At 50.5% G+C, this 57,671-nt stretch carries 53 protein-coding genes and 1 pseudogene (1 of these 54 running past the window's edge); 34 read left to right on the forward strand and 20 right to left on the reverse strand.

Annotated elements, in window-relative coordinates; translation table 11 throughout:
* The coding region (locus ACCI49_RS09200; protein WP_371838666.1) for a DEAD/DEAH box helicase at positions 1-621 on the reverse strand (621 nt) is incomplete at its 3' end.
* Between the two features lie 5 nt (positions 622-626).
* Positions 627-1,163: a VspR family transcription factor gene (locus tag ACCI49_RS09205; protein WP_371838667.1), complete on the reverse strand. Its 537-nt coding sequence runs from the start codon at positions 1,161-1,163 to the stop codon at positions 627-629.
* Between the two features lie 58 nt (positions 1,164-1,221).
* Here ACCI49_RS09205 and ACCI49_RS09210 point away from each other — a divergent pair, with 58 nt between their 5' ends.
* The 24 genes from ACCI49_RS09210 (at position 1,222) to ACCI49_RS25125 (ending at position 27,812) form a co-directional block, all read left to right on the forward strand.
* On the forward strand, positions 1,222-1,479 hold the full coding sequence (locus tag ACCI49_RS09210) for a helix-turn-helix domain-containing protein (RefSeq protein ID WP_371838668.1): 258 nt from the start codon (positions 1,222-1,224) through the stop codon (positions 1,477-1,479).
* Positions 1,480-2,088: 609 nt separating this feature from the next.
* The gene (locus ACCI49_RS09215) at positions 2,089-2,259 is read left to right on the forward strand and encodes a hypothetical protein (protein ID WP_371838735.1); all 171 of its coding nucleotides are present in this window, start codon (positions 2,089-2,091) and stop codon (positions 2,257-2,259) included.
* 451 nt (positions 2,260-2,710) lie between these two features.
* Positions 2,711-4,996: a phage tail sheath family protein gene (locus ACCI49_RS09220; protein WP_371838669.1), complete on the forward strand. Its 2,286-nt coding sequence runs from the start codon at positions 2,711-2,713 to the stop codon at positions 4,994-4,996.
* A 31-nt stretch (positions 4,997-5,027) separates the two neighbouring features.
* The gene (locus ACCI49_RS09225) at positions 5,028-5,543 is read left to right on the forward strand and encodes a phage tail protein (protein ID WP_371838670.1); all 516 of its coding nucleotides are present in this window, start codon (positions 5,028-5,030) and stop codon (positions 5,541-5,543) included.
* Between the two features lie 49 nt (positions 5,544-5,592).
* Entirely contained in the window at positions 5,593-6,267 is a 675-nt protein-coding gene (locus ACCI49_RS09230) for a hypothetical protein (protein ID WP_371838671.1), read from the forward strand.
* Complete coding sequence (locus ACCI49_RS09235) at positions 6,264-7,028, forward strand: hypothetical protein (protein WP_371838672.1); 765 nt, start codon at positions 6,264-6,266, stop codon at positions 7,026-7,028. The genes ACCI49_RS09230 and ACCI49_RS09235 overlap by 4 nt, the downstream gene beginning before the upstream one ends.
* Positions 7,025-8,371 carry a Pvc16 family protein gene (locus tag ACCI49_RS09240; protein ID WP_371838673.1) on the forward strand — a complete coding sequence of 449 codons (1,347 nt, stop codon included), beginning with the start codon at positions 7,025-7,027 and terminating at the stop codon, positions 8,369-8,371. Before ACCI49_RS09235 ends, ACCI49_RS09240 begins: the two co-directional genes overlap by 4 nt.
* The gene (locus tag ACCI49_RS09245) at positions 8,368-10,275 is read left to right on the forward strand and encodes an ATP-binding protein (protein ID WP_371838674.1); all 1,908 of its coding nucleotides are present in this window, start codon (positions 8,368-8,370) and stop codon (positions 10,273-10,275) included. The genes ACCI49_RS09240 and ACCI49_RS09245 overlap by 4 nt, the downstream gene beginning before the upstream one ends.
* Positions 10,272-10,517: a hypothetical protein gene (locus tag ACCI49_RS09250; RefSeq protein WP_371838675.1), complete on the forward strand. Its 246-nt coding sequence runs from the start codon at positions 10,272-10,274 to the stop codon at positions 10,515-10,517. The genes ACCI49_RS09245 and ACCI49_RS09250 overlap by 4 nt, the downstream gene beginning before the upstream one ends.
* The gene (locus ACCI49_RS09255; protein ID WP_371838676.1) at positions 10,514-10,660 is read left to right on the forward strand and encodes a hypothetical protein; all 147 of its coding nucleotides are present in this window, start codon (positions 10,514-10,516) and stop codon (positions 10,658-10,660) included. Before ACCI49_RS09250 ends, ACCI49_RS09255 begins: the two co-directional genes overlap by 4 nt.
* A 65-nt stretch (positions 10,661-10,725) precedes the next feature.
* Positions 10,726-12,522, forward strand: a complete 1,797-nt coding sequence (locus tag ACCI49_RS09260; RefSeq protein ID WP_371838677.1) for an eCIS core domain-containing protein — start codon at positions 10,726-10,728, stop codon at positions 12,520-12,522.
* Positions 12,519-13,175, forward strand: coding sequence for a hypothetical protein (locus ACCI49_RS09265; RefSeq protein WP_371838678.1), 657 nt, complete (start codon positions 12,519-12,521; stop codon positions 13,173-13,175). Before ACCI49_RS09260 ends, ACCI49_RS09265 begins: the two co-directional genes overlap by 4 nt.
* Positions 13,172-13,534, forward strand: a complete 363-nt coding sequence (locus ACCI49_RS09270; RefSeq protein WP_371838679.1) for a LysM domain-containing protein — start codon at positions 13,172-13,174, stop codon at positions 13,532-13,534. Before ACCI49_RS09265 ends, ACCI49_RS09270 begins: the two co-directional genes overlap by 4 nt.
* The gene (locus ACCI49_RS09275) at positions 13,531-14,658 is read left to right on the forward strand and encodes a hypothetical protein (RefSeq protein WP_371838680.1); all 1,128 of its coding nucleotides are present in this window, start codon (positions 13,531-13,533) and stop codon (positions 14,656-14,658) included. The genes ACCI49_RS09270 and ACCI49_RS09275 overlap by 4 nt, the downstream gene beginning before the upstream one ends.
* A complete protein-coding gene (locus tag ACCI49_RS09280; protein WP_371838681.1) occupies positions 14,655-15,164 on the forward strand; it encodes a phage baseplate assembly protein V in 510 nt (169 codons plus the stop codon). Before ACCI49_RS09275 ends, ACCI49_RS09280 begins: the two co-directional genes overlap by 4 nt.
* A gap of 13 nt (positions 15,165-15,177) precedes the next feature.
* On the forward strand, positions 15,178-15,498 hold the full coding sequence (locus tag ACCI49_RS09285) for a hypothetical protein (protein ID WP_371838682.1): 321 nt from the start codon (positions 15,178-15,180) through the stop codon (positions 15,496-15,498).
* A 4-nt stretch (positions 15,499-15,502) separates the two neighbouring features.
* The gene (locus ACCI49_RS09290; protein WP_371838683.1) at positions 15,503-15,865 is read left to right on the forward strand and encodes a GPW/gp25 family protein; all 363 of its coding nucleotides are present in this window, start codon (positions 15,503-15,505) and stop codon (positions 15,863-15,865) included.
* Positions 15,862-18,384, forward strand: coding sequence for a putative baseplate assembly protein (locus tag ACCI49_RS09295; protein WP_371838684.1), 2,523 nt, complete (start codon positions 15,862-15,864; stop codon positions 18,382-18,384). Before ACCI49_RS09290 ends, ACCI49_RS09295 begins: the two co-directional genes overlap by 4 nt.
* Entirely contained in the window at positions 18,381-21,203 is a 2,823-nt protein-coding gene (locus ACCI49_RS09300) for a baseplate J/gp47 family protein (RefSeq protein WP_371838685.1), read from the forward strand. Before ACCI49_RS09295 ends, ACCI49_RS09300 begins: the two co-directional genes overlap by 4 nt.
* Positions 21,200-23,398 carry a hypothetical protein gene (locus ACCI49_RS09305; RefSeq protein ID WP_371838686.1) on the forward strand — a complete coding sequence of 733 codons (2,199 nt, stop codon included), beginning with the start codon at positions 21,200-21,202 and terminating at the stop codon, positions 23,396-23,398. Before ACCI49_RS09300 ends, ACCI49_RS09305 begins: the two co-directional genes overlap by 4 nt.
* 39 nt (positions 23,399-23,437) lie before the next feature.
* Positions 23,438-26,794: a DUF6519 domain-containing protein gene (locus tag ACCI49_RS09310; RefSeq protein ID WP_371838687.1), complete on the forward strand. Its 3,357-nt coding sequence runs from the start codon at positions 23,438-23,440 to the stop codon at positions 26,792-26,794.
* Between the two features lie 15 nt (positions 26,795-26,809).
* Complete coding sequence (locus ACCI49_RS09315; protein ID WP_371838688.1) at positions 26,810-27,355, forward strand: hypothetical protein; 546 nt, start codon at positions 26,810-26,812, stop codon at positions 27,353-27,355.
* 98 nt (positions 27,356-27,453) lie between these two features.
* Positions 27,454-27,690, forward strand: a complete 237-nt coding sequence (locus ACCI49_RS09320) for a hypothetical protein (RefSeq protein ID WP_503629701.1) — start codon at positions 27,454-27,456, stop codon at positions 27,688-27,690.
* On the forward strand, positions 27,672-27,812 hold the full coding sequence (locus ACCI49_RS25125; RefSeq protein WP_503629702.1) for a hypothetical protein: 141 nt from the start codon (positions 27,672-27,674) through the stop codon (positions 27,810-27,812). Before ACCI49_RS09320 ends, ACCI49_RS25125 begins: the two co-directional genes overlap by 19 nt.
* 607 nt (positions 27,813-28,419) lie before the next feature.
* On the opposite strand, the pseudogene ACCI49_RS09325 reads toward ACCI49_RS25125, so the two are convergent.
* A pseudogene (locus tag ACCI49_RS09325) lies at positions 28,420-28,500 on the reverse strand (hypothetical protein); the annotation flags it as partial.
* A 481-nt stretch (positions 28,501-28,981) separates the two neighbouring features.
* Here ACCI49_RS09325 and ACCI49_RS09330 point away from each other — a divergent pair.
* Positions 28,982-30,376: a DHA2 family efflux MFS transporter permease subunit gene (locus ACCI49_RS09330; RefSeq protein WP_371838689.1), complete on the forward strand. Its 1,395-nt coding sequence runs from the start codon at positions 28,982-28,984 to the stop codon at positions 30,374-30,376.
* A 45-nt stretch (positions 30,377-30,421) separates the two neighbouring features.
* Positions 30,422-31,105: a hypothetical protein gene (locus ACCI49_RS09335; RefSeq protein WP_371838690.1), complete on the forward strand. Its 684-nt coding sequence runs from the start codon at positions 30,422-30,424 to the stop codon at positions 31,103-31,105.
* Between the two features lie 393 nt (positions 31,106-31,498).
* On the opposite strand, the gene ACCI49_RS09340 is transcribed toward ACCI49_RS09335, so the two are convergent.
* Positions 31,499-32,218 (reverse strand): helix-turn-helix transcriptional regulator, encoded by a 720-nt coding sequence (locus ACCI49_RS09340; protein WP_371838691.1) that lies wholly within the window; start codon positions 32,216-32,218, stop codon positions 31,499-31,501.
* A 184-nt stretch (positions 32,219-32,402) separates the two neighbouring features.
* Here ACCI49_RS09340 and ACCI49_RS09345 point away from each other — a divergent pair, with 184 nt between their 5' ends.
* Positions 32,403-33,347 carry an alpha/beta fold hydrolase gene (locus ACCI49_RS09345; RefSeq protein WP_371838692.1) on the forward strand — a complete coding sequence of 315 codons (945 nt, stop codon included), beginning with the start codon at positions 32,403-32,405 and terminating at the stop codon, positions 33,345-33,347.
* 39 nt (positions 33,348-33,386) lie between these two features.
* Here the strand turns inward: ACCI49_RS09345 and ACCI49_RS09350 are convergent, their stop codons facing one another.
* The 3 genes from ACCI49_RS09350 to ACCI49_RS09360 form a co-directional block, all read right to left on the reverse strand.
* Positions 33,387-34,007: a hypothetical protein gene (locus tag ACCI49_RS09350; protein WP_371838693.1), complete on the reverse strand. Its 621-nt coding sequence runs from the start codon at positions 34,005-34,007 to the stop codon at positions 33,387-33,389.
* A 562-nt stretch (positions 34,008-34,569) separates the two neighbouring features.
* On the reverse strand, positions 34,570-35,121 hold the full coding sequence (locus ACCI49_RS09355) for a hypothetical protein (protein ID WP_371838694.1): 552 nt from the start codon (positions 35,119-35,121) through the stop codon (positions 34,570-34,572).
* Positions 35,122-35,257: 136 nt separating this feature from the next.
* Complete coding sequence (locus ACCI49_RS09360; RefSeq protein WP_371838695.1) at positions 35,258-36,172, reverse strand: polysaccharide deacetylase family protein; 915 nt, start codon at positions 36,170-36,172, stop codon at positions 35,258-35,260.
* Positions 36,173-37,212: 1,040 nt separating this feature from the next.
* On the opposite strand from ACCI49_RS09360, the gene ACCI49_RS09365 reads away from it, so the two are divergent.
* Positions 37,213-38,565, forward strand: a complete 1,353-nt coding sequence (locus tag ACCI49_RS09365) for a hypothetical protein (protein ID WP_371838696.1) — start codon at positions 37,213-37,215, stop codon at positions 38,563-38,565.
* Between the two features lie 173 nt (positions 38,566-38,738).
* The gene (locus tag ACCI49_RS09370) at positions 38,739-39,320 is read left to right on the forward strand and encodes a carboxymuconolactone decarboxylase family protein (RefSeq protein ID WP_371838697.1); all 582 of its coding nucleotides are present in this window, start codon (positions 38,739-38,741) and stop codon (positions 39,318-39,320) included.
* A gap of 215 nt (positions 39,321-39,535) precedes the next feature.
* Here ACCI49_RS09370 and ACCI49_RS09375 read toward each other — a convergent pair whose 3' ends face one another.
* Positions 39,536-40,333: an N-acyl homoserine lactonase family protein gene (locus tag ACCI49_RS09375; protein WP_371838698.1), complete on the reverse strand. Its 798-nt coding sequence runs from the start codon at positions 40,331-40,333 to the stop codon at positions 39,536-39,538.
* Between the two features lie 129 nt (positions 40,334-40,462).
* Here ACCI49_RS09375 and ACCI49_RS09380 point away from each other — a divergent pair, with 129 nt between their 5' ends.
* Positions 40,463-40,810, forward strand: a complete 348-nt coding sequence (locus ACCI49_RS09380) for a winged helix-turn-helix transcriptional regulator (RefSeq protein WP_371838699.1) — start codon at positions 40,463-40,465, stop codon at positions 40,808-40,810.
* 81 nt (positions 40,811-40,891) lie between these two features.
* Here ACCI49_RS09380 and hypE read toward each other — a convergent pair whose 3' ends face one another.
* The 12 genes from hypE to ACCI49_RS09440 form a co-directional block, all read right to left on the reverse strand.
* Positions 40,892-41,929, reverse strand: coding sequence for a hydrogenase expression/formation protein HypE (gene hypE / locus ACCI49_RS09385; RefSeq protein WP_371838700.1), 1,038 nt, complete (start codon positions 41,927-41,929; stop codon positions 40,892-40,894).
* Positions 41,895-43,022 (reverse strand): hydrogenase formation protein HypD, encoded by a 1,128-nt coding sequence (gene hypD / locus ACCI49_RS09390; protein WP_371838701.1) that lies wholly within the window; start codon positions 43,020-43,022, stop codon positions 41,895-41,897. Before hypD ends, hypE begins: the two co-directional genes overlap by 35 nt.
* Complete coding sequence (locus tag ACCI49_RS09395) at positions 43,019-43,267, reverse strand: HypC/HybG/HupF family hydrogenase formation chaperone (RefSeq protein ID WP_371838702.1); 249 nt, start codon at positions 43,265-43,267, stop codon at positions 43,019-43,021. The genes hypD and ACCI49_RS09395 overlap by 4 nt, the downstream gene beginning before the upstream one ends.
* Before the next feature lie 7 nt (positions 43,268-43,274).
* Positions 43,275-45,593, reverse strand: a complete 2,319-nt coding sequence (gene hypF / locus ACCI49_RS09400; RefSeq protein WP_371838703.1) for a carbamoyltransferase HypF — start codon at positions 45,591-45,593, stop codon at positions 43,275-43,277.
* A complete protein-coding gene (locus ACCI49_RS09405) occupies positions 45,571-45,843 on the reverse strand; it encodes a hydrogenase/urease maturation nickel metallochaperone HypA (protein WP_371838704.1) in 273 nt (90 codons plus the stop codon). The genes hypF and ACCI49_RS09405 overlap by 23 nt, the downstream gene beginning before the upstream one ends.
* Positions 45,825-46,328 (reverse strand): hydrogenase maturation protease, encoded by a 504-nt coding sequence (locus ACCI49_RS09410; RefSeq protein ID WP_371838705.1) that lies wholly within the window; start codon positions 46,326-46,328, stop codon positions 45,825-45,827. Before ACCI49_RS09410 ends, ACCI49_RS09405 begins: the two co-directional genes overlap by 19 nt.
* Positions 46,306-47,616, reverse strand: coding sequence for a Ni/Fe hydrogenase subunit alpha (locus tag ACCI49_RS09415; protein WP_371838706.1), 1,311 nt, complete (start codon positions 47,614-47,616; stop codon positions 46,306-46,308). Before ACCI49_RS09415 ends, ACCI49_RS09410 begins: the two co-directional genes overlap by 23 nt.
* 15 nt (positions 47,617-47,631) lie before the next feature.
* Complete coding sequence (locus ACCI49_RS09420) at positions 47,632-48,456, reverse strand: NADH-quinone oxidoreductase subunit B family protein (RefSeq protein ID WP_371838707.1); 825 nt, start codon at positions 48,454-48,456, stop codon at positions 47,632-47,634.
* Positions 48,432-49,238, reverse strand: coding sequence for an FAD/NAD(P)-binding protein (locus ACCI49_RS09425; protein WP_371838708.1), 807 nt, complete (start codon positions 49,236-49,238; stop codon positions 48,432-48,434). The genes ACCI49_RS09420 and ACCI49_RS09425 overlap by 25 nt, the downstream gene beginning before the upstream one ends.
* Entirely contained in the window at positions 49,235-49,717 is a 483-nt protein-coding gene (locus tag ACCI49_RS09430) for a cyclic nucleotide-binding domain-containing protein (protein WP_371838709.1), read from the reverse strand. Before ACCI49_RS09430 ends, ACCI49_RS09425 begins: the two co-directional genes overlap by 4 nt.
* On the reverse strand, positions 49,714-50,820 hold the full coding sequence (locus ACCI49_RS09435) for a 4Fe-4S dicluster domain-containing protein (protein WP_371838710.1): 1,107 nt from the start codon (positions 50,818-50,820) through the stop codon (positions 49,714-49,716). The genes ACCI49_RS09430 and ACCI49_RS09435 overlap by 4 nt, the downstream gene beginning before the upstream one ends.
* A 310-nt stretch (positions 50,821-51,130) precedes the next feature.
* A complete protein-coding gene (locus ACCI49_RS09440; protein WP_371838711.1) occupies positions 51,131-52,222 on the reverse strand; it encodes a hypothetical protein in 1,092 nt (363 codons plus the stop codon).
* Between the two features lie 402 nt (positions 52,223-52,624).
* Here ACCI49_RS09440 and ACCI49_RS09445 point away from each other — a divergent pair, with 402 nt between their 5' ends.
* The 4 genes from ACCI49_RS09445 to ACCI49_RS09460 all read left to right on the forward strand — a co-directional run.
* A complete protein-coding gene (locus ACCI49_RS09445; protein ID WP_371838712.1) occupies positions 52,625-53,041 on the forward strand; it encodes a YbaN family protein in 417 nt (138 codons plus the stop codon).
* A gap of 408 nt (positions 53,042-53,449) precedes the next feature.
* Positions 53,450-53,881, forward strand: a complete 432-nt coding sequence (locus ACCI49_RS09450; RefSeq protein ID WP_371838713.1) for a hypothetical protein — start codon at positions 53,450-53,452, stop codon at positions 53,879-53,881.
* A 431-nt stretch (positions 53,882-54,312) separates the two neighbouring features.
* Positions 54,313-55,983, forward strand: a complete 1,671-nt coding sequence (locus ACCI49_RS09455; protein WP_371838714.1) for a VRR-NUC domain-containing protein — start codon at positions 54,313-54,315, stop codon at positions 55,981-55,983.
* Positions 55,980-57,671, forward strand: the 5' portion of a protein-coding gene (locus tag ACCI49_RS09460; RefSeq protein WP_371838715.1) for an ATP-dependent DNA helicase. 831 nt of this gene lie beyond the right edge of the window; only the first 1,692 of its 2,523 coding nucleotides appear in the window; its start codon is at positions 55,980-55,982; its stop codon lies off the right edge, out of view. The genes ACCI49_RS09455 and ACCI49_RS09460 overlap by 4 nt, the downstream gene beginning before the upstream one ends.

Consider the following 57,671-nt stretch of genomic DNA (forward strand, 5'->3'; position numbering starts at 1 on the left):
TACCTGAATAGAAGAGTTATCGATAGCAATGATACTAGGCTCTCTGCAGACATTGTCAGTGATGGCCTGCCCCAGTCCATAACGGTAGTCGCAATGTACCCTACCCGACTCCCTACAGTAGTCTGCCAATACGATGGGGATATTATCAGACCTCCATGGCGTGCCCGTCAGTGCTAACGAATAAGCTGACTTTCCGCTGATATAGCGATATATGGTTTCTCCCCAGCTATTGCTATTACCTTCTTCCATAGCTGCACAATGGTGGATTTCGTCAAATATCACGAAAACTCGATGATTCTCCAAGATTTGCCAAAATGACGTATCCAAAGAAATCATGGCCTGATAGGTCAAAGAGCAACCATCATCACCGAGTTGTCCACCTAACCTTTTACCTGTCTGTGCTTCAAGCTCTTTCTGGAAATCATTAGCTACAACAATTGCTGGGGAAAAGCACATCACCATGTCGATCATTCCCGCATCAAACAGACGCTTGGCCAATAGTGCAGCCATAATCGTTTTCCCTGCACCAGGGGTAGCAAGGCACATGAAGTGATTAATACCTGAAGAATATTGGCTATAGGCTTGAGAGATGGCTTCGGATTGCCATCGACGTAGTTTCATTGAAATTAAAGACTAGGTTTAGTGTTGAGCAGAGACTCGATTGCTCTAACTTTCCCGAGAGTTTTGGCATATTCTTCCCGGGTTCGATCGTACTTTTTCTGAATTGCTCCTTTTAGGCTGGGCTGTGCCTGAGCGATAGCTTCATACTCTTCGAGTGCCCCCGCTGCCGACAGCATATCTGTACGATATTTGCTCAACTTTACTTTAAGCGTATGTACAACCTTCTCAGGTAGCGACTTGTCTGCTTGTTCGGGTATCATTTCCACGTTCTGCCGTACGGTGGGCCTTGAATCCAACTGCGCTAGGTCTTTTATTCGATATTCGATTGGGTGGAGTTTCCCTGTATCTACCCTTTCCAGGACTCCACATTCTTCAAGCTTACGCAAATGCCTATACACTAACTGCCTAGTAAGATTCTTGGGCTTAGATTTATCACCAATCAGCTCCAGGTAGGCGTCCCTAAAACGGGGGACAGAAAAGGTATCAAAATTCCCCATCTTCAAAAGTGAGACGAATTCAGGCTTAACCCTCAGAGCTTTCATAGTACTTCTAGCTGTCTCGAATTTCGCGCCATTGTACTTCGTCTCTACTATCGAGACAATGAAGCCCTCCCCTTACTCACCTGATGCTGAAAAGCTCCGCAAGTGGCTCAAGCAAAAACGCGAAGAGCGAGGGCTCTCTATTCGTGCTGCGGCCGCAATGCTAGGGCGCCACCATTCGATCGTCGGCAAGATCGAGCAGGAGCGCAAAAAGATCGATATCCTTGAATTCGTCGAATACTGCACAGTTCTGAATGCCGACCCGCATGAGGGGCTAGATATACTACTTGACTCCCTTAGAAGTAGGAAAAAGATATAGCTTTCTCTTCCTCGCTACCCATCAGCTCAGCCGGCTCACAAATAACAAGACATCAAAGAACTGTAAGAAATAAAGTTTTATACTCATTTATAAAGTGAGGATGATAATCCTTTACCGCAAGGAGAATTAAATGCTTGTTTAGAATTCCCCTAATATGCTCCGTTAATATGATTTAACCTCCCTACTTAAGTCGTTCCTTCTGAGCCGATATCACTGAAAAGATGAGAGCCAAGATCAAATATGACAGATAAAAATATTAAAAATCAATAAGTTAGACTTATTTGGGGGGGTATTAGCCACAGGCAGCCAAATATCCGGTTGCGGAAGGAAGGAGATGAACCCTGATGAAAACCCATGGAAAAATAACTAATAAAATCAAAATGTTAGGCGCTAAAAGGCGGTTGGTTTATCCAAAAACAGTCAAACACCCGGATGTGCACTTGAGCCAAATCTGGCGTAAGTTGACCGGCGCAGGCTGGCGTGGAGACCGGCTACATACAGTGCACGGTAAGGGGAATTGTCTGAAATGAACCGAAAACTTCTGAGAGAGGCAACGAGCATCGTTATATCGGATACAACTTTGGCCGTTATCTAGATTGGAAGGTCCACCTGTATTTCAGGGACAAACAGGTAATGGAAATCCCTTTTGCAACCGAGCACACCAGCCTGTTGATACTCCTGCCCGATAGGATGCGGCCCGGTAGCTATTGGCAAACAACTCGACTGTTCTTCAAATACTCCTGCCGATGGGAATTTTGGCTGTGGTTTTACTTGTCGTAGGGCACCTCTGATGCGGTGTCTATCGTTTAAGAGAGTGTCCGTCGTTGGTGGGTAGGATCAAATCTCTTCAACTAACGTATGGCAGGATTAGGTGCCGGAAATCGCAGAGATCATGGCAGAAATGTCACCTGTGGACCATGCACATGTATCTGGGCCGTGAAATCTTCGGTTGCAGTACCCTGCGCTACCCAGTATCAACCATCAAATATCACATCTTTGAAAGACAGGCACGCCAGGATGAATCACCTTGGCGCAGAAATGGCTTCATACTTATTGTTACTTTTAAGTAAACTCCTTTTATTCAAAGATATAGAAAATTGAAAACAATTAAATACAAAATATCAGGAGCTGAAATAAGTCGGAGTAACGCCTTTTCACGCTAATGCTTAAAAAAATCTGGCAATGGCACCTGTCTTTCTTTGAGGCAGCACCCAACCACGGAGGGTTGTCCATGGCGGTTTCCGTTTCTTATCCCGGAGTCTATATCCAAGAGGTTCCTAGCGGGTCGCGTGCTATCGCGGGTGCTCCCACCTCAATCGCAGCTTTCGTTGGCTATACGGCCCGCGGCCAGGTCAATAAAGCTAAGCAGCTTTTTAGCTTTGCCGATTTCGAGCGAGCCTTCGGCGGTCTACATATCGACAGTGATCTCTCTTATGCGGTCAATCATTTCTTCCTGAACGGCGGCGGGACCTGTTGGATAGTCCGAACCGCGGAAAATGCCGAGGCTGCGAGTGTTGAGCTGGAATCAACTGGTGGTCAAGTCACACTGGCTGCCACTGCATCAAGCGAAGGGGTTTGGGGTAACAGCCTTAGGCTCTCAGTAGACTACGCCACAGCTGACCCGGTAAATACTTTCAACCTTACGATTACCGAAATGGGAGAGCGCAATGGCCGCCTGGTGGCATTGCGTACAGAGACCCATCGTAACCTGTCGATGAATGACCGTGCTGCAACCTATGCGCCAGACACAGTCAATGCGGCCTCGGAGCTGGTGCGGCTGGTAGATGCCGGCTTGGCTGGTAGTAATCCGGGTACATCGGTCAGTAGTGTGGCGCTGCTAGATGGCGATGTAGTGGCACTAACTGATGAGACACGCCGGCTTAATATATCGATTGACGGCCGTCCTATGCAGGAAATCCTTCTTTTCGAGGAGGGTTCAAATACTCTGGCTAATGTTCTCGCCCTTGGTAATCGTATCGTCACTCAGGCGGAGGAAGCCTATGGTGTTCCTGGTATTCTTAGTGTCACCGAAAATTCCGGTGTACTGACTTTCACTTCAGACAGTACCGAGCGTCACTCGTCTGTAGTTTTTCGCAATGCTTCTTCGCAGAATGCGGCTGCGGCGCTGGGGTTAGGTGTTGCAAATGGCGGGCGTGAGGTAGCCGTAGCGTCGGAATTGCGACCCGCTACATCGGGTACTATCGGTGAGCGTATCGAAGATTTTGGCTCAGTGAGTATCACCAATGGCGATGAGGTTACTATTAACCTGATTGATCTGGCGGCTGATGGGAGCCCGGTTCCCCCTGCTACAAGCACCTTGAGTATTCCCTTGTCGTCTGTGCCGGCCACACTTAGTGAAGCCCGAGCCCAAATACAGGCAGGTCTGAGCGGAAGTTCAGATCCGGCCTTCTCTACCGCTCGTGCGGAGGTCGTTGATAATGCTCTGGTGGTGGTTCCCGGTGCTTCCGTGCCAAGCCTTGGTTTCACCTTTGAGGGTGACGGTGCGGATGCCTTGTTGCTCAATTCGCCAGAAGCTTTCGTCAATATCGCGACCTATCAACTTGGCGTCGGCCTGAGCAAATCAGCCCAGCATCAGGGGTTGCTCGGTAGTGATGGTACACCGCCTTCAGGGTTAGCGGAGATCATCGGCAGTCGTGCGGAAAAGACCGGCATTTACGCGCTCGAAGACGCAGATATTTTCAATATTCTTTCTCTCCCCGGAGTGACCAATATTGCCGCGCTTGCCGAGGCGATCGCTTATGCCGAGGAGCGCCGTTCTATGGTGATCGTCGATATAGATTCGAACGTCAACACACTGGAGGAAGCGCGGGACTGGATTAACGACAATGCCAACAGCTCACTCAAAAGCCATAACTCCGCGGCCTACTTTCCGCGTATTCAGTTGGCCGATCCACTACAAAATGGACGCCTCCGCTCCTTTCCTAATTCGGGGCTTATGGCCGGCCTGTGGGCACGCACTGATGGCCAGCGCGGAATTTGGAAAGCACCCGCAGGGATAGACGCTGGGCTGCGTGGCGTTCAGGCGCTGGATTATCTGCTTACTGACCCAGAGAACGGCGTCTTGAACCCACTCGGGCTCAATTGCTTGAGAAGCTTTCCCGTGTACGGCACTGTGAGCTGGGGGGCGCGTACTTTATTTGGTGCGGATGCTCGGGCCAGTGAATGGAAACATCTCCCTGTTCGCCGCACCGCTTTGTTTATAGAGGAAAGTCTTTACCGCGGTACGCAGTTTGCGGTTTTTGAACCCAACGACGAGCCGCTGTGGGCAGAGATTCGACTGGCAGTGGGTTCCTTTATGAACAGGCTCTTTCGCCAGGGCGCTTTTCAGGGTTCCTCTCCGCGCGAGACCTATTTCGTGAGGTGTGGTTCCACAACTACCACCCAGGCGGATATTGATCTCGGTATCGTCAACATTCATGTAGGGTTTGCTCCCCTAAAACCGGCGGAGTTTGTCGTCATCTCGATCCAACAAATTGCAGGCCAAAGCGAAGCATAGGAAGCAAGATTAGCCACAGGAGCGACAGGCCATGGCCGAATTCAGCGTAAATCCGCAGCGGTTCGATCCTTATAAAAATTTCAAATTCCGCGTTCGCTGGGATGGCCGCTTCGTCGCCGGCATTTCCAAAGTCGGTGCTCTCAAACGCACGACTGAGGTGGTGGAACACCGGGTTGGTGGCGACCCCTCCACTAGCAGGAAATCTCCGGGGCGCTCTAAATTTGAGCCCATTACCTTGGAGCGTGGAGTCACCCATGATCCTGAATTCGAAGCCTGGGCCAGCAAGGTTTGGAATTTTGGCGCCGGCCTGGGCGTGGAGAGCTCCCTGGCCGATTTTCGAAAGGACATCATCATCGAAATGTATAACGAGGCTGGACAGCTCGCTATCGCCTATCAGGTATTTCGCTGCTGGGTTTCTGAATTTCAGGCCCTACCGGAACTGGATAGTAATGCCAATGCCGTTGCTATCCAGAGTATCAAACTCGAAAACGAAGGCTGGGCCAGGGATGTTGAAGTACAAGAGCCCGCCGAACCGACCATAAGCTGAGCAGGCAGAAAATTTCATAAGATTAGGGCTGCAAGGAAGGGGGGATTGAATGGAACTCAGGCTGACCGCAGCCGCCATTCTCGGTGCTTGGGAAATCGGTGCCGCCAGGCGTCCGCTCGACCGCGCCATAGCAATACTCTGGGCTGCCGGTGCCGTGGAGGATATAGATCCGGCAGACTTATCCCTGGCAGAGCGCGATCGTTTGTTGCTGTCGATCCGCGCCAATACTTTTGGCCCTACGCTTCCTGCATGTGCTACCTGCCCCAGCTGTAATGCGGAGTTGGAGATGGAACTTGATGCCGGCAGGCTGATTGATTCCCTCCCTGCCATAGATACCAGTGACCAACCCTTACGCCTACTGACCAGTCGTGATCTTGCTGCTATCTGTAATCTCGCCCCTGACAAACAGGCTTCCGAAATTCGTGCTCGTCTGTGCAATCGAAAGCTGACAGACGGCGAGGCTGAGGTGATAGACCAGCGGATCGAGCAGCAAGTCGTTGCGACAGAACTCTATGCTGAGATCACTTGTTCAGAGTGCAACGCCGGTTGGTCAGAAAGCCTGGATGTTACCAGCCACATCTGGGCGGAGATTGAGATGACAGCACTTGGTCTACTGGGCGAAGTATCTGAAATAGCTGCTGCTTACGGCTGGTCCGAGGGTGAAATATTATCCATGAGCGCCGCTCGTCGAACGGTCTACCTGACCCAGGCGAGGCGGGCATGAGTGGCGTTCTGCAAAGGCTGGTGGGCCGTGCAACAGGTGACGTATCGGCGGGTTTACGTCCGCGCCTGCCATCCCGCTTTGAAACCAACGGCCGGGAATACAGCTTTCGGGAAATTCATACCGAGGAAAATACGCAGCCTTCACCTTCCCCGGTTAAAGAATCGAAAACAAAAATCGATTCTTACGCAGGGAGTTCGACCTCGGCCGCAATCAAATCTTCGCCTGCGCAGGTAATACAACCGGTTGAGATATCTATTGATGCGCCCTCCCCCATAGCCCGGCCTTCAATGACTGGAGAGAAGCGGGCTGGAAAGCCATTGCCCGTTACCCCATCCCCGCTTCTTACTGAAACACACGCTTCTACAATGTCTTCGGAAATGAATGCTTCGATTCCCGAGGACGTATCCCATCAGGAATCACGGGCACCTATTCAAGAATCCGGCATGGAGGTTTTGCCGCATTCTCCCAGTTATAGGCCCAACCTAGCACCAGACCGACTGCCGGAACCGCTACTGCCTCAGAGTCCAACTTCCAACTTCATCGAACAGCTGGAGACAACCGCTACCGCTCCACCACTCAAAACGCCTGCAGCAAGTGAAGAAACTGAAACGGATGTGGTTGCCCCGCCGGAAATCAATATTCATATCGGGCGGCTCGATATTCGTAGCGAGATGCAGAAAACGCCCCCATCAAAACACCGTGCCTCTCAGGCCCGTAGCTTGCCGTCACTGTCGGATTATTTGCGAGGACGGAAGCCATGAGCAATATGCTCGCTGTAGCCGCCGTTACCCAACTGCTCAAGGATCTGATTAATGATGCCCTGATCAATGGTGATGTCTCACAGGCGCTCGGTTCGGATTTTTCCGTAACCGCATTGCCGCCGGATCGAGTGGTGACTGAAAGTGGAGTGGATCAGCCAACCAGGCTCAACCTGTTCCTCTATCGCGTCTCCCCCAATGCCGCTCTGCGCAATGAGGATTTACCGACCCGTAATCGAGCTGGCCAAATAGTACAGCGTCCGCGCCTGGCCCTGGACCTGCACTACATTTTGACGGCTGTATCGGGGCAAGAGCTGCACGCGGAAATCCTGATCGGCTATGCCATGCAACTCTTCCACGAACAACCCATATTGGGTAGGGAAACTATTCGTGCTGCGCTCGACCTTGCTGCTATCGACGATATCCTGCCACAGGAATTCGATCCGATTCGTGCATCAGAGTTGGCCGACCAGATAGAACTGCTGAAAATTACGCCGCAGACGCTGTCCATGGACGACATGTCCAAACTCTGGACTGCTTTTCAGGCGAGCTACCGCACGACCGTAGCCTATAACGTCTCACTGGTATTAATTGAAAGGGAGCTGCCAACCCGATCACCACTGCCAGTGTTGTCCCGCGGTGGTCTTACAGATCCTGTGAGCGGCCGCGATCCCGGCGTGCTGGTTCGTCCCGACCTGTTCCGAAACGTGCCCGCCATCACTTCCGCACGGTCGGCGGATGGGCATCCGGTAGTGCGACTCGCAGGTATTGTGGATATTCAAGGGTTCGCGCTTGATGGTGGAGCACCAGGGACCGAAGTGACGGTACGTTTTACTGAGCCCGGTACCGGCATAGTGCTGGAGATAGCCCCTCTATCCCCGGCCGCTCCCAACCGGCTGCTGGTGCAATTGCCAGATACCGCAGAGGTTTCCCCCGGTAGCCCTGCCGAAGGCACAGTTAATGATCCGGCGACCTGGCGCATCGGCCCTTATATCGTCGATGTGCTGGTACACCGTGCCGACGGACGCGAGCAAGTATCCAATGCTTTGCCCCTGGCCCTGGCACCGGCGAGTGCACCAACTGTGATATCGGCACCACCGGATGTGGAAATTTCCATGTCCTGCAGTCCTCCGATTCGTCCGGGCCAAACTCTTGCCATTCTTGCCGGCCAGCAGATGGCCGTGCTCGCAAGTCCCGCCGCCCCCAGTTTCGAAGCCAGCGCCACCTTTGCGGGCCTCACTTCCGGCTCTGAGATGGCCGTGCGTTTGCGTGTGGATGGTATCGACAGCCCGGTGATCGACCTGACCACCACACCGCCGAGCCTTGAATCGGTGACTGTGCCATGACCGCCGTAGTACAGAGCACACCGGAAATGACACTGGCCACATTGCGCGCTGGGCTGGATGCCGCCCTGGAGAGTACCACTGCACGATTGCGGGCCATTTCAGAAGGTAAACCGCTGCCACATTTTTCAGTACCGGATACTTCCGCCTTGCCTTCAATTGCCAGCATATTCAGCTTGAATGAGGGAGAACAGGAATTGATCAGCCTGGCCGCAGGCTGTGAGTTGGATCCAGGTATCGCCAAAATAGTAAGCGCTGTCAATGGCTCTGGCAATCCCGATCCCTGGCTCGCCGTACAGCTTTTAGGTCCCCAGGCATGGGACCTGCTGTGCCCTGAAGCACCGTTGCGTCGCTGGCGGCTGATCGAATTGACGGGCAGCGGTCCTTTGCGCCAGCGCCAGTTTCGGCTGGATGAGCGTATCCTGCAGGCACTGCTGGGCAACCGCTATCTCGATGCGCGCCTGGAAGGATTATTACACCGCATTCTACCTGTGGTGGCGCCTGGCCCAGCGGCTAGTGGAATGGTCCATTCAATTATCGAGGCTTGGTGCACACCTGGGCGGTTGCCACTGCTACTTCTCGGCGGTCGAGACCAGATGTCCAAGCGGATATTGGCTGCCGCTGCAGCACAAGAGCTCGGCATTCAGCTCTACAGGCTTCGAGCTGCAGATATTCCTTCTGACTGGACGCAACGCACTGCCCTTGCCCTTCTTCTCGACCGGGAACTGGCACTGTCTGGCGCTGCAGTATTGATCGAGGCTGACCCTGAAAACACTGCAGCAGCGGCAATCCTGGTCGATCTGCTCAGCGGTCCCAGTATTCTTTCTGCCGCCGATCCGCCCTTGCCGGAACGCACCCCACGACTTCGACTCGACCTGGAACCTCCCTCTCCCGCCGAGCGTCTGGACACATGGCGCAATGCTCTCGGTTCGCGAGCCGAAGTATTCGGTAGTGAGCTGGAGCGTATCGCCACACATTTCAATCTCGATCCGTCTGCCATCGCGTCGGCCACAGCCATCGTAGAGAATTCTACAGGCTCTCAAGAAACTCTGGCTCCCATGCTCTGGACGGCAGCTCGCGCGCAGGGCCGCCGAGCACTGGAGGGCCTCGCGGAGCGAATCGATTGTCGCGCCAGCTGGGAGCAGCTGGTACTGCCGGCTGAGCAGATTGCCATACTGCAAGACCTCGCAGGGCATCTGCGCAATGCCTGGAAGGTCAGTCAAAGTTGGGGCTGGGCGGCACGCAGTTCCCGTGGACTCGGTGCGGCAGCCCTTTTCGCCGGCCCCTCCGGTACCGGTAAAACTCTGGCCGCAGAAGTGCTTGCGAATGAATTGTCCTTAGATCTCTACTGTATCGACCTGAGCCAGGTGATCAGCAAATATATCGGCGAAACGGAAAAAAACCTTGCGCGCATTTTTGCCGCGGCCGAAGACGGCGGTGCCATACTATTGTTCGATGAAGCCGATGCCCTCTTCGGCAAGCGCTCCGAAGTCAAGGACAGCCACGACCGTTACGCCAACGTCGAAGTGAGCTACCTGTTGCAGAAAATGGAGTCATACGGCGGCCTCGCCATACTCACCAGTAACCAGAAATCTGCCCTCGACACTGCCTTCCTGCGGCGGCTGCGCTACATACTCAATTTCCCCTTTCCCGACGCCGCCGCTCGCGCTGAAATCTGGGCACGCATCTTTCCCGCGGAAACCCCCTGCGAAGGGCTGAACCCGCAGGCATTAGCACGCCTGAATATCTCCGGCGGCGCTATCCGTTCCATCGCCCTGAATGCCGCCTATCTTGCGGCGGCGGTGCCGGAGCCGGTGCAGATGGCGCATATTCACCGCGCGGTGCGGCGGGAGTACGGCAAATTGGAAAAAACTTTTACCGGAGCTGAGCAGGAGGCATTTCGATGAGCGGGAAACCACGCAGAATTGTGCTTCGTATCGATCGGATTACCGTCGATAATCCGGGTCTTGATCGGATGGCGCTGGAGGCTGCATTGCGGCGGGAGGTCGCAGGTGCCCTGGCTGTTCATAAAATGGGAAAACTTTCCACAAGCAGCTATCGAGAGCGGCTGCAGGCGAAGTTGCCGGCGGGCAAAATCGCGCTGCACGACAAAATTGCCAATACGATAGCTAGAGAAATAAACCGATGAGCCGGCTCGCAGGCCGACACCAGGCCCCTGAAATTTCTGAAGTGGTTCTTCGCACCAGGCTCTATCGTGAGGCCCTGGAATCATCCACAGTGATTCGACGCTTTCGCGTTCGTCTTGTAAGTGGAGAAGCGGAGGGTATTTAGATGATTACAATCGCCGCTATGACCGATTTATCGCTCTGTTTGGAACTCAACTGTGAGGATAAACAATGAGCACTCGCAGGCCCCTCGAAGCTAACGCGACCGGTGGATTTGTTTCGGCTGACAAGAGGGCTGGAGCCTTCCTGAATCTCGGAGACCTGGCCGCTGAGTTCCCATTGCGGGTGCAGAGATCCTGCGAATGTGGCTCCCCAGGGTCATCGGGGGCATATCCCGGCAACGTTGAGGAACGACTTGGGGTACAGCCAAAGATCAGTATCGGCCCTCCAAACGACGCTTACGAACAGGAAGCAGATCGAGTCGCTGATCAAGTGATTGCCGGTGGAGCAGAGCGAGCACCGTTGTCCAACAACATTATGCGACTGCAGCGCCAGCCACTCGAAAAGGAACAGGAAGACGAGTCAATCCAGCTCAAGAATGCCAGCTCCTATTCAAATCTATCTAATGGTGCCCATGCCGCCGCGGCAGCAGTTGCTACGGGAGGGCAGCAACTTAACCGCACCGAGCGAGCCTTCTTCGAGCCTCGATTCGGGCGTGATTTGTCCCATATCAGGCTGCACACCGATGCAAACGCGGGCAGCGCCGCCGCCAGCATTGGCGCACGGGCATACACATTGCGTAACCATATCGCCTTCGCACCAGGACAGTTTGCTCCATCGACCTTAAACGGCCAGCGACTGCTGGCGCATGAATTGGTCCATACGTTCCAGCAGACCACGGACACTGCCCAACTGAGAAAGAACAATCAAATACAGAGATTTTCTCCGCCCGAAGAATCCGGCTCTGCTTCCGCTCCCACCAAGACACTCGGCGAACAGCTTGAGCAATTCGTTACTGCTGGAGTAACTATTGTTTTCTATGACGGGGGATCTAACGATGAATTTCGACGTCGCGCCAATGAAATCGCCAAGACAGAGATAGCCCTTGGCTCCAAAAGGAAGAAAATTATGGCGTCATCACTTAAATTAGGCGTGCCAGTTGATGGTGACGAAAAAGACTTTCCGAAAATTGTCAAATCAATGATCGAGGTGGCAACTAACGAGGTCAACACATATCGATCTTCCAGTGGCCTATCGCCACTAAAGAGCGATCTTAAAATTGCCAACCTGATATTTCTTTCTCACGCCGGTTCTGGTTTGTGCGGGCTAGTTGCACTTAGCTCCAATCCCAAGAAAGTACTTTCAAAGGTCCGAACCCTTCTTAGAAATGACGTACGCATCGTACTTTTTGCATGTAACACGGGAGAGGCTCCTTCGGAAGATCTCCCAAAGGATAGTCCAAAGGCTCTGCTGACCGAAGGAGGTGAAGGTTCGGTTGCCGATCGAACAAGGGATGCACTTGTAGATATCGGAAAGAAAGACGCAGTCGTTTACGGCAATCTCGGAGTTGGCCACACCTCAAGAAATAGGGCCAAACGCGAATTCAGGGCAAGCGAAGGGAAATCGGCAGCCGGTCACTCTTTTCTCGGGGATATAAATTCTTCTATCCAGGAAACCACGTTTGGATATCTAATTCCAGAGCATAAATACGTGGATTTAGAGCAAAAAAAGAAGGATAAATTGAGAAAGTATATCGGGGGGAAACTGGTTTCATCGTACCATAAGTTAAATAACCAATATAAAAAACGGGAATTTAGTGGTTTCAGCAATTCCCTCTCGCTAAAAAAATTGCTTGATATCGATACTAATGCTGGACTCGAACCTGGCGCTACGGGCCTTGCACAGCACATTCCTTTCCGACCGGAAACCGTTGCTAATCTTGTAGTCTACTACTGGTATACCGTTTTTCTCCCCACCAACGAAAGCGACATCAAAGAGCGCGTTGAAAAAATAGCATCGAAACCATGACCGGCTTTCCCAACTCCCCAAAACTACTACGTGCCGGCCTGATTCTGATATCACCGGACAACGGCTCCGTCGAGCGTATTATTACCCTGCAGTATGCTCCAGAAACCCTGTCACGACAGGTAGAAGCCCAGTCGATCAATGAAGAATCGGATCGTTCCCAGCCATTGCGCCTGACTGGCCCGGCAAAGGAGACGATGACTCTGGAAGCGGAAATAGATGCAACGGATCAACTGGAATTCCCTACACAGAATACTGCTGTCACTGAGTCCGGCATCTTCCCTGCTCTCTCTGCACTGGAAACCATGATTTATCCCACCTCAGCGCAACTGGAGCGCCAGAACGCCCAGGCAGCCGCCGGGTCTTTTGAAATTACGCCGGCGGAAACACCGTTGGCGCTGTTTGCCTGGAGTGCGCGCCGCATTGTACCGGTGCGACTGGATTCACTGCAGATTACCGAAGAGTTTTTCGACCACAAACTCAATCCGATTCGGGCCAAGGTATCGCTATCACTGAGAGTGTTGTCTGTAGATGATCTCGGCTTTGGCCATCGAGGAAGCGGGCTTTTTATGGCCTATCTGCAATCGAAAGAGCAACTTGCAGGTAAGTTTGCTGGCGGCACCCTGAATGCTCTGGGTGCGGGAGGAATGGTATGAAAAACCCGATTCAAGCGATGTATGAGGCGGGGATTGTTGAGGCCACAGACTTTCCTGCCAACAGCCGATACCACGGTGTACCCACACGTATGCACACCGCTCATGATGGACGACAGTTGCCCTACTTGGCGCGGCGCTTTGTACCCACACCAGAAAAATTTGCCACAGCAGGCTACCGCATGGTTGTCGAAGGGGAGCGGTTGGACCAGGTTGCGGCTGAAATTCTGGGTAATGCCGAGGCTTTTTGGCTGCACTGCGATGCCAATCGCACCATTTGGGCGGAAGAGCTGGAACAGACCGGCCGGGAGATCCGTCTGACTTTACCCGAAGGCGTGCCCGGCCCAGAGGAGGAGCTGTGATCAAGGGAATCGATTTGTCACTGCTGTTCGGTCCCGGCGTACCCGCACCGGCGCCGCGTGCGATCATCGATTCGCTGCAGTCGGTCAAAATTGAGGAAAATTCTGGTGCAGTGCAATCGGGATTTGATCTGGTTTTTGCACTGGAAAAGGATTCCCCGCTCAACACTTTATTCCTGCTCGCCGGTGGTAGCGCACTGCCGATACTGCGATTGGCACTGGTAGCCACTATCAACGGGAAAGCCATCGCCCTGATTAACGGTGTGGTAACCAAGACAGATCTCCGCCCTAGTTCCGATGGCACACCAGCAATGCTATCTGTGAAAGGCAAGGACCTAACCGGGGCGATGGACGCCATTGATTTCTCAGGCATTCCCTATCCAGCCATGCCCGCCTTCGCACGGGTTGCTTTAGTACTCGCCAAGTACTCCTGGCTGGGCGTAATTCCGCAAGTGATTCCTGATGTGGCGGGGCCTCCACTGCCTACGGAGAAGATACCGCGTCACCAGGGAACGGATCTTGCCTATATTCGCATGCTTGCGGACGAGGCGGGTTACACCTTTTTCATGAAGCCAGGGCCGGCACCAACGACCTCTATTGCTTATTGGGGGCCGGAAATTCGTATTGGTGAGATACAGCCGGCACTCACTGTCGACAGCGGCTTTTCCAATAATACCGAGGATTTGAGTTTTAGCTTCGATAAGGAAGGGTTGGAGGTACCGGTGGTCTATATTCAGAATCCGCAAACCAAGGCACCCATCCCTATTCCGATCCCATCGGCAATTCCTTTTCAGCCACCTCTGGGATTGGTACCACCGATACCGCCAAAAATTACAAGAATGACAGATACCGCACGGCTAAACCCTGCGGAAGCACTGGCCCGTGGGTTTGCGCACGCAGCACAGCATATGGATGCAGTCAGCGGCAATGGTCAGATCGATGTGGTTCGCTATGGCCGTATTCTGCGTGCACGTAATTTGGTGGGTGTGCGCGGCGCCGGACAAGCCTTTGATGGAGTGCACTATGTGGAAAGTGTTATCCACGACCTGAGCCGTGGAAGTTACAAACAATCCTTTAGCCTCAAAAGAAGCGGGTTACTTCCGGCCCGTGCATCGGTGCCGGCATGACAGAAAGCTACTACGGCAAGTACCGCGGAACCGTGGTAAACAATGTCGACCCAATGCAGACAGGACGTATCCAGGCGATAGTGCCAGACGTATCGGCGGCGGCACTCACCAGCTGGTGTATGCCCTGCTTTCCGATGTCCGGTGTACAAACGGGATCTGTTGCTGTACCCCCAATTGGCGCCGGTGTTTGGGTGGAGTTTGAAAAAGGGGACCCCGATTCGCCCATCTGGACCGGTTGCTTTTACGGCTCTGCTGCGGAGATGCCGGCATTGCATAGACTCACGCCGCCTGGAGTTAGCGCGGTTACCCTGCAGACATTGCTCCAGAATGGCATCACCGTTACGGATTTGCCCGGCCCTACGGGCGGCATAGTACTGAAGACTGCATCCGGTGCATCGCTGATCATTAACGATACCGGCATCTATATCCAGAATGGACGTGGTGCCTCAATTGTTATGAGTGGTCCGACCGTCACCGTAAACAATGGCGCTCTCACAATAACCTGATCAGGAGAAAAAAATGAGCGGCCCCTTACTGCATCTTGGTGCCACCGTTACCTGCTCTCACGGCGGCCAAGCCTTGCCCACCGGGCCGTCGAAACGAGTCCAGGTCTCAGGCCAGCCAGCCGTAACTCAAGCTTCACCCTGGACGGTGGCGGGATGCGGCTTCGTGCCCCCGGGAGGCAATGGGCCCTGCGCCAGCGCTACTTACGTGGTTGCGGCAGCGCGGGTATTGATTGAGGGCCAGCCGGCAGTTTTACAATCATCTATCAGTGTGTGTGCGCCGACGGGAACGCCATTGATCTCGGTGCAGGCACAGCCTCGTGTGCTGGGGACATGAAACCATGCAAGTCGACTTCCCCTATCATTTCGACGGCCGCGATCGCACTGCAGAAACCTCCGAAGAGAATCATATTCGCAACCTGATCGAACAAATTCTCTTTACCAATCCAGGCGAACGGGTCAATCGCCCCGACTTCGGTGCTGGCATCTATCAGCTTCTTTTCGCCCCAGCCAGCCCGGAACAGGCGGCCACTACTGAATTTATGATTCGCGGTGCCCTGCAACAATATCTCGGCCAACGTATTTCGGTACAGGAAATTACGGCTGAAGCCGTGGATTCCGCCATCCACATTAATATCGCCTACCAAATACTGCGCAATGGAGTCCTGAGTTCCGCCAGCTTTCAGGTTGGGGGTGGCCCGTGATCTACCACTGTTGCGATGCCCGGCGCCGCGAGCGCTTGTTGCAGGCGATCGTCGACGGTATGGCGATCAACGGAATCGACTTTCTAGAGGTGCTCGACCGCGAGGCACCCACCGATACACCACCTCAGCGCACCCTGCTGCTGCGCTTTCTCAATACCGCGCCGGCATTGGTGCTGGAGAATTTTGAACTGGACGGTGGCGAGCGGATCACCGGTATCACTCTGGAGTGGCTCACCCGTGGAAGTGCACCAGATCCAGCCCTGGCAGAGCCAGGGCTGATCACTTACCTTGGCACTCTCACCGCCCCAGACCAACTGCTGGTGCTACGCACCTCGTCTTCAGGGGATTACACCAACTACCGGCTACGTCTTGTGGACTCCCCCGGTGCACTTAACCCGCCGCCGGGGATCGACCGAGTGCTGTCCGAGGTTGATTTTTCTTTCAAAGTTGAATGCCCAACGGATTTTGATTGTGCGCCCGCCCAATACTGCCCCGAGGAGCTCGCAGAACAGCTGGTGCTGTCTTATCTCGCCAAGGACTACCATAGCTTCCGCCGTTTGATGCTGGGCCGCATGACGCAAATCATGCCCAATTGGCGTGAGCGCAATATAGCGGACTTGGGTATTACCCTCGTGGAGGTGTTAGCTTATACCGCCGATCGCCTCTCCTATGCCCAGGATGCTGTAGCAACCGAATCCTATCTCACCACCGCCCGCCGCCGCTCCTCGATACGCCGCCATGCCCGGCTGGTGGACTACAAGATGCATGATGGTGCCAATGCACGCGTATGGATTCAACTGCAATCGGAAGTGGATGACCTGGTCATCCCCGCAGGCACGAGATTCCTGACTCGGCTCACCGGCTTTGATCCAATTATTGACGAGGGTGATGGAGCTCGGATTGCCATGAACCTCTCGCCACTGGTATTCGAATCGCTACATGAAAAGACATTGAGCGCTTCTGAAAACGCCATGACTTTTTACGAATGGTCTGATGCCGAGTGCTGCCTGCCCAAGGGAGCAACCCGCGCTACCCTCGCTGGTGACCATCCCAGCTTGGCCATCGGCGATGTACTGATTTTCGAGGAGCGCCTGGGCCCTCGAACCGGGCGAGCCGCCGATGCAGATCCGGATGTGCGCCATGTGGTGCGCTTGGCCGCAGTACAGGCTGGGCTTACCGACGAGCTGGAGGGAGCATCTATCACCGAGATTCGCTGGGCGGAGGAGGATGCTCTGCCATTCTCTTTTTGTATTTCTTCGACTTTGGACGAAGCGGCCGGTGGCGGGTTACAGCGTGGAGTTTCCCATGCACTCGGCAATATACTGCTCGCTGACCATGGCCAGACAATCTCCGGCGAGGTCCTGGGTACAGTGCCACGGCCCCACCTGCAGTTGTTGCCAGAAGCTGGAAGCACATCCTGCGATAGGCCAGAACCGCGCAGTGTACCGCCCCGCTATCGGCCGCACCTGGCAAATGGACCTGTATCGCAGGCTGCGCCTTTCGACGAAGCTGCACCCTCGGCCTATGCCGCCGCCAGTCCCACGACAGAAAACCGTAAACCAGCGATAGCGTTGCAATCGGGTATTGCCCCAGCCCCTGAAAATTGGTTTGCCCAACCGGATTTACTGCAGTCTATGCCGGAGAGTTCCCACTTCGTTCTCGAAACCGAAGTCGACGGGGCTGCTTTTCTGCGTTTCGGCGACGACCGCAATGGCCGCCGCCCCACTGCCGGTACATCTTTTACTGCCAGCTATCGTGTTGGCAACGGTCGGCGCGGCAATGTTGGCGCCGATGCAATTTCCCACATCATGACCAATCTTTCCGGGATCTCCGCCGTACGCAACCCTCTTCCCGCTAGCGGTGGCATTGATCCCGAATCCATGGAATCGGTACGCCAAGCCGCGCCCTATGCATACCGTCGCCAGGAGCGCGCGGTGACACAGGAAGACTACGCGCAGATGGCCCAACGTCACCGAGATGTGCAGCGTGCTGCTGCCACCTTTCGCTGGAATGGCCATGGCCATACCGTTTTCATCACCGTCGACCGGTACGGTAATCGACCGGTGACGGCGGAATTCGAGGAGGAGTTACGCGAACAGCTAAATGCTGTACGTATGGCTGGCTACGACCTGGAAATAGATGCCCCGCGCTTTGTTCCTCTGGAAATCACCCTTTTTATCTGCGTACATCCGGATCACTTCCGTTCCCAAGTGCGACATCAGGTGTTGTTTGTACTCAGTGCGGGCCGAAACCCTGACGGCAGTAATGGCTTTTTTCATCCAGATCGACTGACGTTCGGCACACCCATCTATCTCAGTGCTATCTATGCCCGGGTAATGGCCATTGAGGGCGTAGCCTCTGTAGAGGCGCATACTTTCCAGCGTCGCGGTGGCACTGGTACTGCAGCCTTGGAAGATGGTGTACTGACCTTTGGGCGGCTGGAGATTGCCCAGCTGGAGAACAATCCGAACTTTCCCGAGCGTGGCTTCCTTCAGTTAGAAATGGAAGGTGGTAAATGAACGAAGCCCCCATCCACGTCGGCCACCCGGATCAGAATTCAGCTACATCTGTTTGCGGCTGCTGTATGGGCGCTACGCTGGCCACTTTGCGGCCAACAGAAAACCGGCCGAATCTATCAGCCATTGCCTTCCGCGCGGGTGACCACGCTAACTTCAAGGCGTCCATGCTCACCGGTCTTGCCTCAGCAGCGCATCCGGCGCTGGCGAATTTGCGGACACGCGAAGGGGACGATTTCTCCATTGCCCTGATCGACGCCTGGGCTGCAGTCTGTGACGTATTGACCTTCTATCAGGAGCGCTTGGCGAATGAGGCCTATATAGGAACCGCCACCGAGCGCCTGTCGATTGAGGAGCTTGCGCGATTGATCGGCTATCGCCTACACCCTGGTGCCGCTGCCGAAACCGATCTGGTAATCCTGATGGAGGATCCCCCCGGAGCATCGCCGGATGTTGCTGAATTGACAGTGCCCGCAGGTACCCGCGTACAGAGCCAGCCTGGGCCGGACGAAAAGCCACAAGTCTTTGAGACCCTCGACGACCTGGAAACCAAGGTAGCCTGGAATACTCTGCGTCCGCGCCTGACACGCCCGGTACTGCCCAACAACGGCGATAGCACCGCCTGGGTCGAAGGCACACCGACTCTGCAAGTGGGTGATGCCATCGTTTTTGTTTCCCGTGAACGTAGCGATGAAGATTTTATAGGCTTCGATAAGAATTCCACGCTGTGGGATTTCCGATATATCGTGGCTGTGGAATCTGAGCCCCAAGGCCAACGCACACGTATCACCTGGGACCGGGCGCTGGATAGTGTGGCCACCGAGGGCGGGAAGCCGACGGCGGGGCTGAAGCTCTATCAGTTACGCGAGCATGCATCGCTTTTCGGTTACAACGCACCGCATCCACGGGTGCTGTCAGAAAAAATACGGGAGAGCTTTGGCTTCGTAGGCGACGACTTTCCAATTATTGAACCCGGGGAACCCATTCCCGAGCCGTCGCCATCGAGAATTCGCGGTACCCCGGAACACCCCGGTGATTGGCACTTTACCCTGGCATCGGGCAACAGAATAACACTTGATGCTGTTTACAAGTCATTTGTGCCCCAAAGCTGGGTAGTACTTTCTCTGCGCTCCGGTTTTGAGGACGTATTTCGGGTCGAAGATACCGTAGCGGATGCAGAATCCATATATGCAATCAGCGCTCGAGCAACCCGACTGACTCTGGATAAGCCGCACTCTATTTTGGACTTTGCGGAAGACTACCGACGTATTGCCGTATATGGCGGCACGACCGAAGTGCCCCTGGCTGAAACGCCACAGGCGAAATGGGTAGCGGGCGATAAAATTGAGTTGGAGCAAGGTGGTGACGACCTTCCCAAGGGGCGCAAACTGATTTTTCGCGGTCACCCTGCCTGTCTCAAAATAACAGCGCAGGTGATCACTTTGGCGGCCGATGACGGCGCGGTAAGGGGGCTCACGCGGGGCACAATAGTAACTCTCCTGGGACAGTCTGAACCACAAGGAGAGAACCACAGTTTCCGCCTTCGGGACCAGGACGGTTTCATCGGCACTGCGCTGGCATTGGGCGAGGCTTTCGAGTCAATTCCAGCCCCCGATACGGCACCAGAGATAACAGTTACCGCTACATTAAAAAGGGTCCTAGCCACCGACGCCACTCACTCCCAACTCGAACTGGAAGAGCCACTGGGCGCCGCCTTTGACCGCACCAGCTTACGCATTCACGCTAATGTGGCCCGCGCTGCTCATGGTGAAGGTGCTGCTGAAATACTCGGCGGTGGTGATCCCTCAGTGCCTTTCCAGAAGTTCCAGATTAAGCAGGCCCCGGTCACCCATCGGTTAGCGGCCAATGAGACCGGTGTTAAAAGTACTCTGTCTGTGCGCATCGATGGCGTAGAATGGGATGAAGTACCTGATCTCTATCAACGCGATGCTGAGGCCCGGATCTATAAAACCTCTCTGACGGATGACAGCAACACCATAATCGAGTTCGGCGATGGCATCTCCGGCGCCCGTCCGCCCGCTGGGCGAGACAATATTCTTGTCAATCATTCTCGGGGCTTGGGGCGGGCTGGCAATCTGCGTGCAGGGCAATTGACTCTGGCGTTGGACCGGCCTCTTGGCCTCAAGGAAACAGACAATCCCCTACCTGCGAGCGGTGGGGCCGATCCCGAAACAGCAGCGGATGCGCGTCTCAATGCACCAGCCTATACCCTAACCTTGGGCCGGCTGGTTTCCCTCACCGACTACCGCGACTTCGCGCTCAGTTTCCCCGGTATTGCCAAGGCCGAGGCGCGCTGGGTCTGGGTTGGCGAGACACGCCGCATTGCTGTGACTATCGCCGGCGATGGCGGCACTGAAATAGCCTCCAATTCTGCCACCTTTACCAACCTGTTGAATGCTTTCCGCAGCCTGGGCGATCCGCTGGTTGGTGTTGATTTGCTGTCCTACCAGCCGGCTAGCTTTCGGCTTGGACTTAAAGTTGCGGTGGATACAACTTACTCAAGCGAAGCTGTTCTCGCCGCTACTGAGGCTCGACTGCGCGAAACATTCTCCTTCAAAACCCGTGGCTTCGGTCAGCTTCTCAGTCTGTCCGAAGTCGCCGCCGCCGCACATCAGGTAGAGGGACTGACAGCGGTGGATATTGATCTTCTATATCGCACTACAGCGCCACAAACCGCACTGATTGTCCACTCACGCTTGGTTTCCCAGCCGGGTCACCTCGGGCCAGGCGGCATTCTGCTGCCAGCCGAAATACTTACCCTCGATGAGGATCCGCTCGACAAGCTGGAATTAATGACATGAACCGGATCTCGCCTGAAGCCCTCTACCGATTACTACCCGCAGTTCACAGATTGCGCGACGCTGATGAAGGCGAACCGCTCAGAGCCATTATTTCTGTTCTGTCCCGTGAAGGCGCAGTAGTTGAGGAGAATATTGAACAGCTGCTGGACAATTTGTTTATTGAGACCTGTGCAGACTGGGCTGCCCCCTATATCGGTGGCATCATCGGTTACCGCGCGCTTTACCCGGTGGAAGGTGCAAATGTTGGCAATCGCGCCGAGGTCGCAAACACTATCGGCTATCGTCGGCGCAAGGGAACAGCCACAGTGCTGGAAGCCCTCGCTCGGGACGTTACTGGTTGGCCCGCCCATGTGGTGGAGTTTTTCCAGGTCACCGCCAGCTGCCAGCATATGAATCATATTCGCCCAACCCATCACATGGTCCCCGACCTGCACGATCCACTGAAATTGGAACCTCTGAGTAGAGCTTTCGATCGGGTTTCACATCTGGCGGATGTGCGTTCGATTCAACAGGCTCCCAGGCGCAAGAGCGTCCGCGGCAGGCATAATTTCACCAATATCGGTTTGTTTCTGTGGCGGCTGATTCCTATGGCGCATACCCGAGTTCCCTGCGTACGGGTCGACGACCGCCGTTTCCTGTTCGACCCATTGGGTGCGCCGCGCCAGCTGGTGAACTTGCCACAACCAGAGGAGAGTATCTCCAGCATTTCCCAGCCGGAACATCTACCGGGCGATATCTCCCGCCGCGCTCTGGCTGCTGAGCCTTTCCTCTGGTATGGGCCGGGCCGGGCTTTTGAAATTTTCGTAAATGATGTCGCGGTGCCGGTAACTCGTATCGAAGCCTGCGACCTATCCGATGACGAACTCGGCTGGAATCACTCGCCCCATAGCGCAATTCCGGCTGAGGACTTGGCTGAAATTGAGGGCGGCAATCCACTGGTGCCACCGGCCAATGCACTGGTGCGGGTCGACCCGGTTCTTGGGCGCTTCGCCTTTCCCAGCGGGGAACCAGGGGAAGTGCGGGCCAGTTTTCACATTGGCTTTCCGGCCCGGATTGGAGGTGGCCAATACAACCGTGCCACCACCTTGACACAAGACCCGGGGCAGGAGCTGGTCTCCTGCCCCAGCCCTGAACATCCCGATCTGCAAAGCGCCATTGACACGATCGCTCCTGGGGGAGGCATCGTTGAGATCACTAATTCAGATATTTTCAGTGAAGCGCTCGCCATCAGTGCTGAGGCGGGTATGGAGCTGATATTGCGTGCTGCCAATGGTGTACGCCCTACCCTGCGTACAGCCGCACCTATCACTGTCAGCGGAGGTGCAGAGTCGCGGATTATCCTGGACGGACTGGTTATTGAGGGAGGCCCCCTCACTATTCAACCGAATGGTGAAGGGGAATCTCCCAAGTCCGTTACTCTGCGTCACCTTACCTTAATCCCCGGGCTCGCCTTTACAGCCAGTGGCGAACCGCAGAGTCCAGAGGCAACCAGTCTCGAAATTACCACTAGTGGCTTGGAGTTGATTATTGAGCGCTGTATCACCGGCCCTTTACGCATCGACCAAACCACTAACACAGAAATACACGACAGTATTGTCGATGCCGCCGCTAACCCGGCTCGAGACAGTGCTGCCAGCCTGGCGGTCGCAGGCCCCGCTGGCGAGGGCGATGCAGCTGGCGCACTCACTATTATTGCTTCAACGGTGATCGGTCGAATTCTTGCCCGCAGCTTCCCGCTGGTCTCCAACGCCATTTTGCACGCTCGCAGCACAGACGACTCGGCACCAGTCCGGGCCCTGCGACGCCAGCAAGGCTGTATGCGTTTCAGCTTTGTGCCCGATACCTCGATAACGCCGCGGCGCTACCGCTGCCAGCCACAGCTGGCTATCGATAATGCCATAGCCGCCTCCGTGGCAGAGGCTGGCGGTCCTATTGGCGCCGCCCAGCGCGCCTTGCTCCACTCTCGCATTGCCCGCCGGATGCGTCCGGTTTTTACCGCACAAAGTGCCTGTCATTCAGCATATGCCCAACTGAGCCGCACCGCGCCAATAGAAATTCGTACAGGCGCTTCGGACGAGGGAGAGATGGGGGCCTATCACCTGTTGGCGGCACCGCAGCGGGAAGCCAATTTGCGCATTCGGTTAGAGGAGTATTTACGTCTTGGCCTGGAGGCCGGGATTTTTTACGAAAAATAAATTTTTGCGATGTATCCAGCTTGGAAAGGGGGAATTTCCATGAGCGGTGACTACAGTCGGAATAACTTCGACAGCCTGCGGGATTTTGCAGGGGTATTCCTGCAACAAGGCCGTGCAGTACTCGACAGCGACTGGAATGAGCTTGTGGAGGTATTCGAACGTCGTATCCGTGCTGGAACAGTGGATACCATTGGTCGTGCTGTAGTACCGCGGGAGACACCTCGCGGTTTTGAAATCCGTCCTACCCTAAACGGTTTTGAAATCGGTCGCGGGCGTTTCTACCAGGATGGCACTCTCTTGGAATGCCACGGGTCTGCCAATTTTAGCGGTGCTGATGAAGAGCTTACCCAACCGGTGTTTGATCGCGGCCGTACCGGATCGGATGGCTCCGAGGGTGTACTGGATGAGATGATTGCGCAGGCTGAAGGCGATTTCGTCAATTATTTCAACCAGCCTTACTGGCCCACTCCGGAAGAACTATCTGATAATAACATCCACCTGATCTATCTGGTTAGCTGGCAGCGCGAAGTGACGCCGACAGAGTTCCCGAGTCTGCTGGAGCCAGCCTTGGGTGGGCTTGACACTACCACCCGCTGGCAGACGGTATGGCAGGTTCGTGCACTGGGAAATATCGACGACAATATAAATTGCAGCACGTCAGATGAGGATATTCCCGGCTGGATAGATGAAATAGCCCCTTCAACCGCACGGCTGAGCACCGGTACCATCGATATCGAAGAGCCTGAAGATCCCTGCATGGTGCCGCCGACCGAAGGTTATTCCGGTATCGAAAATCAACTCTATCGAGTGGAACTCCACTCGATAGGAGAACCGGATGCAAACGGTAACCCGCCAACTCAGGGGAGTGCGCGTTTCAAGTTCAGCCGCGAAAATGCCTCCGTGCGGGCCCCGGTAACCTCTATCGCCGAAGGCGCCGAAGGCGCCGAACGCGTCATAGTGTCCCGCATCGGCCGCGACGAGGTGTTGCGTTTTCAGCCCGGCGATTGGGTTGAAATCACCGATGATTGGCGCGAATTCAACCACCGCTCGGGCCAGATGCTACGCGTGGCCGACGTCGATCCGGAAATTCGTGAAGTCGAATTTGAAAATACCATCGAAGCAGATCTTGTGCCTTCAGGTGCCGACAGCGATACGCTGGCAGCCCGACATACCCGTCTTATCCGCTGGGATCAGTCTGGCGTTATCCGCCTTGATGATGGTACTGCATGGGTCGACCTCGATAGCGAAAGTTCTGATGGTCTGATTCCCGTGCCACAAGACAATCGTGCCGTGGTACTGGAGAGCGGCATTACCGTCTCCTTCTCCACCGCCGCCGGACCAGGCGGTTATCGAGAGATGGATCACTGGCGCTTTGCTGCACGCACTGCAAATACCCAGATCGATAGACTGCACGAGGCCCCACCAGATGGTATTCAACGCCACTATAGTCGCCTTGCGATTTTGCGCCCTGGTATCGTTAACCAACCGGTACAAGACTGCCGTATCTTCTGGCCACCGCTGTTTGAGATGGGAGAAGGTTGCGCCTGCACTATCTGTGTCACCGCAGAGGGACACAACTCTGGAATGCTCACTATCCAAGGGGCCATCGACCAGGTTGGTAGCGGCGGTGGCGTTGTGTGCTTGGAAACCGGTGTCTACACACTGAACTCACCGCTGCTGTTAAATGGCCGCAGCGGTATACGTATTTCGGGTCAAGGACTCGGCACTCTGCTCATTTATCAGGGGCCAGGCGGTGCACTAAGGCTAGAAACTTCTGCTGATATCCAACTTGAGGACTTCTCCATTCTCGCCGCACCGGCGACCGATGGAGACGGCAACCAGTTTCCGGTACACGGTGTTGCAGCGGTGAATACTGCAGCATTGGCATTGCGTCGGCTGACAGTATTGGTTGCATCTCCGGCACCGGAGGACCGCTTCGATTTCGGCATTGCGCTCGACGGTGTACAGATGGGCACCAAGATTGAGGAATGTGTCTCCATTGCCCCCCATGCACTCGGTTCACGCTCCTCCTACGGGCTCGATGAAGACGGCGATCTCCAATTTGTGGTCTTTGCCGGGCTGCGCACGCGCGACTGTATCCTCTTCGGCGGTCGTGAGGCGGTACGCTTCGACCGTATGGCGATGAACATCGCCGCCGCCCGGCTGTCGCAAAACCTGGTGCTGTCAACAGGCGGTGGTTTGCGTATCAACTGGGCTGAAATTCCCCTTGCATCTCTATCTATCGAAGGCAGTACCGTTGCTGCCAACCGCACCGCCTTACACATTTCGGCTGGCACTACGCGGATACAAGATTGCGAGATTTCTTCCAGCGGAAGTCAGGGGGCGGACGGTGTATTCCTCGCCCCGAGTATACTGCCCGAGACTCTGACTGATGCTCAAATCATCGGCAATACAATGTTCAGCTGCGACGCCGGTATCCGTATCGCTGGAAGGCACGATACGCTTTTCATCAAGCGCAATATCATCCGCGATTGCAGGGAAGCAGGAATCGCTACGGCAGCTGATGCCAATATCCGACATGCTGCCATCGACAACAATGCAATCGAAGGTATTGGGCTTAATGCCGAGCTAAGCGCCGTTACCGGGATCGCATTGACCTCAGTGGAATCTGGTCAGATTGTTGGTAACTCACTGAGACGTGTGGGAGAGGTGGAAGCTGAGCAGAGGTGTGCCGGCATTGCTGTCCAGGGTATCGGTAGTGTGGATATAGCTTCTAACGTTCTGTCGGACATTGGTGGTGGGCAGGAAAGTTCCTCTGTTGGTATCCTCGCTCAATTGCCTCTGCTCGGAGTGAATATCAGCTCAAATCGTATCTTCGGAGAGCTGCAGGGGAACGGGGCATTGATTGATTGGCGCGCGATTCAGATTGGACTGCCGCTGGATGATTTCGGCGAGGGCGATCCAGGCTCCCCTATAAACGGCTATACCGCAGCGATACCTATTTTTGAAACGACCGAGCTGATTTATTTCAATTTTGTAGAGGAAATCTGGACTGTATCTGCAGGGAGCTTTGCAGTGGTGTTGCCATCCGTGCCTTCTCAAATTACTTGTACCGGCAACCACGCGCGCTTGGCCCAGCCGATCACCGGCGCCATGATGAGCCTCGTTGAACCCGGTAGTGCGGGACTCTCCTTTGCCAACAACCATTGTGAGCTGCGCAGCCAGGCGAGTGTACGTGAAGTTATACTACTTGCCGCGCCACGTGTTTCTGCAGCTGGAAATCACGTAAACCACTTTGGTGGAATTACCTCGCTGCGTATTGTCACAGGCTCCGGTGGCGCCGCCACACCCATCGGAAATATCACTTCCTCCCCAATTGAGGTGCACCCCGGGGGCCTGACTGCGCCTTTTGCCGCACTTAATCTAACCCCCTGAGCAGGAGAAAACGCCATGCCGATGCAAGTAGCTATTCTTGGCCATGAAAGCACTCTGGCCGCCTTGGCCCATCAACTGTACAGGATTGAGGGAAGCGACAGTGCCGATCTTGAGCGCCGCGCTGAGGCCGCACTACTTGCGGCCAATCCAAGGCTCGCCAAGGCAGAAGGCTTCACTGTTGGTACCCCAGTTGTTGTCCCGGCTGTGAGCGGATTAGTTCTAACCGACAAGGTCAAGTCGGCCGGTATCGATGAGCAGGGCCTGACAAATGAAACAGCAATGCGCCTTCAAGCACTCAGTAGCGGGATAGACGATAGTTTCAGGCAGGCTGCCGAGGTTCGCCAGGAAGCGATGGCTCATCTCAATGACTCCAAATTCGTAGCTTCAGCCAAAGAAGCCCTTCCTGAGAGCACAAAACTGCTCGACGCAGCGAGGGATCGCCTTATGCAGGAGGGAAAGGAAGCTGAGACCACGAGTAAGAATTTTCAGGGAGCTGTTTCTACCGCCCTTGAACGTCTACAGTTTCTGGAAGAACTCTTGCGAAGTGACGGTCAGGTCTGATATTTCATGCGGAACATTAAAAAAGCAAAACCTCCGAAAGTGAAGAGGTTCAAATCGCCGCTGACGATCCGGGTGAGAAATTCGATTAATGACTCAGAATGACCGTCGTCGATGCCCTCAACTACATCGGTCATCTCCGCAAGAACGCTATCGACTCCGTCAATAGGAAAGCTTGGCAGTTCTGCAAAAATCTGCGTTCATGGTTGATTAAAACCTTACCAAAAACACTGACCAAAAGTGCGCTCGGCAAGGCCATTCCTTACCTGGATAAGAACTGGAAAAAACTGAATGTCTACTCGATGATGGCCGTCTGTGTATCGACAACAACACTGTAGGAAACGCCACCTGGCCGTTGGTGATTGGCAGGAAGAATTGGCTGTTCAACGATACGCCGAAGAGTGTCTGGCCAGTGCATCATTGTATAGTAAAGCTGAATAGCTTGGTGCCCCACAAGTAGCTGACCAAGGTTTACAGCGAACTACCAAAGGCTGAGGCTGTATTTGAGCGCCTTTTTTCATCGGGCGTAAGGAAAGCTGCTATACCAGGAAACAAAGGTCAAAACTAGTGGTGGAGATTGATCGCTTGCGGACGAGCTGGTATTCGAAGAAAGCGAACTCGGCCCTGACGAACTCATTAAAAACGGATAGTAAAAAGCCTCGACAAGGTGATCTGCCGGGACTTTTAAAATTACATCAGCAAAATAAATTTTTGATGATTTCTGTGGGTGTCCAGTTCCACCTGTTCTTCTGCCAACTTAATTCCAAACCATTATTGGCTCATTAGGGATACGTAATTCTAATACAGGAATTCGCTATCAGAGCCTTGGCGCTTTCGTTAAGATTCGTCTTTTCGCGGCAGGCTTAGCCTCCAGATGGGACTGCTGATCACCGGTAAATGGTTGAACAGCTGACTGTTTTGTCACACTTCTCAAGACGCATGTATCCGGCGATTTGTTCAGGGCTTGCGTTTTTCAGTTGATGTTCGATTTGTACTGTCACTTCGCAATCGAGCTAACTGTACTTTCGCGCTCCGCGCCACTACTGCAACGCCTATCAGTGGGTGCTCTACGTACAGTAAGGGTTGCAGCGTTTAAGCTCTCGGAAAATGGTTTTGTTGGAACGATTGAGCTGTAGCGCAATAGCTCTCTTCGATCTAGTATCGCTCTTTCAGGGTCAGCTGGTTATAGTTTCCCATGGGATTCCTGGCTTGTTTGTGTGAAAGCTAAGTAGCCTACAGTCCGTTAAGGACTATGAGGCACTGCTACCCTGGAATATCCAACTTGATACAGTTGGAATGGTCGTAGCGGCGTAATGTAAGAGCGCAGCCAGAAAACTGACGTTGTCTACACATCTCTGTATTTATACTTTTTGTATTTCGTTGGCTGCTTATCCAACGTTCCAGCTTGAGTGGCTCAAATAGTATCCTCACCTGCGATCTGGAAAGGTCACTTACGGGGCAACTGGGTGGTGAGGATGATGGAGTTGGCACATAAAAGTCGCCACAAAGCGGCCTACCTTGTTCAGGGTGGCGTATTCCTTGGTTATTTAATTCTTTGGCGACAGCAAAGCAACTAGATACGCCGCTTTTTCAAGCCCTCGAGCATCAGATTTGGTTATATTAACTAGTATGCCGAAAACGACCACCCCTCTCACAAAGAAGCAGATTCTTAGTCTTACCGCGCTGAGTTTTGCATTATATTTTATCGTAAATGACACGACTATTTTCCCTGTTGCCATTCCCTCTATAGAAATTAGCTTTAATAGCGATATCACTACCACACAGTGGTTGATCAACGGCTATGCACTGATATTCGGTGTTTTGATCATATCCTGTGGGCGCATAGCGGACATATTCGGGAGAAGGAAGCTCTTTTTTATAGGTAGCGCAATATTTGCGACTTTTTCTCTAATTTGTGCACTCTTATCAGATATTTCTTCACTACTTGTTTCACGTGCCCTAATGGGGGTTGGTGCCGCTATAATGTGGCCATCGATACTTGGAATGATTTTTAACGTTGTACCGAGAGACCAGTCCGGAATTGCTGGCGGTTTGATCATGACAATTTGTGGTGTCTCCTACGCTATAGGTCCCATACTCGGAGGCGGTATCAGTGATCTGCTAGGGTGGCGCTGGACTTTTTTGCTCAATCCGATAGAAGCTGTGGTTGCATGTCTATTGTGTTGGAAGTTTGTAGGCGTTGACCTGGTTAAAGATGTAAAGGAGAGAATTGACTATGCAGGTGTAATTACTCTATCTATTTCTTTATTATGCTTATTGCTTGCACTGGATAGGGCCGTTGATACCGGCTTTCGAAGCCCCCTGATCATCACCCTAATGACAATATTTTTAGTGTTTTTAGGGCTTTTTATTATCGTTGAGTGGCGAGCAAAAGAAAATGCCCTAATACCTAATGATATAGCTCGAAATAATCGGTTTTTTGCTGCATGCCTTGCCAGTCTCATGATCTCTGTAGCATTTTATGTGCCTATTTTTTACATACCACAGTACTTTAGTAAAGTGCATGGTTATTCGGCGATTTTAGCCGGCATGGGGCTTCTGCCAATTTTGATTTTCTCTAGCTTTGCATCCTATATATCTGGGTTTCTTTATCAAAAGCTAAAACCTAAGATGATTGTATCGGTAGGCGCAGCATGTATATTCCTAGGCATGTTCATGCTGGCCCGCCTCCATGAAGAAATGACAATCTTAGATATGATATTCGAACTAATACTTCTTGGCATAGGTTTCGGTGCTTTTTATTCAACAATTACCACAATCGCTATTACAATTGTCGATCCTTCCAGATCAAGCTTGGCTGCTGGTATTTTTTATATGTCACAAACAGTCGGTGGAGCGCTGGGTCTCGGTATAAATACTACAATCGTCGCTATGTCGCCGGATTTATCAAGTGGCATTGCTAGGGCTTTTACTATGAACGCATATCTGGCATTGACTGGATTTGTAGTTTGCCTTTTATTTGTCAATGCAAGGGCAGTAAAGGCGGAAAGGAAAGTTATATAGAAATTTACCAGTATATATGTACCGGATTTGTATCAAGGATGAGCTATGAGTAAGGTGGATATTGAATTCCCAGATAGTGCAGCCCCTTATATAGACTTGCAGTCAAATGGGGATAAGTACATTTATGAAGATCCGCCTTATGTGGATGCTGTTACCCCCTTCTTGGAAACACTACACCCAGCCTGCTGCCTTGAACTTGGTGCTGGTATAGGTCGAATGAGTGTATATTTCTTCAAAAGGTACAGTTGGAAAAACACTTTTTATTATCTTCAGGATGGTGATTCTGGGAGCGTACAATACAGGGGTATTCGGCTAATCAATGAAGGTGAGTACTACAATTCTTTTGATGTAACCAGAGAGTATTGTCAGTTAAATGGGTTGACTCATTTCCAAGTGATTAATGCTATTGATAAGTTGGATAGGAAGGTGGATTTTTGTTACAGCTTCGCTGCCATCGGTTTCCATTGGCATATCAAGCTCTATCTAAGCAAGCTTACGTCACTATTAATGCCTAGTGCAAAACTGTTATTTGAGTTAAGAGCGCCTCTGGAGGCCGGTAATCAAGTTATTGAGAGTACCCGTATCGAGTATCAGAATTTCTTTGATGATCAGGTCAGCTATGCGATGAATCATCCGCAGTATAAATTTCTAGACGTTGTGAATTTGGATGGATATTCCGGGTATGAATATAAAGATCGCAGTTACTTTTTAATTTTGGAGAAAGCCTGACAGATAAGTCGTCATTTTGGCCATTAGGGTTGCCGGCGCCGTCTATATCGGCTTTATCGAAATCAGTGGCGGTATCATGAGTATGTCGTCTGGGTCAATACATGCGCTGTTGAAATAGGTCTCCCCTTCTCCGCAACCAGAGTCAGTCAGATAACCCCATTAATCTTGGGTAATGTCGGGTTTGTGGAAGCTGGCTGTCGAATTTCCAGTCGTATAATCTACTGGGTCAGAAGGAAAGAATACTCTGCACTTGAGACGCGTTATGAATACATCCCTGTAAGCTCGTAATCGGCATCTATGCCTCATACGGTTCCGAGCGCAGTGTATTCTTTTCTTCCCCCTTTTTAGTACGTATCCGAGATGTAATACCAAATGCTACTCAATATCATAAGTTCAGCGAGGTAAATGTCTAATTGGGCGGACGCTATCCTTGAATGGCACATGTCGTCGTCGAAATGTTGTGCCTTCGACATATTCTGGTTCGCTGATCCGGTCCATTCGAAAATTCCGAAAATCATTGCGTGCAGGATCCCAGGCCACCAAATACCACAGCGGCGACAAGATTAGCATGGCTTGCGGTTCGACATTTCGGCTGGTTAAGACTCCTTTTGCATCACGGTATCGGAAACGCAGGTGTAGCCGTCGGAGAAAAGCTGTCTCGAATGCGGGAAGTAAGGCGGGGTCCATTGCTCCCATATCGGAAATGTCTACCTGGGGAGAGAGCTGCCCGACATACAAGCAATCCAGAAATCGGCGCAAATCCCGGACTTTTTCCGACGGCAGGGCTTTCTCAATTTTGGCTAGCCCCACGTCTGCGAGATCTGAAAAGGGCAGATTCCCGGCTGCACGCATGGATGCAACGCTGATGAGAAGCGCAAAGATCTCGGCAACCGAAAGTCGCGCTGTTGTCTGAATCGATTGTGGATCAAGTTGAAGGCCTCCCCCGCGCCCAGGTTCAGAATGAATGACAAAACCCTCATCTCGCAGTGCGCTAATGTCACGTAATACTGTGCGTCTGGAGGCACCAACTTCTTTCGCTAAGTCAGCGATTGTCAAAGTACCGTTGCGGCGAAGGCTACGTACGATGGCATCTTGTCTAAGACGAGTGTTCATTTCGTAAGGCTACCATTTAATAGTACCAATATTTGGCACTATTAGATCTTAAACTGTGGTTGTTCTCGTAAGCAACGGGGTTTAGAACTTCCAGCCTAGATCCTCAATCCTTAGGGGCCGGAAAGAACACTGTCCGAAATGAAAGGCGGTGCAGCTCGCCCTGCAATGACAAAAAGGAAATTTAATGTTTAATCCAACCGACTTTCCCAAACCCACACTTATTTCAGTCAACGATGTGAAGCTCGAAGTCTTTGAAATGGGCCAGCAAAATGCGGGAAACCCGATTGTGCTCTGTCATGGCTGGCCAGAACATGCCTTTTCTTGGCGCTATCAGGTGCCTGCCCTCGCAAAAGCAGGCTACCATGTCATGGTCCCAAACCAGCGGGGTTATGGCAACTCATCCTGCCCGAAGGAAGTAACTGCTTATGACATTGAACACTTAACGGGTGATCTCGCCGCACTTCTCGATCACTACGGATATGAAGATGCCACCTTTGTCGGTCATGATTGGGGGGCGATGGTTGTTTGGGGAATGGCCTTATTGCACCCCGATCGTGTTAGTAAGGTGATAAATCTAAGCTTGCCTTACCAGGAACGCGGGGAAGTTCCCTGGGTCGAATTCATGGAACAAATACTTGGTAGTGACTACTATTTTGTCCATTTCAACCGGCGGCCAGGCGTGGCAGACGACGTATTGGATGAGAATACGTTTCAGTTCTTGCGCAACCTGTACAGGAAAAATGAGCCACTTAGAGAACCAGATCCGGGCATGGCGATGATCAATCTCGCCAAAGCAGAAACACCACTCGGTGAGCCCATAATGAGCGACAGCGAACTGGCCGTTTTCGTAACTGCCTTCGAATCAACAGGATTCACTGGTGGCATAAATTGGTATAGAAATCTTGACCGCAACTGGTACCTGCTGGCGGATGTGAATCCTGTTATCGAACAACCCACACTCATGATCTATGGCGATCGGGATGCAGTCCCGAGGAATGAGAGCCTGCACAAGTTCGTGCCTAATGTTGAAGTGGTCAATCTCGATTGCGGTCATTGGATCCAGCAAGAAAAGCCGGAAGAAACGACCTTTGCGATTTTGAAATGGCTGGAACTGCAAGATGACACCTGATCTCAGTAATGTTATGCACTATAGAGTTTTTCTATGGATTTATGGAATACCGTATTTTTCCGCTAGCCGGTCAATATCTTCCTTGGATCTGGAATTATTGGGGCACTTAGCCCCGAACCACGGGTTTAAGTCACTATTTCTATTTCCAGGGGGCATGTCCTTGACGTCAAAACAGCGATCCCCGACTTGAACAAAGGTGCCTGTAGCAGTGGTATAATTGACTTCGGTGTGTTCAAATCTTGGAACTTTACTGCGCTCTCGAGCGAGCTTTCTCTCCATTACTGGATCAAATACTGTAGATTGACTTTCGGTCCCAAAATTAACAGGCATATCCATAAACCTAGTGCTTATCGTCGAAGGTGTTTCGGGCTTGGGGCGCGATATAGTCCCATTGACCTTATCCGGGTTTTCTACGCTGAGGCGTTCGGGCTGCTGGGGTTTGACCTGAGTGTTCGGCTCACCTGCGCTCAAAGGAAGTTCGGAATTCGACATTGACTTGCCCTGCTCTTCATTATCGGGGTGGGAAAGAACGGGAGATTGTTCCGTCTTAACCTTGACGGTGTTTTCCGCAATGTGTCGCTCAACCTCTTGGGACTCTACCTGAGTGGAAGGGCGCTCAGTATTAACGGCTGGTGAGGTTGCAACCTTCTTCCTGGTCAACAATGTAACTTCAAGTGACGACGTGCTCCTCAGTTCCGCTTCCGGAGCCAGTGATACTGGGGTAGTGAACAATATTGCATGCACGCCAAGCGCAATAAGTAGCGAGATTGCCAGCCGTCTGGTATTTGTTATCTCGCTGTTAGTGCGCGAAAAAATTATTGTACTGAGATCCATCTACGTAATAGACATTATCCCTAGTGGGCTTGGTCAAAGTCCTTCTATCGAGAGGCAATAGGGGCGATTAGCTTTTAAATACGACAGGCCATGGACTTAAAAGTTCACCGCCCTCATTTAGCGTTTGAAAAGACAATTTCTCAATGTCGCAATCTAGTCTAAATTCTCGCTGACTGATTAATATGCCCTACCCCCAACTTTTACTTATTATAGAATTGGTAGATCGCTGGTAATCTGCACAGATCCAATGCCTCCTTCCGTTATATGCCAAAGGAATTGGCGATTCACTATGGTTTGATCGGCATCATTTGCAGAACGCAATACAATCGCTTCTTTGTCGTTTATATCCGGCTGAGCATCTTAGTGAATACTATGATGATATCATATACTACACTCCCCCCTTCGTCATCCACCCAGGGGTTTTAATGTTGTTTAATACTGAATCATCCTCAAGGGGCACTCCTGTTGACTCAACAAACAAAGTAGTTAGGTTGCACCAACTAAGGAAGAAAATAGCCCGGCAGGCTGTATCATAGGATCCATAATGACATACAAACGCATCTACCGAAGCCTCACTCATTTTGCCTTCATGAAACATCTCATCACTGGCGATACACAATTTTTGAGCCCATGGGTTCAAAGAACTGATATCCTCTGAGAGTACTGCCACAGCTATTTCTTTTGAAAAGTGTGCTGTCTTTTTGTGAAAATTACTTTCGTAGCTACAGTCACTATTTTTACACGTTCTAAAGAGCATGATTTCCCGGTCTTCAGCTGGTAGATAGTTATCGTCAAATAGAGCAAATATCAGAGCGTACACTTCACTTGCAACACCCGTACGGGCAAGCATCTGAGCCAGATTTATAGGAGGCATTGATTGCAAAAACTCTCGGGTTTTATTATCAAACTCCTCAAGTGCTCCCAGAGGTATTCTACTCATAATAATTAAATCCTTGAAAGTATAGATAAGGGGAAAGCCCCGCAGGATCAACTAGAGAATGGGAAGTTATTGTCAAGGCTTAATAACAACCATTAGTTAAAAATCCAATTTCACTCTTTTGACTTTCTACCAATAGCTATATATGACTCCCGGAGATGGATTGCCAATGCCGGGCTATATCCATACGCCTGGCAAACCAAGTTTGCCCGCGACCAAGTGCATGTACTAGAAATTTAATTAATCCAGATATTCTTCCAGGCCGCCCAGATAGTCTGGGGTGGATGCCTACAGTCATTAAGGAGGGTTGCTGCTCACCTTCATGCCACAACGTTTCAAAGGCATCAATACAATAACTCGCGAGATCCGCAGATCCGACAAAATTGCCTCCTGCCATAAAGCGCATATCATTTGTATCAAATGCATAAGGTATTACAATGTGGTTGTGATCTTTAATATTTACTGTATAAGGAAGGTCGTCGTCATAAGCATCTGAATCATAGAGAAACCCTTCTTCCACAAGTAATTGGCGAGTGAGAATAGAAGATGATCCTTTAGTGTGCCAACCTAAAGGACGCACTCCAGTTGCCCTCTGAATGGAATCAACAGTTTTTCTAATAATCCTTCTTTCATGCTCTTTGGACATTTCTGTATGATTCTCCCAGCGATAGCTATGACAGGCGATTTCATGCCCTCTTGCTACTACATCCTTTGCTAACCAAGGGGAGCAATCTACTGCCCTCCCGGCCGCACTTACTGTGCAGGGGATAGAATATTTATCCAATATACGCATAACTCGCCAGTAACCTACACGAGGACCATAATCAAAATGGGAAGATAACGCCAAATTTGGCCCTCGTTTTACATTCTCTATAATTTCGTAGATACTTTCATTTTTTTCATCTCCTGATGCTAATGACAATTCAGAACCCGCCTCAATATTTAGAACAATAGATACTGCGACACGCGCGCCATTCGGCCATTTGGGGTCAGGACGATCAGCACCATATCCTTTGAAGTTCCTGATATATTCAGGTGTTTTATTTGAGTCCATAAGAGAGTCTCTTGAAGTATAAAGCAAGGCCTATAAGAACAACAAATTAGGGCGCCTTAAGAGCGTGAAGGATAAGTCCTTACAGTATAATTCAATAAAACAAAAAGGTAACTAATCTCCTAAAAACGCTTGAAGTATAGGGTTCATTACTAGATGCATGCTTACAAGTTGGCATGCTATTAATTAACCAACTTTCACTCCTGCTAGATTGGATTCCTTGAGCTACTAAAAGCCTCTAACTTTTTATTTTCTGAGCATTCATAATTTGACTGGCGAGCCGAGATTTGCAAGAAATTAGCGGATAAAATATTCCGTTTGTACAGTTAAAGTTTATATGCCAGCTACGAAACTAGTGCTCTATAAATCAAAGTTACAATATTATTGGCGGTGCCAAAGGTTGACAAAAGCAAGTCTTGGAATGGAGGACAACAAGCCAGATCTCTACTCAAGTCGGTATTGAGGCACTGCTAAATAATGCTGTGAATATTTAGATAGAAGTGCATAGATTGCTATGTGAATTACTTTGGAAATCACCATGCAATGAATTCACCCAATATAACTTTAAGCCTTCAATAGAAGCTCAATCACTATACAAATATTTTTGTTTAAATGTATAAATCCATAAGTTGGATTTGACTGCAAGGGGACGTAAATGTAATTCTATGGGCCTACTCATGTGCCTGATCCAGCTGGTGTAAGTCCACTGGCGGGGCTCCTATGCATAATCTCAATTTGTAGATTGATAGCTAAGGAAGCAATCTGATTTTGTGAGGTGGTTCTCAGAGATGGATAAAAGATAGCTTCAATGGATTTATTGTTAAATGACATATAAGGCTATTGTTGCATTTGGACCTATTAATAAGCATTTATAAGTTGCCAAATTCCAGGGGGCGAAAATACAATTGTAAAAAATATGACACAGATTTATGAGAGCATGCGTGACTGTATGTGAGTTGTTTGCTGATCTAGAAAGTTATATAGGATCGGCTACTTAGTCTTTCCAAAGAAACCTATAAATCAATAAGATAGCAGGGATAATAATGATAAAAATCCATTCAACTTCGCTCCCCACGTTTTTAAAGCGGGTCTGTGCAGCCCTCTTCACCATTATTACTATGATGAGCAACTCCGTACTAGCGGAGACCGACCCTTATTCTATGCTGCTTCAGTTCAACCTCTATTACGATTACGACACCGAACAGCGTACTGATGATCATGCAAAGTACGCATTGGAGCTTCAACGACGACTCACTTACTCAACACCCATCCGCTATACCCAGGTATTGGCGACACATAATAGTTATAATTCGGATGCTTATGGTGCTATCTGGGTGGGTGCAGAGCAATCTCTTAGAGTTAAAGATCAAATTGATGTCGGTGCTGAAATCATAGAGTTGGATCTGCATCAATTCAGTGGCGATCAGGTTTTTTGTCACGGCTCATTTTATTGTAATTTCTGGTTCGACCCACAGCGGGTTCCCATCTCAACGGTATTAGGAGACTTAAGAGACTGGGCATATAAACAAGATCAATACGGTACTAACCGAACAGTAATAGTGCATATTGAAAATGCAGTATCCTCTGGGGCTCAGACCACTTTTAAAAATCATCTTATTAGTCAAATAGGTTTGGATTACATTTACACTCCAGAGGATTATAAAGAAGACTTTCCTAATGGTCTTGAAGTAGCTAATCATAAACGAACTTCACTTCCCACTCGCGAGTTATCACGAGAAAAAATTCGTCAGCATGATGGCCTGAATGGTAAGAAAAGATTTGTATTTTTTTGGACTAAAAATGACAGCAATACCGATGATAATCACGAATCATTCGATGTGGTATTTGATGGTTGGGGCGGACTGAACCGGCATTGGAAAAGTGGTGACGACGATAGCCTGGACAATTGGGATGACGGCATCAATACCGTAGAGCACTATGATGTCAGCGCTACAGATAGCCGATTTCAAAATAAAGCTCTATGGTCCTGGGGTGAGGGTGAACCCAATGACTATAGTATTGGTGAAGACTGTGCAGCTATCGGAAGTAATGGACGCTTTAATGACCGCCGGTGTGATCGGTCCAGCATCTTCGCCTGCAAGAGACGTTTGAATGGCGCATTGCATGTGGGCGATCTAAAGGATGATGGTGCCGCCGACTATCCGAGCATGTGGACACTCACGACAACAAAAAATACTTGGTCAAACGGTGAAAGTGAGTGTCAGGCCCTAGGCTCACAGTGGCACTTCGATGTGCCTCGCAATATGATGGAAACTCTTGCGCTGAAAGATAAGCTGTCAGCCAGCGGTGAGACAGTTGCCTGGATTGCCTATACCGATCAGGATAGCGAAGGTGCAACTGAGGGGAACTTTATTATAACTACCGTTGACTACTGAGAATCTGATTTCTCCCAGCCTGATCATCTATAGGTGATCAGGCCCTCTAATTTCCCCAAATCCCTTGGCTGCCCGAACAACACTAACTTTACACGCCTCATTCTTTGAATTTTGTATCTAGACTTTATCCTGATGCAATACCTCCCCTCGTTGGATTTCTAAGGAATCAAGCCATGCGTATTCCCGCCATCCCGCCGGGCGAACTTAGCGAAGAACAGAAACCTCTCTATGACGATATGAGTGATGAGATGGGCGGTTACTTCTCCGGGTTCATCAAAAAGCGCAAAGATGGCGCATTGCTTGGTCCCTGGGCTCCAGCTCTTCAATACCCGAGTTTTGGCAAACCCTGGTGGGATAATATCAAGGCTATTGCAGAAAACCCCAAGCTCCCCAGGCTCACGCGGGAGGTTGCTATCCTGGCCACTGGCGCTCACTTCAAGGCAGGATATGAACTCTACTCCCACACGGCTATCGGGGAAAGCATTCACCTGGATTCTGACAAAATAGCCACTATCGCCGCAGGTCAACGCCCAAACGACCTGACACGTGAAGAAGGTATTGCTTACAGCGTTGCCACCTCACTTGCCTCTGGAGGCCGACTTCCCGAGGCGACATGGATAATGGCTGTCGACGAGTTTGGTGAGGATGGCGCTGCAGAGTTGATCTTCCTTATAGCCGGGTATCATCAGCTATCAGCCATTCTAAATGGCTTTGATGTTGGCATTCCTAGCGAGGAAACATTGGGGGGGCTTTAGCCCTTTTCTCTGGTAATGACAATAATAACACAGCTATTTAATACCTGAATCCAACTTGAATCATCGATTGTTACCTAGGATTTCCATATGCTTGCCTCGACATCAGCCCTTTCTTGCTAAATATTTGCCATGGAAAAGAAGACAAGTAAATACCAATTTCGACACATTAACTGTAGTTTTCTTGGCAAAAACCTGCCTTCTTAGAGAGTGGATTTTTAGTCCATGTATTCTCGAAACTTAGGTAGTGATTTGAAGTCTCGAATGTCATGCTGAATAATAAGCTTGGCTTTTTTGAGTTTTACTAAGCCTTCTACTCTGTCCATAGAGGCAAGCGTATCCGCCCTATCAACATTAAATCTTGGCACAAGCTTTTCCGTTCGACTTTCTCTCTGATGATAGGTATCACCGGCAAGGAGAACATATCCACTGTTTTCAAGTTTAACCATTAGAGCCTGGTGGCTTGATGTATGCCCCGGAAGTAAAAGTATTTTTACGGAACCATCATCAAACACATCAAAATCTCGATGAATCAGCTTCTTTTGAGCTTTAGGATAGTAACTGACAAGAGACTTTTCTCCAAGATTATCCTTCATATTGCTCCACTCATCAGGATTCATAATCCATGTAGAGTCCGTAAAAATATTCGCCTGGCCTATATGATCAATATGGAGGTGTGAAAAGGCCAAAAAGTCGATATCTTTGGGTGTTAAGCCGATCTTTCTCAACTCCGGAGTTACAGGATTAATAACGAGCTTGAGGCCAGCAATCGTTTCATTCTTCCCAACACCAGCATCCCACAGCAAGCGGCCTTTAGGATGTTCTATTAGGAAGCATGGCGCTGCAGCTTCTACCGGCTTCCCATCAAAAAAACCGGTATTAGAAAAATCGCCAAAATCTTTCACATAGACCCTTCCACAGTCGATCGTATACAACTTTACTGTCGCAAGAGCAGGTATTGTGGTGATTGAGATCGCCAGACAAGTAAACAATGTCAAGTACTTTCCAAGTCTCATAGGGGTCTCCTGATTTGTATGTTATTTCGTTGGCAATACAGTAGCAGCAGATGCTAGTTTTGGTAAGTATGCACCTTTTTGTGATATAAGGATAAAAAAGTAACTATTGGGAATTTATTGGAGAAAGCGATGAAAAATTCATTTGACTGTGAATTTGGGTGCCCGATAGAAATTACAATGGCGGTCATAGGTGGAAAGTGGAAGGTGGCTATCCTGTTTCACTTGTTAAATGGAAAGTTGCGGTTCATGGAGCTAAAGAAGCTACTACCAGGTATTTCACAGCGCGTTCTAACCGTACAACTACGTGAGCTGGAAGCTGATAAGATCATTTCAAGAAAGGTTTTTCCTGAAGTCCCGCCAAGGGTTGAATATAATCTGACCGCTTTTGGGAAAAGCTTGGCTCCGACTTTATTGGAAATGGGAAAATGGGGTGAAAAATATGCTGGGAAAGTAAGAAAATTAAAAGAAAAGCTGTGAATAATTAGTCATCCCAAGCTATTGAGATATAGCCGTCTGAAAAATATATTTATGTAAAATAATCGTATAGGAGAAAGTGGCCTAGCAAATCCTCGGCAATTGCTCCCCTGGCAACCGCTGTAACAAACACTCACACCCCAGGTTGTTCCTTAGAATCACCTGGGGACGAGCTTCACCATCGACCCGACCTATGTATTCACAGGATGCCCCTACTTCCGTATTTCTGAGAATTGAAATTGCCAGATTTGAAAAACGCTCTGGAACAAAGGCCACGAAGCGTCCCTCATTCGCCACATAGAGCGGGTCAAGCCCTAGTATTTCACAGGCACCCCGCACTGTTTCGCTGAGCGGAATACTGCTTTCTTCTAATACAAACCCCCTACAGGAGCTTTCTGCAAGCTCTACCAGTGCTGTAGCTAGGCCGCCGCGTGTGAGATCTCGTAGGCAGTGAATTTCAACTCCGGCCCGTAGCAGCTTTGCTACGGCACCATTGAGTGGAGCGCAGTCACTCGTCAGCGAGCTTTCGAATTCCAGGCCTTCACGGCATGCCATTACTGAGATCCCATGACGACCGACATCGCCTGACAGCAGGATAAGATCTCCAGTTTGAATTTGTCTGGCATCAGTTGGCTGATTACTTAGGAGAACACCCACCCCACTGGTATTGATATAGATCCCATCGCCCTTACCTCTCTCCACTACCTTGGTGTCACCAGTAACCAAGCTAACACCTGTTGTTTTCGCTGCGCTTGCCATGGAAAGCAGAACCCGCTTAAGAGTTTTCAACGGTAGCCCTTCTTCCAAGATCAGACTGCAACTCAGGAACTTTGGCTCAGCACCGGCCATTGCCAGGTCATTAACGGTGCCGTAGACAGCAAGTTCGCCGATGTTTCCGCCCGGGAAGAACAGTGGTGAAATGACAAAGGAGTCAGTGGTAAAAACTAACTGATCCGCTGCCCACGGTAGTGTTGCGCTATCGTCAGCCTGGGCAACCCAGCTGTTGTTGAAGATTGGCTGAATATAGTTGGTCAGTAGACGTTGTGTCATCTCTCCACCACTACCGTGCCCCAGCTTGATGATTTCTTCAGTCTTTATCGGTAACGGACATTGGATGTTCACTGAACTTTTCCTGCTGACTGTAACGGTAGTAGGCAGAACAGGCGCCTTCGGAAGACACCATTGGGGCGCCTAGGGGCTGTTCCGGACGGCATTTCTTGCCAAAGTGTGGGCAATCGTAGGGCTTTTTTTGCCCGAGCATAATGTCTCCACTGATGCAGAGGCCCTGCTCTGGAGTGCTTACAGCAGTAAGGGCGAACTTTGTACCCGCATCGAGATCAGCATACTCATCATTGAAAACAAGTCCACTTTGCGGAATCTGCCCAATACCGCGCCAGTATTGATTTGAAACAGAAAACACTCTTTTTAATAGCGTTTGCGCATGCCAATTTCCAGCTTTCTTTACAGCCCGTACGTATTGGTTCGCTACATGATAAGTGCCCTGCTCCAGCTGGGTTACGCAATGCAAAATACCTTCCAGAATATCCAGCGGTTCGAATCCGGTAACAACTATAGGAATACGAAATTTTTGTGTGAGAGGAAGGTAGCATTCATAGCCAGTTACCGAGCAAACGTGACCTGCGGCAAGAAAACCCTGGACCAGTGACTCCGGGGCTGAACAAATTGCTTCTATTGCCGGTGTCACCAGAAACTGAGAAACCAGCATGGAAAAATTGTTAAGCTCTTTCTTTTTCGCTAGGGCGGCCGCCATAGCGTTGGCTGTTGCGGTTGTTTCGAATCCCACCGCAAAAAAGATGACCTCTTTAGTTGGGTTTTGCTCGGCAATCTGCACAGCCTGAAGTGGAGAGTAGATAATACGGATGTCTGCCCCGGTTGCCTTGATTTCAAGCAGATTGGAATCTGTACCCGGTACCCGCAACATATCGCCAAAGGAGCAAAAAATAACCCCCGGCATCGCCGCAATCGCTATAGCGCGATCGACCATTTCCAGTGGGGTGACACAAACCGGGCAGCCGGGACCATGTACCAATTCCAGTTTGTCCGGCAATAGTTGGTCAATCCGGTTTCTGACAATTGCATGGGTTTGGCCACCACAAACTTCCATCAACCTCCAGGTTTTGGTCGTGATTTTGCTAATATCTGTGGCGATCTTCTGAATATATTCGCTTTGCCGGTATTCATCCACGTATTTCATGAGCGCTCCGCGCTATCTGGATCTTTCAACGCATCAAGATAGTGAAAGACCAGCTCAGCTTCAGTTTTCTGAATCTGGCTGATGGCAATACCAACATGAACGATAACGTAGTCACCTACCTGTGCATCGGGCACCAGAGATAAATTGATTTCCCTAGCGATGCCACCAAAACGCACCTTGCCAATACGCTCCAGCGGTGAATTTCCTATGATTTTTTCTACAACACCGGGCACACCCAAACACATTTAGGATCTAGCCTCCCAATGGTTGGCTTGCGGCGGCCATACAATGGGCGTAGTACACCTGGCCAAGGGCGATGCCGCCATCATTTGGGGGGATCTGGCTATGAGAGTGCACTGTGAAGTTATTTTGACGCAGCAATGTGGCCACCGTCTCTGTCAGGAGTTTGTTTTGAAATACTCCGCCAGACAGGAAAACTCGCGGCTCAGCAATCTCTCTAGCTACAGTTAGGATCATTTGAGCGAGAGTATTGTGAAAGGCTACAGCGCGCTGCGGTAAAGATTTTCCTTCATCGTAAATCAAGGCACTAACGCTGGGCGCCCAGTCTAGTTGCCAGCGGTGGCCTTGCTGTTGCAGATTGAATGGGTAGGCATCATGACTTTGTATGCCGCGAGCGGAGTGCTCCAGAGCCTCTGCAGCCTGCCCTTCATAACTGGTGTGGCTGTTGAGCCCGAGCAGCGCGGCGACAGCATCGAATAATCGGCCGGCACTGCTACATCGGGGGCTGTTAATCTGGCCCTTCAACATGGTGGCTAAGTTGCGGCGCTCACCACGGGAAAAGTATCGCTTTAGTAAGTGATGCTGCAGTGCCACGAAGCCAGATATTTCATAGAGAAGCCCCGCTGCAGCACGGCGCGGCTCACGCACCGCTTTCTCGCCCCCTGGCAAAGGAAAAGTGCGCAGGCTGGCGATATTCTCCACTGAAGAGTCGCCATTCCAGTACAAGAACTCGCCACCCCTGATGACACCATCGATGTCATATCCGGTGCCATCCCAGCAAATACCCAGTGCGGGACCTATGTAGTTGTGCTCCGCCATGCAGGAGAAAAAGTGTGCAGTATGGTGTTGAACTCCCAACTTGGTGGCAGACTTCTTTTGCACCCAGCGATGGGAGTTATAGCCGGGGTGCAAGTCATGAATCAGGGTTTGCGGTTCACACTGCTGAAAACCGGTCAACTCCCCGATTGCTTGGTCAAAGCGCTCAACACTAGCGGCATTTTCCAAGTCCCCGATATGTTGACTGGAGTAAATCCAGCCGGAGTGAGACAAGGCAACCGTATTTTTTTGATCGGCTCCCACCCCCAGGTAAGAGCCCAGGCTCTCGGTAGCTTGCTGAGCGATTTGTGAGCGCATCAGCGGCAGGGGCGCAAAACCACGGGCCCGCCGCAACATTAAAGGACGATTTTCAATCACCCTAAGCACTGAATCATCAAGGTGGCGTAAAATTTTGCGATCGTGCATTAAAAAGCAATCAGCAATTTTGCCAAGCCGCTCCAAGGCCTCATCGTTTTCAATGCAGATCGGTTCTTCAGCAAGATTGCCGCTGGTGGCAACTAGTGGCGCACCAAATTTTTGGATCAAAAGCTGATGTAAGGGTGAAGCAGGTAACATCACCCCCAATTCCGGAGAGTCTGGCGCTACCAAACTGTGTATTCTCTTTCTCGCTTCGGCTTTTGCTTCCAGTATTACAATCGGCCTTTCCCGGGACACCAATAAATCGGCCTCAACTTTTGAAACTTTGCAATCCTTCTGTACGGCTTCCAACGAGGGATACAAAAGTGCAAAGGGTTTGTGTGGGCGCTTTTTCCGCTTACGCAACCTCTCGAGGGCTTGACCATCGGCCGCATCCACAAGGAGCTGGAAGCCTCCAACGCCCTTTAGCGCGACTATCTGCCCTTTCGAAACTGCTGCCAAGGTGCGGTCCAGCGCTTCGTTACTAGATGCGAGAATATTTCCATGAGCATCGCACAATTGCAGTTGAGGGCCACACTTAGGGCAGGCATTGGGTTCTGTGTGAAAGCGTCGGTTCGCGGGGTCTTTGTACTCTTTGCGGCAGTCGTCACAAAGAGTAAATGCCGACATTGAGGTATTAGTCCGGTCATAGGGGAGCTTGTCGATAATGCTAAATCGCGGGCCGCACAGAGTACAGTTTATAAACGGATAGTTATGGCGTCGGTCTTTAGGGTCTGCCAGTTCGGCTAAACAATGATCACAGGGCGCCAGGTCCGGCAGGATAAGGGTCGATTTTACTTTACTCTTATCGCTCTCATGAATCTCAAACCCTCTGTTGCCTTGGAATGGCACCAGCTTTGTATGGATACTGAGGATCTGGCTGTGAGGCGGCTTTTCCTCCGGCAACCGTCGCAAGAATTTATCAATATCTAAAGGATCACCTTCCACCTCTATCCTGACGCCGCCACTATGGTTCGCTACCCATCCATCGAGTTTGCATTCCCTGGCTAAGTGGTAGACAAAGGGACGAAAACCAACCCCCTGAACCAGGCCGGTTATCTCTACCTGCTGGCGCTCACTTTCCATCTCTGGCCTCAAATTGTAGATTCTCCAGGATAATGTCCTGGGCTTCGGCGTGATGAATATCGGTGAGTACCTCAATCTCCAGGCGCAGACCTTCCAGTGCGGTGCCCAGAACTTCCTGTTCGAAATGCTCACGTAGATGGCTTGGGGAGATATGTGCAAGTGCTCCAAGGCGTAATTTAACGCCAACCAACTTGCCGTCTTCATCGGCGGAAAGTTGCTGAATCTTGGCGATCAGGTTTTTGATCAGGGATTGTTCGTGCATTGCTGACCTCCGTTGTCAGCCTTTACAAGCGCGGTGATTTGTTGCTCTGCAAGGAGAGCAGCCTTCTCAACTTCGGCCGAGAGGCGATTACCACAAGTAAAGTTCTCAGCGCAGATAGCAAAAACGACCAGCTGTCGGGGCAGTGATTGAAGTGTTTCTCCTAGCCCAATAGCTTCTGCCAAACTGAAGCCATGGCTTGAAGTGTTACACAAGCTGGGAGCGAAAGAATCCTCAAGCCCATTGACGCGAATCAAATTCCCCGGCTTCTGCCCCTCGATTCGTACCGCATCGACAAGACAAACTCGCCGACCTTTCCATTGCCCCAGCAGACCAACCATATCCCCGCCGTTTTCAAGAAATTCCGCGGAGTCGCCGATGGATGCCTTTAACTTATGAAGTAAATATGGCCCCACTCCATCATCACTTCGAAAGTGATTGCCGAGGCTAATTAATAACCAGCGCTTAGGAACTTCCTTGTTGGTCATGTTGCAAATGTAGCTGCAGGAAGTGAGTTGAGCAGGAAATACAAGGGTCATAATTACGAATGGCGCGCTCACACAAACCTTGCAATTGGCTTTCTGGCAAGTGCATAAAATTGGGCAGCATCAGGCGCAAGTCCTTTTCGATTGTTTTTTGGTTTTGCGAAGTGGGGGCAACAATTTTTGCCTGAGTGATTTTGCCTTGTGCATTAATTCCATAGCGGTGATAAAGCAATCCACGTGGGGCCTCGGTAGCGGCGCAACCATTGGCTTCCCGGGGTTCGACGGTGAGGTAGGGGTGTTCCGGTGGTTGGTAGTTATCGATAATCCTCAACGCCTCATCGAAGGCGTGCAACACTTCAAGACAACGTACCACGATACTTTTGAAGGGATTGCTACAGGGAGGGTTAAAGCCCAGCTCCTCTGCGACTCTTTTTACTCCAGTAGACAGGCGCGGGTAATTCAGGTTAAAGCGTGCCATTGGCCCAACCAAATAGGAGTCCCTCTCTATCAACACGCTATGTAAGGCTGTGCTGTGTGGGACCTGCACCTCACGGAAATGCTTCTCATAATCTTTTACCGAAATATCCAACCCCTCGCTAGATTGGATACGCCCCTCATTCATTGGGTATTCGTCGGGGTTCACCAGGGCTACAAACTCAAATTTCTGAGTATTCTCAGGAAATGGCAGGCTGGCTGCCCATCGACACATTCGCTCGGCCAAATCACGAGCAGCTGATAGCTGTTCGCGCAAGCTCTCAAACTGCTCCTTAGTAGGCGTTCGATAAAATCCGCCGATCCGTACATTGATCGGGTGGACTTCCCTGCCTCCCAGCAAACGGAGCAGAGCGTTGCCGGCTTTCTTGATCTCCAGCGCTTGCTGAACCACCTCCGGGTGATCCTTGGCCATAGCCACAGCACTGGGATAGCCGAGGAAGTCCGGTGCATGCAACATGCTGACATGCAGCATATGGCTTTCAATCCATTCGCCGCAGTAAAGCAACCGACGTAGGGCTTTTAGTTCAGAGGTGGGCACCAGGTGCAGGGCATCTTCCATGGCATGCAGAGCGCTCATCTGGTAGGCCACGGGGCAGATACCGCATATGCGCGCGGTAATGTCTGGCGCTTCGGTGTAATCGCGCCCACGAAGAAAAGCTTCAAAAAAACGTGGCGGCTCAAAGATCTTAAGCTGAACTTCATGTACGTGGTTGTCATCGTATCGAATAAAAAGCGCCCCCTCGCCTTCAACCCGCGCAAGATAATCGACTTTGATGGTTTTACCTTTACCCGACACTCTTAACAAACCCCTTTAACTAGTACGCTTTTTATCCTTCCCCCATTCTTCACCTATTTTCTTAAAGTGATCAGCTAATGCATTGTAATTTCTAACATTTTCTATAATTGTTGCTTTGTCTGCACCAAGTTTTTCCGCCCACCAGTGGCAGAGAGATTCGTTATTAGGATTTTCCTTGGGGCCATAACAGGCATAGCAGCCACGGTTGTAACTTGGGCAAAGCGCACCGCAACCAGCATGGGTAACAGGCCCCATGCAAGGGGTACCGTGTGCAACCCAGACGCACACATTGCCCTTCAACTTGCATTCAATACATACAGAATGGGCTGAAACTTGTGGCGCTCGCTGATTCAGGAAAGCACTGATCACTTCCAGTAATTGGAGCTTATTGATCGGACAACCTTGAAGTTCGAAGTCCACTGGGACGTGTGCAGAAATGGGCGTGGAGTCTTTCAGGGTTTCGATGTAATCAGGCTCGGCATAGACGACGGATATGAATTCACTGACATCAGCAAAATTGCGTAGGGACTGGATACCGCCAGCTGTGGCACAAGCGCCAATAGAAACCAGGAACCGGGACTGCCTTCTTACCTCCTGAATCCTCTCCACATCATTAGGGGTAGTAATTGAGCCTTCCACCAAGGAAATGTCATAAGGTCCCTCCTCTACCTTACTGGAAGCCTCCATGAAATAGGCTATCTCCACTTCCCTGGCGAGCAGGAGGAGTTCATCTTCGCAATCCAGCAGGCTCAATTGACAGCCATCGCAGGACGTGAACTTCCATACCGCCAGTTTGGGTTTATCCTCTTCGGCCTCTATAAGCTGTGAATGTGGAACCATGCGCGGATATCCCGGTAGCAAAATACGGGGCCATCTTTACAGATAAAGTTTGGCCCCCATTGGCAGTGTCCGCAGAGACCTATGGCGCACTTCATATTGCGCTCCATGGAAAGATAGATAGCGGATTCGGGAACCTCCTTGCGTAATAGCACCTGGATGCAAAAGCGCATCATAACTTCCGGTCCGCATAGAAAAGCAATCGTATTGGCGCCATCGACATCAATGGCCTTTAAGGGGTCGGTAATTACCCCGATATGCCCTGGCCAGGTGCCATCGCCATGATCGACTGATATCACCACGCCCAGTTTTGATGACCACCGTGGAACTTCCTCTTTATAGAGAAGCTCAGATGGGCGGCGTGCGCCGTAGAAGAGTCGAACCCGGCTGGCTTCCAGTTTGCCTTCTCTGGCCTTGTGAACTATTGGCCGTAAAGGCGCCAAACCGAGGCCGCCGGCAATGAGCAGCAGTTCTTTGCCCTGAATATTCTCCAGCGGCCAACCTCTGCCAAACGGGCCGCGTACTCCCAGGGAATCTCCTTTCCTTAATCGCTCCAGGGCTCGAGTTACAGATCCCTGGGCCCTAATGGTATGAACCAGCCGGCCCTGCTCCACCCCCAGTCCACTAAATGAAATAGCGGATTCCCCAGTGCCAAAGGCATACAGCATATTGAATTGGCCGGGCGTAAAAAACAGTGGCTTCAGTTCTTGGTTCTGTAGATACAAGGTGAATGTTCCAGGATACTCCTCCTGCCGATGGACCACTGTGTAAATATCGGGAATCACTGAGTCGTACCCGGGTGAGGTGAGTTGGAGCCATAGATATCGAGCAATTGAACTCGAGCTGATTGCAATCGTTCAGTGGCGATTTGTGCAAAGCGCTTCATCAACTCGAACCCAAGCCGTGGCTCTGTTTCACATTTTTCACGCAGGCAGGCGCCACCGAGGCGCAAACTGCGAACTTCCTCCAAGGCGCGCGCATCGAAGGCGGAGATATAAGGTGGGAAAAGCCAGGACCAACCAAAGATATCACCGCCATGAAGGGTGAGCAGACATAAAGCACCGCGGTTAGGTACGAAGGTTTCCACTGCCACACGCCCACTCCTGATCAGAAAGAAATGCTTGGCCGGTGTATTCTCCCGCGCAAGATGTTCTCCCTTGTGGTAGACACAATTTTCCCCACAGGAGGCCAGAAACTGCAAATCACTCTCAGGCAAACCGTGAAAGAATGGATGCTCATGTAGCAAGTGGGCAATAGTCTTCACGGCTGTTCCAAGTTGCGAATGGTTCTGATTTCTTCGGTCAGGTCGATACCTACCGGACACCAGGTAATACAACGACCACAGCCCACACATCCAGAGGTATCAAACTGATCGTGCCAAGTGGCTAATTTATGCGTCATCCACTGCCGATAGCGGGAGCGGGTATCTGGGCGCACCGAGCCACCGGTGAGATGACTGAAGCCTGCAGTAAAACAGGAGTCCCAACGCTCCCAGCGCTCAGCGTGCTCCCCGCTGAGGTCCGTTGTATCTTCAACCGTAGAACAAAAGCAGGTGGGACAGGCCATGGTGCAGTTGGCACAGGACAGGCATCTTTCCGCCACTTTGTCCCAGCTTTGGCTCTCAAAGTTACGGTATAGCAACTCCTTCAGATCGGAACTATCAAAGTGACGGGGGCCGCTTTGCATTTGTTCTATGGCCCGTTTAACCCCCTGTCGGCCAAGCTTTTGCTCCCCTGCGCTTGCCTTGCGCACGGGTAGCTGTTGCAGTATTTCATCGCCAATATTGGTGCAGCTTTTGATTAGAAAGAAGTGCTCTCTAGCGTGGATCACTTCCGTCATCTGAAGATCACTTTGCAGCGTTACTTCTGGGCCGGTATTCATTGATGTACAAAAGCAAGTGGGCGCTGTAGAAGTACAATTGACTGCCACTGTAAACAAGCGCTCGCGCCTTTGACGATAACCATCATTTGGCCATTCCCCTTGAGCAAGAATGCGGTCTTGAATGGTGATTGCGTGTAGCTCGCAGCTGCGAACCCCAAGAAATGCCATCTTGGGAGGCTCCTCCTTGGCTTCCACAATCTCGATATTCTGGTCTTGCTTTAGAGCCCTCCAGATCGGCCGGCGCGGTAACTGTAGATACTTTTTCCAGGAATGAGCCCCTACTGCATAGCCAAAGTAGGCGCCATCAGTGCGGCGTCTTACCCGGTAGCGCCCCTTCTCCTGCTCGTCTGTCCATCCTTTTGGTAAGTCATTCACTGAACGGATGGGACCATAAATAATAACTTGATCCTCTAGAGTGGGACCAAAAACTTCATAACCCTTATCAATAAGAATCTTTAACAACACCCCAAGACTTGAGGCTGGCAATAGGTGATTCACCGCGGTATACAAATCAATTAATTAAAATTACCTTGTTATTTACTGCATACTGGCTGTAGATGTTCAGTTGAATTAGAGTCACCTCTACAGCATTTTACCCTATGAGGAACCCTACAACTTATATGGTTTCCTAGGTAAAAAAGAGGTGACCGTATCTAGTTTAGCTCCCTGCTTGTGTATCTATCTCTGGGAGGAAAGTATCAAATACCTAGGAATAAAGTTTAAACTAGGTCAGCTTGTCGTAAAATTTAATATGGAAGGTACCGGGTTCTAGCAAAATGTGGTGAAAGACACTGAGTTATTGTGTTACCACGATAACGTTACCGATTCCTGTCTGGGAGGCAACTACAGAATTACCAGCCGATGCCTGACTAATATTCAAGGCATTCGAGGTACCCTTCTGTACTGCCATCACAATATTGGATGATCCTGTTTGATGAACCCTGGCAGTATTCAATGTGCCAACCTGGCTTGCAGTAACTGAATGCAGGTTACCAATTTGGATGACTCTCAAAGAGTTCTCAGAACCATCCTGATGCATAGAAGCTTTAAGATATGATCCTGCTTGCGATAAAGTAGTAATATTTGCGACGCCAACTTGATTAATTTCAGCAACGCTGTGCGAAAGTAGTTTTTGCTCAATCTCAGCACTGTTGGAGAGTCCGACCTGATTTATTGTGGCAGTACTATCGGAAGTTGATATCTGACTGGTTTTTGCACTATTAAAATTTCCTTCCTGGTTAATTGTAATTGTATTTCCGGAACCCGTGACTTGCCCAAAGCCTACTAAATTAGAGATTCCTTCCTGGGCAACCGTAACATTACTGGCGGTTTGATTTTTTTGGATTCCTCGCGCCACATTGAGTTCCCCGTCCTGAAAAATCACAATGCTATTATTTTCGGTTGACGACTGAGTAAACGCACCGAGATTCGAAATTCCCTGCTGGGTCACGGACCCGGAATCTGCGCTTGAATTCATCTGGGTATTGGTAGAGCGATTTCCTGTTCCGGACTGAGTTAAAGATATGGAGCTGGAAACTGTACCTTTCTGTATGATTTTCGTTAAATTACTTTTTCCAATTTGCTGTATCGTAATGGATGATTCCTTACTACCATTTTGTTCAATGGCTGTGATTGTATTGCCAGCACCCGTTTGCATACTTTTAATGGTATTATCCGAGCTGCCATTTATCTGCAAAGCGTTCACTGAATTGTTATTACCACTCTGGGTCAATGTGGTTGTGTTCCCAGATATTGTCAGGTTGGTTTGATCTGAACTGGCTATATTCCCCCATCCATTCTGGGCTATGATTGTGGAGTTATTTTCTGCGAGTACATTTCCACTGAATACAATAGTGGCAAATACTGCGACTTGAAAGTGGAATTTCATGGAAACCTCCTATCCGTGCAAGATATCTGCCAAACGGGTTTGCAGGCGGGAAATGCTTTCAAGCCTCCAGTGACTAGATTAGAAATAAGAGTTCTGTTTGTCGTCAATTTACATGATTGGGGTTAATTCGGAGACAATACATAGAGATTAGCGTCAGCCATACTTCGTGGCTGTAGGAAAAAAGTTTCAATTACCTGAGAATAAAGTGTGGTTAAATAGTGTGACTGACAAATCACCCGTTAATAGTGTGGCGCTGGATTATCATGCCTGTGTCCCTTATATTGACCAAATAAGGGACAGTGCCCTTAAGGGAATCCAGCGCTTAAATAGAAAACTTAGGGCTCTATTTGAGTAGGAAAAGTTCAATTTTCACACCCAATGAAGTAGCCAGGAGATATAGCGGTGGAGCAAAACAGTGAAGATACGAATTACTCAGAAGCTACAGCCCTGGCAAAGGGCTGGCTTCGTTGGTTATGGGGTACCTTAGCCTGCTTTTTCATGGTGCTGGCTGTGATTGGAATCATTATTCCTGGTTTACCGGCAGCCGTCTTTATCGTTCTCGGTGCTTGGGCTGCTTCCCGAAGTTCCGAGCGAATGCATCAGTGGATTGAAGACCACCACCTGTTTGGCCAACTCTTGGAAACCTGGCGAAGCGGTTATCTCAATCGCCGAACCAAACTGCTGGCTACATTGAGCATGGCTCTGCCTATGGCGATCGCTGTTCACTATATTGGCAACATATATTTACTGCTATTCACTGTAGGTGGTATCGGTTGTGGAATTCTTTGGGTATGGACTAGACCAGAACCTCAAGAGTAACGATCTGTTTACATTTAACAAATGTCTTTCAAAAGCTCGGAATATAATACAGAGAATAGAGATTGCCAGTCCTGACACCTTGTGATAAATCTCAAACTACGGAATCGTAGCTATTAAGCCGCCACCCCAAGTAGGTATTGAGGATATGACTGCCTTATTAAAAAGCTGTTAACCAGTATGAATTTGAATAAAATCTTAAACTTATAGATTGAAGTCTCAACGTGACCAAATCAAAGGTGTAAGCAGTTGACATTGACGTTAATGAGAATATGCTCTGCGCCCTTCTATTGATTGAGGCTTGAATTGACTTAGTCATCTCATTATGGCTGACAAGCAATGAGAGAGACCGACCATATGGCAAATTGGGACTCTGTTGTTCATTAAGGCGATCACAATAAGGATATTTTAATGCAGAACCTCTATGAAGTATCTGTTGGTAACCTGGATAACGAATCTTATATCTACACGCCCAGTATTTTTTGGAAGATATTGTTTTTCCTACTGGTGCCCATTGAAAGTTGGTCACAATATGAAGCATTTACCCAAAATGCATATAATCAGTCTATTTGGTGGTTAACCGCTAGCCTGGTTATCTACACAATCTACTTCGTAGGTTTTTATGGCCTAGCTTTTGCAAAGCGTATTGCTACTCCAAGGTTTTGGGGTTTCTTCCTGCCGCTTATTATGGTGACTGATATTTACGAAATTGGTACAGTGGTGGCAACTATGAATATGACCGTGCTTGAAAATCAAATGAGGCTGCTATTTATCTCTCCAGTTGTACTATTTCTTTGGTTTATTATATTCAGATATCGAAAAGTCATGAGATATATAAAATAGTGAGCAGGCTGGATATCTCGTTTAGTATCAGCAGCCATATTTGTCAGCACTTAATATAAAAATAATTGTGTAATGCATTTTTATTGCTAACTTATCCTCACATATCCAGTACCAAACCAACAGACATTAATTGATAACTTTGTACTGATTTGCCAAACGACTTCAGAATTCGAAGGTTCTTTTGAACTATTAATACGCTACTTTTTGAAGCCCCTGCCAGAGAAACAGTCACACTATTGATATCACTAGTTTGATCTATAAATGGAATATCTGGAGTTACGACCTAAATGTTGTAGGCTCCAAGAGCCAGGGCTTTAGATTAAGTAGCCCTCATTAGGTGAGAGCCCAGTGATTATCGAGTCATACTGGGCGTTTGTTCTCCCCACACCATTGCTGTATAGTTATACAGTTTTTCTTTCGCTTTTGACTCCATGATCAATTCAGCTGAGCTCGCCCCGGATTACTATCTGACTAACTTCTGTACCTTGGTGGAGTTCGTTGTCGCGCGCTATCAAGCCTTGCTTTCGGAAGAAGAGTATCAATTCTATCAATGTTTCCAGTTACTTGGCGTTGATAGCCAAAAACTGTACGTGAGATTACTCTCTCGTAAAGGAGTCTCTTCATCGGCGGGCGCCCTGTTTCGCCAAAGTAAGCTGAAGTATGTAGAGATTGAAGACCCACCCACAGCGGTTAAAGAGCTACAGGCAGTTGGGTTGTTGCAGTGTAATCCTCGGGTGCCTCGCCGTGAACTGCTACCTCTGTTCACCAAATCTGAATTGCTCAGCGCAAGTGCCAGCCCTGTGCCTAAAACACTCAAGCGTACCGACCTTGAGGATATCTTGCTGGGACAGGCGGAAGACATAGAGCGGGGGAACGATAGCTTATGGGTTGGTGAGATAATATTGGCTGTTAAGTTTGCCTGCTGCTTTGAAACTTTCAAACTCTTATTCTTCGGTAACCTGAACCAAGATCTGACAGACTTTGTACTTAGAGACCTGGGACTTTATCGCTATGAAAGTTACTCTCTAGACCACCAAAACTTGCCGTTCCACAACCGGGAACAGATTGATCAGTACCTGGACTATTATCGCTGCTTCGAGCAAGTAGAAGTGGCTCTAGCGGCTGGACCAGATGAAATTCTCGCTTTGGCGGAACGGATGCCTTCCGGTATTCAAGGAGATGCCACCTTACGCAGGCGCCTGGACCGCCTGCGCCTAAAATTGGCGCGGCAGTTGGAACGTTTAGATCATCTTGAAACTGCAGATCAGTTGTACCAGAAGTGCGAACATCCTCCTGCACGGGAGCGGCGCGCGCGCATCGCGGTGAAACGTGGCAATACATCTAAAGGGCTGTCCATTTGCCGGCAGATTCTGGACTCTCCGTTTGACGAATCGGAGAGAATTTTCGCTGAAAGTTTTGGCTATCGCATTGCCAAGCGTGAAGAATGTACGCAGGAGTGGCCCAAGCCAGAGCGTTACTGCCCGCCAACGAAAACTATTACCTTGCCTCAAGGACCGCAGCGGGTCGAGTTACAGGTTGCTTCCCATCTGCAGAGCGCAGAGGCGGGTATCTGTTATTACGTGGAGAACTGCTTGGTTAATGGCGCCCTGGGCCTCTACGTCTGGGATATCCTGTTCGCCCCTGTACCCGGAGCCTTCTTCAACCCATTTCAGGTGGCCCCCGGTGATTTCCGCACGCCAGATTTCCTTCCATCTCGCCGCATCCAGTTTGAACAACGCTTGGCAGAGCTGGATCAGGACTTACTTAAAGGAAGAGTCTGGAGAAATTTCAGGGAAAAAAAGGGGATCGCCAACCCGTTAGTTGCATGGGATCTACTGACTGAAGAGCTATTGGCATTAGCGCTCGAAAGAATACCTCCAGACCACTGGCGTACGCTTTTTCAGCATGTTTTAAGTGATATCAACCATAATCGCTGTGGATTGCCAGACCTGATCCTGTTTCCATCAACCGGGGGCTACGAACTTGTGGAGGTGAAAGGCCCTGGAGATCGCCTACAACAAAACCAACAACGCTGGCTCGCTTTTTTTGCTGCTCAGCAGGTTCCCCACCGGGTTATCTACGTGGAGTGGCAACAGCCTTGAGCACTCCATTTACTGAGCCTCCTACGACAACAGAAAAGAACGCGACAGATACGACTCCAGTTCTACAGCTCTCCGTCGGCGAATTAGTGACATTCTCTTGCCGTAGCGGTGATTTGAGCAATGATACAGGCTCTGGCCCTTCCGCGCAGGAGGGCATCCTTGCTCATAAGAAGTTGCAAAAACGGCGACCAAAAGGCAGTGAGGCCGAGTATCGTTTGCAAGTTCAGTTACAGTGCAATGGTTATACAGTGTCATTGAATGGCAGAGCGGATATCTTCCACCCACAAAGTGACCTGCATAAGCCGGCACAGATTGATGAAATTAAAACTACCTACTGCCAACCTTCAGAGCTGCCCGAATCCACACGGCAACTACAGTGGGCGCAATTGAAAATCTACGGCTTCTGCTACTTGCTCCGTCATCGGCACGAACAGGAAGCTCACGATAAGCGCGCCGAACTAGTCACATTACGAATGCTTTGGTACAACCTAAAAGAGAAGAAATCCTACCCGGAACTACAGGAATATACCTGGGAGATACTGGAACAGTTTACACACAAGACACTTGCAGACTATATCAGCTGGCATCGGAGTTGGCAGGGGCATCGCCAGAAAGTGACTGCAAGCGCCCGCGCCTTGTCATTTCCCTTTGCTGGCTACCGACCCGGTCAGCGACAGTTGTCAGTCGCTGCTTACCGTTGCCTGAGAGATGGTGGGGAGCTGGTTGCTGAGGCTCCGACGGGAATTGGTAAAACCATTAGCACTCTATTTCCGGCAATCAAAGCTTTGGGAGAAAATCATCTCGATCAGCTGGTCTATCTAACCTCAAAAAACTCCGGTAAGCAGGTAGTTCGGGCAACTTTAGCAAGCATGCAAGATAGCGGGTTGAAGCTATCCCTGCTGGAAATACAGGCCAGGGATAAAACCTGTGCCTGTAACCTCGGCTTATGTAGCCGAGACCAGGATGGTATTTGCCCACGCACCCGGGGCTTTTTTGATCGACTGCCGGAAGCGCGCAGGCAGCTTTTGGGCATGCCTCGTATTACACCGTCAACCCTGGCTAAAGTCGCAGACCGCTTTAAACTATGCCCTTTTGAATTGTCCCTGCAAATGTTGCCCTGGGCCGACCTAGTGGTGTGTGACGTCAATTATGTGTTCGATCCCCTTGTGCACCTGACAGCGCTACGGAATCAAACTTATCGCCGTGCCTTGCTAGTAGATGAAGCGCATAATTTGAGCGACCGCGCACGGAGCATGTACAGTGTAACCTTAAGCCGCAGGGAGACCCGCCGTGCAGCCGGAAATTGTAAAGGAAGCCACCCTAGGCTACAGCGCAGTATTCAGGCATTGGCTCGAGCGATTGATAGGTGGGTCAAACAAGTTAGCGATTCCGAGGCTGCCAGAGTGCTCAGTTCCCCTTCGAGTAATGAAAATATCGGCGTTTGGGTGACGCCCTGCAAAATAGCGGAGAATCTCCCCACTCAGGTTACCAGAGCTGCTCATAAAGTGCTCAACACGACAAGTCAGCTCAGGGAAAGTGCGCAGTCACCGCCGGAAGAGATCTGTGACTGGCTAAAGTCTGTTTACCGTTATGTATATTTAGAGCAGGAATTGTCCGAACAACATCAAGTCCTCACTCGGGTATCTAACGCTGGTACACCATGGCAGGAACAACAATTAAAGTTCATA

The sequence above is a fragment of the Microbulbifer epialgicus genome (assembly GCF_041447265.1).
Taxonomy (GTDB): domain Bacteria; phylum Pseudomonadota; class Gammaproteobacteria; order Pseudomonadales; family Cellvibrionaceae; genus Microbulbifer; species Microbulbifer epialgicus.

What these genes read in the sequence shown, in the direction of transcription:
- ACCI49_RS09205 (WP_371838667.1), bottom strand. Translation starts at nt 1,163, where the DNA reads ATGAAAGCTCTGAGGGTTAAGCCTGAATTCGTCTCACTTTTGAAGATG.
- ACCI49_RS09210 (WP_371838668.1), top strand. Translation starts at nt 1,222, where the DNA reads ATGAAGCCCTCCCCTTACTCACCTGATGCTGAAAAGCTCCGCAAGTGG.
- ACCI49_RS09220 (WP_371838669.1), top strand. Translation starts at nt 2,711, where the DNA reads ATGGCGGTTTCCGTTTCTTATCCCGGAGTCTATATCCAAGAGGTTCCT.
- ACCI49_RS09225 (WP_371838670.1), top strand. Translation starts at nt 5,028, where the DNA reads ATGGCCGAATTCAGCGTAAATCCGCAGCGGTTCGATCCTTATAAAAAT.
- ACCI49_RS09230 (WP_371838671.1), top strand. Translation starts at nt 5,593, where the DNA reads ATGGAACTCAGGCTGACCGCAGCCGCCATTCTCGGTGCTTGGGAAATC.
- ACCI49_RS09235 (WP_371838672.1), top strand. Translation starts at nt 6,264, where the DNA reads ATGAGTGGCGTTCTGCAAAGGCTGGTGGGCCGTGCAACAGGTGACGTA.
- ACCI49_RS09240 (WP_371838673.1), top strand. Translation starts at nt 7,025, where the DNA reads ATGAGCAATATGCTCGCTGTAGCCGCCGTTACCCAACTGCTCAAGGAT.
- ACCI49_RS09245 (WP_371838674.1), top strand. Translation starts at nt 8,368, where the DNA reads ATGACCGCCGTAGTACAGAGCACACCGGAAATGACACTGGCCACATTG.
- ACCI49_RS09250 (WP_371838675.1), top strand. Translation starts at nt 10,272, where the DNA reads ATGAGCGGGAAACCACGCAGAATTGTGCTTCGTATCGATCGGATTACC.
- ACCI49_RS09255 (WP_371838676.1), top strand. Translation starts at nt 10,514, where the DNA reads ATGAGCCGGCTCGCAGGCCGACACCAGGCCCCTGAAATTTCTGAAGTG.
- ACCI49_RS09260 (WP_371838677.1), top strand. Translation starts at nt 10,726, where the DNA reads ATGAGCACTCGCAGGCCCCTCGAAGCTAACGCGACCGGTGGATTTGTT.
- ACCI49_RS09265 (WP_371838678.1), top strand. Translation starts at nt 12,519, where the DNA reads ATGACCGGCTTTCCCAACTCCCCAAAACTACTACGTGCCGGCCTGATT.
- ACCI49_RS09270 (WP_371838679.1), top strand. Translation starts at nt 13,172, where the DNA reads ATGAAAAACCCGATTCAAGCGATGTATGAGGCGGGGATTGTTGAGGCC.
- ACCI49_RS09280 (WP_371838681.1), top strand. Translation starts at nt 14,655, where the DNA reads ATGACAGAAAGCTACTACGGCAAGTACCGCGGAACCGTGGTAAACAAT.
- ACCI49_RS09285 (WP_371838682.1), top strand. Translation starts at nt 15,178, where the DNA reads ATGAGCGGCCCCTTACTGCATCTTGGTGCCACCGTTACCTGCTCTCAC.
- ACCI49_RS09290 (WP_371838683.1), top strand. Translation starts at nt 15,503, where the DNA reads ATGCAAGTCGACTTCCCCTATCATTTCGACGGCCGCGATCGCACTGCA.
- ACCI49_RS09300 (WP_371838685.1), top strand. Translation starts at nt 18,381, where the DNA reads ATGAACGAAGCCCCCATCCACGTCGGCCACCCGGATCAGAATTCAGCT.
- ACCI49_RS09305 (WP_371838686.1), top strand. Translation starts at nt 21,200, where the DNA reads ATGAACCGGATCTCGCCTGAAGCCCTCTACCGATTACTACCCGCAGTT.
- ACCI49_RS09310 (WP_371838687.1), top strand. Translation starts at nt 23,438, where the DNA reads ATGAGCGGTGACTACAGTCGGAATAACTTCGACAGCCTGCGGGATTTT.
- ACCI49_RS09315 (WP_371838688.1), top strand. Translation starts at nt 26,810, where the DNA reads ATGCCGATGCAAGTAGCTATTCTTGGCCATGAAAGCACTCTGGCCGCC.
- ACCI49_RS09320 (WP_503629701.1), top strand. Translation starts at nt 27,454, where the DNA reads ATGACCGTCGTCGATGCCCTCAACTACATCGGTCATCTCCGCAAGAAC.
- ACCI49_RS09330 (WP_371838689.1), top strand. Translation starts at nt 28,982, where the DNA reads ATGCCGAAAACGACCACCCCTCTCACAAAGAAGCAGATTCTTAGTCTT.
- ACCI49_RS09335 (WP_371838690.1), top strand. Translation starts at nt 30,422, where the DNA reads ATGAGTAAGGTGGATATTGAATTCCCAGATAGTGCAGCCCCTTATATA.
- ACCI49_RS09340 (WP_371838691.1), bottom strand. Translation starts at nt 32,218, where the DNA reads ATGAACACTCGTCTTAGACAAGATGCCATCGTACGTAGCCTTCGCCGC.
- ACCI49_RS09345 (WP_371838692.1), top strand. Translation starts at nt 32,403, where the DNA reads ATGTTTAATCCAACCGACTTTCCCAAACCCACACTTATTTCAGTCAAC.
- ACCI49_RS09355 (WP_371838694.1), bottom strand. Translation starts at nt 35,121, where the DNA reads ATGAGTAGAATACCTCTGGGAGCACTTGAGGAGTTTGATAATAAAACC.
- ACCI49_RS09360 (WP_371838695.1), bottom strand. Translation starts at nt 36,172, where the DNA reads ATGGACTCAAATAAAACACCTGAATATATCAGGAACTTCAAAGGATAT.
- ACCI49_RS09365 (WP_371838696.1), top strand. Translation starts at nt 37,213, where the DNA reads ATGATAAAAATCCATTCAACTTCGCTCCCCACGTTTTTAAAGCGGGTC.
- ACCI49_RS09370 (WP_371838697.1), top strand. Translation starts at nt 38,739, where the DNA reads ATGCGTATTCCCGCCATCCCGCCGGGCGAACTTAGCGAAGAACAGAAA.
- ACCI49_RS09375 (WP_371838698.1), bottom strand. Translation starts at nt 40,333, where the DNA reads ATGAGACTTGGAAAGTACTTGACATTGTTTACTTGTCTGGCGATCTCA.
- ACCI49_RS09380 (WP_371838699.1), top strand. Translation starts at nt 40,463, where the DNA reads ATGAAAAATTCATTTGACTGTGAATTTGGGTGCCCGATAGAAATTACA.
- hypD (WP_371838701.1), bottom strand. Translation starts at nt 43,022, where the DNA reads ATGAAATACGTGGATGAATACCGGCAAAGCGAATATATTCAGAAGATC.
- ACCI49_RS09395 (WP_371838702.1), bottom strand. Translation starts at nt 43,267, where the DNA reads ATGTGTTTGGGTGTGCCCGGTGTTGTAGAAAAAATCATAGGAAATTCA.
- ACCI49_RS09405 (WP_371838704.1), bottom strand. Translation starts at nt 45,843, where the DNA reads ATGCACGAACAATCCCTGATCAAAAACCTGATCGCCAAGATTCAGCAA.
- ACCI49_RS09410 (WP_371838705.1), bottom strand. Translation starts at nt 46,328, where the DNA reads ATGACCAACAAGGAAGTTCCTAAGCGCTGGTTATTAATTAGCCTCGGC.
- ACCI49_RS09420 (WP_371838707.1), bottom strand. Translation starts at nt 48,456, where the DNA reads ATGGTTCCACATTCACAGCTTATAGAGGCCGAAGAGGATAAACCCAAA.
- ACCI49_RS09440 (WP_371838711.1), bottom strand. Translation starts at nt 52,222, where the DNA reads ATGAAATTCCACTTTCAAGTCGCAGTATTTGCCACTATTGTATTCAGT.
- ACCI49_RS09450 (WP_371838713.1), top strand. Translation starts at nt 53,450, where the DNA reads ATGCAGAACCTCTATGAAGTATCTGTTGGTAACCTGGATAACGAATCT.
- ACCI49_RS09455 (WP_371838714.1), top strand. Translation starts at nt 54,313, where the DNA reads ATGATCAATTCAGCTGAGCTCGCCCCGGATTACTATCTGACTAACTTC.